The following is a 57,512-nucleotide window of genomic DNA, read 5'->3' on the forward strand; positions in this document are numbered from 1 at the left end:
TCATCCTAATTAAAGAGATAAGATATGAGGTGAAAAAATGAAAAAATCAATGATGATGATGACAGCGGTATTTTTTCTTTTATTTTCAAGTAATGTGCAGGCACAGCAGCCGCAGCCTTCCGATTATGAGAAGTTCGGCCGGATAGCGACAGCTGTCATAAAGGAAGATTACCCTGGACAGCCTTTAAAGGACTATAAGTATCAAGGACGTCAAAAGATTGATGAAAATAAGCTTGCGGACTCTTTTGAATTCACCGTACAGGATAATAATGCAGAGAAGGTCGTAATGGTTAAAGTGGTACATGATCTAGACAATGAGAAGACGTTGAGCATTTCTGTAGAAGAGAAGAAATAGTTCTTCATAAGACTGACTTAGAATCGTCCCCTGCGAATCGAGTCAGTTTTTTGCTGTTTATTGAAAATGACTTCCTGATGATTGGTTAACTTTATTAAATGAAGTGCCGTAGACAAGCTTGCATAATCGGTAACTTATTCTGATCTTTTGTATAGTTTATTACATGTTTTCATAGTCAGAATAGTTTGATAAAATGAAATCATTATGAAATGAGAGGAGCCTTCATCCAATGTGATATGTCTTTTTCCTAAAATATAATTGAATAAAGGGAGGAAAAGACATGGCTTCGAAATCATTTCGACATCTTTGGATCGGTCAGGCACTGGCGAATATGGGGGATATCTTGTACATTGTGGCATTGATTTCCCTGATTCATACGGTTACGGGTTCACCGGTATTGTTGACCGCAGTGCCGTTGGTGATTACCTTTTCGAGATTTATCAGCAGTGTGATGGCACCGCTGTTATTGAATCGTTCACAAATGAAGTTCTTGATTGCGTATTCTCAGCTTGCAAAAACATTGCTGCTCATTCTTTTCTTGGCGATGGTTTTATTTTCTTTGGGGAATGTGTGGCTTTATTTAGCCGTTGCAAGTATGATCTCATTTTTGGACGGATGGGCTCTGCCTGCCAGAAACGCCTATATACCCTTTATCGTGAAAAGGGAAGAACTGATGGGGGCGAATGGTTTTTTATCGACCGTGGATCAAACCATTCAATTCTCCAGCTGGGCACTTGGCGGATTATTGCTCGCATTATTGAATGAAAGCCTCTTATTCGTACTTGTCATACTGCTGTTTCTTGCCAGTACGCTGTATATGCTCAAGCTTCCGGCCATTCCGGGCACCACCCTGCAGCAAAAGAAATACTGGTGGAAAGAATTTGGGGAAGGCTGGACTGAAGTGAGAAAGAATGAACGGCTGAGAAATATATTCTTCATATATGGTCTGGAATCTGCAGCCGGGGCAGTTTGGATTGCGGCTGTTCTTTATCTTTATGTGGATCTGGTCCTGCACCGGAGTGAAGCTTGGTGGGGGTTCATAAACAGCAGTTTTTTCATCGGTTTGGTACTTGCCTCTTATCTTGTATTCAAACTGCATGGCTTTTTTTCAAGAAGAAGGGACGTTTGGCTGCCGGTATGCATGATCATGACATCACTCGCAACACTGGTTTTTGCCTGGAACGAAGCGGCCCTTTTCGCACTGGTTCTCTCCTTGATCTTCGGTGCCTTCGATCAGATAAAGACCATCGTCCTGCAAACATATCTTCAGGAAAACTCGCCTCATGAAGAGATTGGGAAAGTTTATGCTTCGCAGGGAGCTTTGACGACGCTTTTATTTGGGCTGTCATCTTTAGGGGTGGGGATGCTCTTGGAAATCACCAGTGTACAAATCATTTTTTCCGTATCCGCATTCCTGCTATTGCTGACTCTGATTCCGATACAAGCGTTAAGAAAAGGATAAATATAAGGATAAATATAAAGGAGCTGTACCATCGTTATTACGACGGTACAGCCTTTTTTATATGTGAATTTGGAATCCGAAAGAATCATCTTAGCCGAAACAGACTCCTTTTCTTCTCATGAATCAGCTCTTCTTCTCATACATTGTGATAAGAGTAAAAAGAGGGGGATGACCATGAACCAAGAGGAACAAAAGCAATTGCAGAAAGCGATTGGTGAAATTACCGAAATAGCTTCCGGATTCGGCCTCGACTTTTATCCGATGAGATATGAAATCTGTCCTGCTGACATTATTTATACATTTGGTGCCTATGGGATGCCGACTCGTTTCTCTCACTGGAGCTTCGGGAAACAATTTCATAAAATGAAGCTCCAATATGATTTGGGTCTCAGTAAAATTTATGAGCTTGTCATCAATTCAAATCCATGCTATGCATTTCTATTGGATTCCAATTCATTGATTCAAAATAAGTTGATTGTTGCGCACGTACTCGCGCATTGCGATTTCTTTAAAAACAATGTGAGGTTTCAAAATACAAAACGGGATATGGTGGAGAGCATGGCGGCGACAGCCGATCGTGTAAGAAGGTATGAAATTGAACATGGAAAGCGGGAAGTGGAAAACTTTCTCGATGCCGTTCTCGCCATAGATGAACATATCGATCCATCCTTGATGAGGCCGAAGCTTTCATGGACGATGGATGATGTGGAATGGGTGGAGGAAGAAGTGAATCCAGTCACTCCTTATGATGATTTATGGTCGCTTGATGAGAAACCCAAAAAGCGTAAAACCAAGAAAGTGAAAAAGAAGTTTCCGCCGCAGCCGGAGAAAGACCTCCTTCTGTTCATTGAGCAATACAGCCGTGAATTGTCAGATTGGCAAAGGGACATCCTGACAATGATGAGGGAAGAGATGCTGTATTTCTGGCCTCAGCTTGAAACCAAGATCATGAATGAAGGCTGGGCTTCTTACTGGCATCAGCGGATCATCCGTGAGATGGACCTGACAAGCGGTGAAGCAATTGAATTTGCCAAGCTGAATGCAGGAGTCGTGCAGCCATCGCGTACTGGAATCAACCCGTATTATCTGGGGTTGAAAATATTTGAAGATATTGAAGAACGGTATAATAACCCGACGGAAGAAATGAAGAATCGGGGCGTGAAACCAGGCTCGGGACGAGATAAAATGTTTGAGGTGCGGGAAATTGAATCAGATATCTCCTTTTTACGCAATTATTTAACGAAAGATCTTGTGATGAGGGAGGATATGTACCTCTTCCAGAAGCAGGGCAAGGACTATAAGATTGTGGATAAGGAATGGACGGCTGTACGTGATCAGCTTGTAAGCATGAGGGTCAATGGAGGATTCCCATATATTACGGTGACTGATGGTGACTATATGAAGAGCGGGGAATTATATCTGAAACATTGGTACGAAGACGTAGAGCTCGATATCAAGTATTTGGAGAAAGTGCTGCCGTATGTCCACCGTCTCTGGGGCAGGCCTGTCCATATCGAAACACATGTGGAGAACCGCGATATGCTGTTTACGTATGATGGAAGAAGTGTGCAGAGGAAGTATCTATAAGTCAAAGGATAACCGATTTCTCTTCCGGGGAATCGGTTTTTTCTTTGACTTGATCATTATTTGCACACAGTGGTTCTGCAAAACCTTTTCCTGTTCTAAATTAAGTGGACATGCTTATATATAGTAGTAAACAAGTTAAGGGTGAGGGGGAGCTCCATATGGCGGATGTTGAAGTATTCTTAGGCGACCTTACGGATGAAACATTTCATTACGAGGGAGGCGACTGGAACCATAACTATCCAAAAAGGATAAGTGAATTTTTCCCAAAAGGATATGATTTGTTTTTTTCGGTGTTAGATGATATTTATTATAATCGCATTGAAGGCAGGCAGACGGATTGGGGAAGTCATACATGCCCGATGTATCCTGATGAAATCCTTGCGCTGCTTGAGGACTATTACAAGCGGGATATGGAAGACGTTAAAGTGCAGGAGTTATTTCAGTTTGTAAAACAGCTCGATCCATATCAGCAATACGGTTTGGTGGCGTGTGAAATGACATAGTATATCAATGGAAGAACAAGCCGCGGGGCTTGTTCTTTTAACTGCGGCCACAGTGAGGTCAACCGGCCTTCATACTCCGGTCAGGGCTCGGAAACCGTATGTCCAGCATGCGGGTAAACGATAGAAATGCCTTCTGGAAAATCGGACTCTGGATGAAAGTGTAAATGAAAGTAAAGATGAAGACCGGGCCGCCAAGCAGAAGTCCCAGAAGCAACACACAGCACTCACAAATGATTCTTACGGAACTGATCGAGAGTCCTGTCCTGTCTGAAATCGTCAGCATGAAACCATCCCTCGGTCCCGTTCCCAGATGCGCTGCAGAGTATAGTCCCCCTCCAATCCCCATCAGAACAATGGCAGTAAGAAGCAGGAGTACATCTACGACTGCATTTGTTTGAGGAGGCAGCAGGTCAAAGTAAAGAAAAAAATCCACAAGGACACCTACCATCACTCCATTGATGATCGTACCGACCCGTACATATTTACCCTTCATGAGAAGTGTGCCGGTTATCATGGCGGCTCCTATGATGATATTCCATGTTCCGATCGTCAGCCCGATTTTTTCGAACAAGGCGATATTCAATACATCCCACGGATGGATACCCAAGTACTGCACCTTGATCGATAAGCTGATGCCATAACTGAAAATGAGTAATCCGATGATAAAAAAGCCCAATTGCCAATAAATTTTCATAGCTTCTCCTTTTCATGAAAAACAATCTACTATACAATATTTTACAATAAAAACATTTATGTAGAAACGGACAGTTTTCCTAGTTTTATTTATGGTGTCTGGTTGAACGCAAAAAATCGGATCAGAATTCTGATCCGATTGACTGATCTATATTTTTGGGCGGGTTCCATTAACACCATCGATTTATTGGGCGGTATATCCTCCATCCAAAACGACAGCCTGCCCAGTGACACCTTTCGCCTTATCGCTTGCGAGGAACATTGTATAATCAGCGATTTCCTCTACCGACAGTAATCTTTTTTGCGGTACGAGCGGATAAATGACATCTTCCAACACTTTTTCGAGAGGGACTCCTCTTGTTGTTGAGATGTCCTGAAGCTGATTCCGCACAAGAGGTGTGTCCACATATCCCGGGCACATTGCATTAACCGTGATACCGTGTTCTGCTCCTTCGAGTGCAGATACCTTTGTCAGTCCGATGACACCGTGTTTTGCGCTGTTGTAGGCAGCCTTACCAGCAAAACCGATCAGACCGTTGATGGAAGCCATATTGATGATACGCCCGAATTTTTGCTTTTTCATATGAGGAAAAGCAAACTTGGTCGCGATGAATGGGGCCGTCAGCATGATTTTGATGAGCAGCTCAAATTTCTCAATGGGAAATTCTTCGATTGGAGCGACATGCTGAATGCCGGCATTGTTAATGAGGACATCGATCCGTCCATAGTGTTCAACGGTTTTATCGATTCCTGCTTTCACTTCATCTTCACTCGTCACATCACACTTGACCCCGATGGCATCGAACCCTCTGTCTTTCAAATCCTCAACGGCTTCATCAAGCCCTTCCTGATTGATATCCGATAATACAACCTTAGCCCCGTTTTGTGCAAAATGTTCGCCGATTTCAAACCCGATGCCGCGCGCAGCACCGGTGATAAATACCACTTTTTCATTTACCATGATTGATCCTCCAATTTTTCAAATAGATTATAATTGTTATCCGTTTCAAATTAATAAATGCCCATATTCGCTAAAATGATGGAGACAATTTCAGCTACAGTCGGAATTAATAAACCGACAACTGCTACATCTAGATATGAGTCTTTGTGGGTTAGGCCAGTCACTGCAAACAGTGTCAGCAGTGCCCCGTTATGAGGCAGGATGGATGCACCGGATGAGATGGAAGCGATTCTGTGAAAGGCTTCTGCACTGATTCCGGTTGTCTGGGAGAGCTCATAATATTTATCACCCAATGCCTCGAGTGCAATGCCCATCCCTCCCGAAGCAGAACCTGTAATCGCAGCCAGCACCTGGACGGCGATGGCTTCTGAAATAACCGGGTTTCCCTTGATGCCAAGAATCAAATTCGTCAGCGTCTTGAAACCAGGAGCGGCAGTGACCACGGCACCGAATCCAACAGCGGCACTTGTATTGATGACCGCCATGACAGAACCTTTGGCACCACCGTTTATGGATGCGATGAATTTCTTGAAATGCTTGAAATTTATCAATAGTATGGCAAGGATCCCCACCAGCAGGGAAGTTAAGATATTCCAATCAAAAACATTCAAGGTAACGACAACAATCACTAACGGTAAAAAGGACAAATAGAAATTAGGCAGCTCATCTTTATTTATTTCCTTTACTTCGTTGCCTTCTTTAGGCTCTGTGAACGTATCTCCTTTTTTCGTGAACATGCTTTGACGCCATCTTAGATAAAAATATCCACCTGCCGCCATGATCAATCCCCCGACAATCCCGATGATGGGTGCGGCGGTCGGGGTCGTCTTAAAATAATCCATCGGTATCAAGTTCTGAATTTGAGGTGTACCGGGAATCGCTGTCATCGTAAAGGTGAAGGCCCCAAGCACAAAGACCGGGGGCAGCAGTTTCCTCGTAATGTCTGCCTCCCTGAACATGGCGATGGCCAAAGGATAGATTGCAAAGACCACCACGAACAGGCTGACGCCCCCGTAAGTCAAGACGGCTGCTGCAATGAGCACCCCCAGAATCGCACGGTCCTTTCCGATGATGCTCGTAATTTTATAAGCTACAGATTGCGCAGCCCCCACATCTTCCATCAGCTTTCCGAAAATGGCCCCGAAGAGAAACACCGGAAACCATTCTTTTGCAAAATCCACAAAGCCTGTCATATAGGTTTCTGTATATGCAGGCAGCAGATCCAGTCCACTCATGAGAGCAACCAATCCTGCCACCAACGGGGCGATCCAGATGATGGACCAGCCCAAATAAGCCAATAACATAAGCAGGAGTAATCCAACAATAATGCTAGTCATAATTCACCTCTGATTATTCATTTGTTGTTATTCTTCCTTTAGCCGCAGGCTTTATGTGATTTTTATAAAAAATAAGAGTCAATAAATAGTAAAAATTATAAGGAAGATTTACTTGAAATTCATTATTAATGGGTTTATCCTTTAAAAAGGATTGAACAATTACCCATTCTCTGCTCGTTCGTGATAAGGTGTAGATAACACTATTCCTTTACATAAATGCAAAATGAGAGAGGGTAAACAGACATAATAGATTAAAACTTCATGTCTGATGCCGGGGATATAACCGCAAAAAATAGAGAAACTGGATAGTCGGAAAGGAGAGTGAGTATGGCAGACGTATTTAATCAAGAGTTTGTTGTAGCGATCATCATAGCCTTTTCTGCTTATATTATTTTAAGAGGAATAGCTATTTTCTTCGGGAAAGCAGGAAAAGGCTATGTGGAGAATATAGAAACGCCAAGAAAGGTCTACCTGCAATTGATTGGGGTTTATTATGTAGTATCAGGCGGGTTGGGGCTTATGATTCCCAAACTTGAGTGGAAAACGGAAGACATTTATTTTGCCATTGCGTATTTTGCAATTATTTCGGTCGTTTTCTGGGCAGGACTTGATTTCTTCATTAAACGAGACAGGAAAAAACAGCTTCAGCAGAATTAAGAAGACTAAGCCCAGGTTACGAACCCGGGCTTTTTTTATTGAGCCCGGTAAAAGTGTTTTAGTCCAAATAAAACCAGAACGAATTCGTATCCTAGACCTAAACTCCATTAGGTTTGATTCTAATGTACTCTCTTATGTTTTCAGCTTTTCCAGCGGTTGATTGGAGTGCAAGACGGAGACTCCTGCGGAAAAAGCGAGTCAGGTGAGACTTATCCAGCTCCAGGGCTTAGAGGCACATGTCATAAGTCAACTCGTCCAAGAAGGCAAAGACCGCCTTCGTGGCCGATTCGCCTTATGCCACCCGCCTCTGATCAAAGCCCTTCCGCTTTTCTAACCCGCGGAAAGCGAAGTCTTGCAAGGAAATCAATAGCGGTATTAGGAACCTTCGCTGAAATAAAGGGAGTTTATTATTCTCAAAGTAAATTTTGGTAAAAAACGATCCGTTGGTTTAACACAATCCCTCAATGGGGTATATCCCCAAGTGGAGGGATGAAAAATGCTGCACCAGGAAAGTAAACCAAACAATGTGAAATCAACTGAATTGAAAAAAGACTTTTATATACAACAACTATTGAGAATAGGCGTTTATAAATATTTTGGCAAACAGCTTTACGAATTATCGATGAGCGAACTTCAGGAAGTATACATTGAGTATTATGTAAGCAATAACGATCTAATAAGTTAAAAAGACGAACCTTTTGGGAAGGATCGTCTTTTTTTATGCTTTTTTATGGAACGTCATGACCCATGGAGCTTTGCAGAATCTCAAACCACTGATCATGATTCAATTTCAGCTCTAAAGAGTCGATCGCTTTCTGTATGCGTTCTTTTTTTCCTGAACCGACAATCGGCATAATGCCTGCAGGATGATTCAACAACCAGGCATAAAGAAGGGAGTCGATACCTTCTGCTTCTGTCTCAACTTGGATTTTCTTCAGAGTTTCGCGCAAGCGGACGGCTTTCTCATCTTGACCGGTGAAGATATTTCCACCTGCAAGCGGGGACCAAGCCATCGGTGCCACCCTTTTTTCCTGACAGAGATTCAGTGTGCCATCTTCAAAATTTTCAAGCTGGTAAGCGGATAGCTCAATCTGGTTAGTCACCAATGGAAATGGCAGGTATGATTGCAGCATGTTCCATTGATGTTCTTTGAAATTGGATACTCCGAAATGGCGGACCTTTCCTTGTTCCTTCAGCTGGGTAAAGGCTTCGGCTACTTCTTCACCATCCATGAACGGGTCAGGGCGGTGTATGAGCAGTACATCGATATAATCAGTGCGCAGATTTTTCAATGATTGTTCCACAGAATACAATATATGCTGTTTACTTGTATTGTAATGGTGCGTTTGGTGATGTGGACGGTTTTTAGATGGAAGCACGATGCCGCATTTCGTTACAATTTCCATCTCTTCTCTGAGAGATGGTTTCAGAGAAAGCGCATCCCCGAACATCTCCTCACAAGTGTAAGAGCCATAAATATCAGCATGGTCAAATGTAGTAATGCCGTTTTCAAGATTGTATTGAATCAATGATAATGTCTCTTCCTTTGATTGATCCCATTCTGAAAGTCTCCATAATCCATGTACGATGCGGGAAAAAGATAGATTTTCATTCAGTGCGATTCTTTCCATATGTATACCCCATTTCCCGTCAGTATGCTGTTACTATCAATAAGTAATACTAAATTGTATCTTACTATGATATGGAATGAATTAAAAATGATAGACCTTTTACCGAATTGGAATCTTGAAAAAGTGAACATCATCAGTCTTCAATCCAACATAATGAAAGTTACCTCTGGAGGGAACACATTCTATTTAAAAAAGAGAAATGGAACCTCCTCGACTGAACGCTTGGAAGAATACCTCATCACACAGTATTTGGTCCGAAAAGGCTTTCCTGTAGAAACACCACTTTTGACCAATAAAGGAGAAGTGTTCATCAACTCAGATGAAAGCTTTTATTCCTTATATGCTTCCCTTGATGGGACTTCATTCTATAACAGCAGTTTCGTGACTTCTCAACATTCTTTTTCGCTCGGAGTTTATCTGGCAAGATTTCACCAAGCGTTAGAAAGGTATCCGTATAAAAAGGAAACAGCAGTTTGGAATGTTTATGGATATTTGAAAAGCTGGCTCTCTGTACCAAATCCCGAATTGAATGAATGGGGAAAAAGAGTATACGCTGGAATCGCCCAGCATGAACGGCTATATGAACAACTGCCTCCACAGCTAGTACACAGCGACTTGCATTTACGTAATTTTTTGTGGCAGGGACAGGATATCAGCGGACTTGTCGACTTTGAAAGAATCAGGATAGCTCCCCGTGTGGCAGATATCGCCTACCTAATCACTAGTATCCTGCGAGATACGGGAAGACAGTCTGATCCCACCCATTCTCTTAAGAAAATACACCAAATCCTTAAGGGATACACCAAAAATAAAAAGTTAAGGAAAAGGGAAATACTCTCCATTCCACCCCTGGTCATTCTTTTCTTTCTTCAATATACGTTATTTTACTCACAACGGGGTCATATGAAAGAGGTCGAATATCATGTGAATAAAGTTGATTTTATGATTAGCGATACAAGGTATTTGGAATCACTTACCGACTTCTGACGCAAGGCGGGAGTTCCGGCATGAAGCACGAAACATCTTTTACCATTATAATTCTTCGCTTTCTGAGAAAAAATGAAAGCAATGCATACGTGAAAGAGCTGTCTTGAAAAGGCCAAATAAAATGAGAAGGTGAAGATGATGGACGAGAATAATCAAGGTATTCCATATGATGCAGGAGACGTGGTTTATGTAATATATCGCAATCCCCATACTCAAAGTGTTGCAAATGTGCAAGAAGCCGCAGTCGTTAAAAACCCGGAAAACCCGGAAGAATTAGCTTTATTTTTATATGAAACTTATTATCCCCTGACAGATGATTTGGCTGTATACGCTTCTGAAGCAGAAGCAGAGCAGGTATACAGCCAATCATTTGGGGATCTATAGGGGGATGAAACATGGTTAAACCGTTCACTCCACAGCTAGTTTATTTTGAACCGGGTGCGTTGGAGTATCCACTCGGGAAAGAGCTTAAAGAAAAGTTTGAAAAAATGAATGTTGAAATACGGTACACGACTTCACATAATCAGGTAAGAAATCTCCCGGGTGAGAACCATTTCCAAAAATACAGAATAGCAAAATCCACCCTGGTGGTAGGGGTCAGAAAAACATTAAAATTCGATACGTCCAAACCATCCGCTGAATATGCCATCCCATTCGCTACCGGCTGCATGGGGCACTGCCATTATTGTTATTTACAGACGACAATGGGGAGCAAGCCCTATATCCGCACTTATGTAAATGTAGATGAAATCCTGGAAGCTGCAGATCAATATATAGCTGAAAGAGTACCGGAAATGACAAGGTTTGAAGCAGCATGTACCTCGGATATTGTTGGTGTAGATCACCTTACCCATACCCTTAAGCGTGCAATCGAACATTTTGGAGAGTCGGAACACGGTAAACTAAGGTTTGTGACAAAGTTTCACCACGTCGACCATTTACTCGATGCGAAACATAATGGCAAGACAAGATTCAGATTCAGCATCAATGCTGACTATGTCATCAAAAATTTCGAGCCTGGCACCTCACCTCTCGACAAACGACTGGAGGCTGCAGGTAAAGTCGCAAGGGCAGGGTATCCTCTTGGATTCATCGTAGCACCTATATATATACATGATGGGTGGGAAGAAGGGTACAGAAAAATGTTTGAGCATCTCAATCAACATCTTCCTCCGGAAGCGAAACAAGATTTAACATTTGAATTCATTCAGCACCGATTCACAAAACCGGCAAAACGGGTGATCGAAAAAAACTATCCCATGACAAAGCTTGAACTAAATGAAGAAGAACGCCGTTATAAGTGGGGGAAGTATGGAATTGGTAAGTATATTTATCAGAAGGATGAAGAGCAGGAATTGAAGGACCGACTATATTCATATATGGAAGAATTTTTCCCTAATGCAAAGCTGGAGTATTTTACTTGATGTTATTACAAAAAAAGGACTGATGACATTTGAAAATAAAATGATCATCAGTCCTATCAATTGAAATAGGGGAGGATTGTTTCGAGACTTTTTACTTTTAAAGCTATTTCATCACAAATTTCCTGATATCTTGCCCATTTGTCCATTTGATTCGTGCCTCGCTTTTTCGGATTTGGAAGATTCCAACAGATGACTTTTTTTTCTAAATCAGATGGAAGTGTGATGTCTTCATCAAATTCAGTATCATGAATCTTCACAATCACCGATGCTTGATCTAAGTCAGATATCTTAATTTGTGTACGCGGGAATGAACTAATATCAATACATAATTCTTTCATTGCAAGGGTAGAAAGCTCTTGATCAGTCTCTTCAACCCATCCGGCACTCTTAAAAGACCAGTTTGGAACAGAAAGTTTCTCGGCCCAGCCTTCAGCCATTAAACTGCGCTGCTGGCTGCTTGAAAGAAAGTAGACAGTTTTATTCATAGTTATGTTCCTTTCTGTTTTCATGCTGTAACTACTATTTACCCAAGATCTTGAAAAGTAATCAATAAGAGCAATGAAAGTTTCTGGAAATAATTCTATAGGTAAAAGTGATTAACAAATCCCTTTTTTTATGGAATGAAACTTTTTTTACATAGTAGAAAAGATTGAAATTAGAGAGAAACTAATTTAATTTTTAAATTAATCAGTATAATGGTAAAGGGAAAATCATTGAGAGACTGTAAGGGCATATTAAAATTTAGATAAAAAGTGCAGGTTTGAAATTTTGATAAGAGGGTAAACATCTGTAAATTATTTTGTGCAATTTTAGAAATCCTATTTTTATTTTTTATAAGGAGGTACATCAATGAAATTCAACTTAACAACAAAGATCATCCTTGCCCTTATTCTAGGGGCTTTGGTAGGACTGGCTCTAAATATATTTGCTAAAGATGTATTCGATATATTGGATCCTTATTTATTCACCCCGCTTGGTAAGATTTTCTTGAACTTGATCAGCATGCTGGTCGTGCCTATCGTGTTCCTATCCATCGTTCTGGGGTCTGCCGGTCTTGGTGACCCGAAAAAGCTTGGGAGAATCGGATTAAAAACAATTGTTTACTTTTTGCTGACCACATGTATTGCCATTGTCATCGGATTGACATTAGCAAACGTTATCGATCCTGGAATGGTGGAAGGAATCGACCGCAACCAGGCAGAGGAATTTAAATCTGAAGAGGCTCCTCCAGTCGGGGAGACAATTATGAATATCATCCCTAAGAATCCTTTGACCGCCATGACGGAAGGGAACATGCTTCAAATCATTGCATTTGCCATCTTCATCGGATTGGGTCTGACTGCCCTGGGCGAAAAGACAAAAGGAATCTTGAAATTAGTCGAACAGGGTAATGAATTAATGATGTACCTTGTGACACTGGTGATGAAGTTTGCTCCGTATGGAACATTCGGCCTTATCGCTTCGGCCATCGGAAGTCAGGGAATGAGTGCCCTTAAGGCAATGTGGCTGTACTTTGTCGTGGTATTAGCTGCACTGATCATTCACGCAATCATTACGTACGGCGGCACCATACTCTTGCTGGCAAAGAAAAATCCTTTCTGGTTCTTCAAGAATTTCAGCCCAGCCATGAGTGTCGGGTTCAGTACTTCCAGCAGTAATGCTACCCTGCCGCTCTCAATGGAAGTGGCACAGGAGAGGTTGAAAGTTTCGAAACCGGTAAGTTCATTCGTACAGCCATTAGGGGCTACGATCAATATGGATGGTACTGCCATTATGCAGGGTGTCGCCACAATCTTCATCGCACAGGTTTATGGCATCGACCTTACTCTTGAGCAGTTAGTTACCGTCGTATTGACAGCTGTCCTTGCCAGTATCGGTACAGCGGGTGTTCCGGGTGTCGGATTGATCCTGCTTGCAATGGTATTGAGTTCAGTTGGTCTTCCTGTCGAAGGGATCGGCTTGATTCTTGGAATTGACCGTTTGCTTGATATGGCCAGAACAGCCATCAATATTTCAGGAGACGCAGCGTGTGCTTTGTTTGTTTCCGAAAGCGAGAAGAAGCGTACAATCAAGGAACAAAGAGGAGACGTTTAATATAAAGGAGATAATCGCTTTGTTTGCGGTTATCTTCTTTTTTTACGCAGATTTAATTAGTTGAATTGTAGAAGTCGGTTGGTGTAATATTACACTAAGTTTTAAAAAGCAGGTGTTCCCATGACGAAAGAAGAAATAATCCGCATCATTTCGGATAAGCTGCGGTTAATCAGGACGGAAGCAGGCTACACACAAGATAAAATGGCGAATGTGATTGGGCTCTCTAAAAAGACCCTTGTTCAAATTGAGAAAAGAAGAGTGGATGCAAGTTGGACAGCAGTGATTGCCGTTTGTGCCTTGTTTAGGGACAACGAAACATTAGCATCCAATTTAGGTGGAGAGCCGCTTGAAGTAATTGAGACATTGGCGCGTGAAGAAATGGACTTTCGGAAAGAAAAAACGCTGGGCGGTAAAATGTGGTGGAAGGAAATAAAGAAGAATGGAGGATACGTCCTTCAGCAAAATCTTTTCAGTAAACATTACCGCATCTTGGATGAAAATTACTACCGTATATACAGCAGCTTCAATGAAGAGGCTTCACACGGTCGGTTTGATGAGATTTCCTCAACCAAATGACAAAGAGAGAAGGCACTTGGATAATCAAGTGCCTTCTCTCTTTGTATGTTATTTAACTAGCAGGACACTTGTTTCACAATCATGTGCAATTTTTTCACTGACACTTCCAAGAACCCATTTTTTTAGATTTGACTTCCCGGTATGACCAACAAGGACCAGATCTACATTGTTTTCTTTTGCATATTCACAAATCCTCTTCGCTTCCGAGCCTGAAAGGTGAACAAAATTGGTGTTAAGCTGGTAAGGAGTTAATTTTTCTTTTACATTTCTCAAGATGTCATGGGAAGAAGATGGTGCCGTGATCCCTTGGTTGCTCTCTACTGCTTGATTGGAGTTTAATTTTTCTTGGCGGGAACCGGATAAATTCCCAATGTACTGATTATCAAATCCAGGAGCTGTATCCGCAATCGCATGTGTAGGCGTATAATGATCGCGGGTTTCTGTTGTCCCTTTTTCTTCAGAAACATAAAGGACCGTTAGTTTTGTATCTGGTGATAATTTAGTTAACGTTAACGCTTCATCTAAAGCTTTTTTACTGCCGTCAGTTTCGTCATAAGCTACTAGTAAGTGCTTATACATATGATCACCTCATTTGTAGGATATACGTTATTTACCCCATTTCACGAAAGTTTAATCACTTAAGATGAATCGCCATAAACTTCCTATAGGATCAATGGCAGCCAAAGAAAGAGCAGGATAGGGGGAAGATCTATCCTGCTCTTTCATGTTACACATATAAACTTATGATAGCTGATTAATTTAAATGAATGATTATAGCATGCTGATGATCCAGCCAATTACTACAATTGCACCAATGACCATTAGGATTGTACGTAACATGTGATTCACCTCGACTTATAGTTATCAATAGTATGTTTTTGCTTCTTGTTCAACCGGTTAGTGTATTGTTACCCGGTTGCTTTCTACTCGAAACATTCTTCCTTATTTTTTACCCATTTTAGTCCGGCTTTCGTTATTTCAGTGCCTTTTCTTCCTCTGTTAACGACAACATAGCCAAGCTTTTGAAGTTCACTTAGTCTGGTCCTGATTTGCTGGATTGTCAGAGGAGTGGAAGTACCATGTAAGTCAGAAGAAAGCTTCTCTCTGCTTGCTCTTTTTCCTTCTTTATACCATCCGGTCAATACAGTAAGGATGTTTCGGTATTCTTCTGTTTTTGTTAAGGAAAATGCATTATTCTTCTTAGTGTGATCGTTTTTTGAAAAATTATGATCGTTTTTAGGTAATAAATCGATTGTTAATCGTTCTTCCTCAGAGATGGTTATCATGTACAGCAGTGTGTTTTTTAGTTCTCTGACATTGCCTGTCCATCTTGCCTGACTTAATACAGTCAACAATTCGTGATCAACTTGGGTTATTCTGCTTTGTTCGGAATGAAGAAAGTATTGAATCAACTCAGGGATATCTTCAGAACGTTCACGTAAACTCGGCAGCGTTAAGGATAATATTTTCAATCGATGGTAGAGATCTTCCCGGAACGTTCCTTCTGCGATTAGTTTAGCCAAGTTTTTATTGGTAGCTGCAATGATTCGCACATCTACTGGGATATTTTTGTTCCCGCCAATCCTTCTGACTTCCATTTCTTCAAGCGCTCTCAGCAATCGGGTTTGAAGCTTCATGCTGATATCACCGATTTCATCAAGAAATAATGTGCCTCCGTCAGCCTGTTCGAATAATCCTTTTTTCCCGCCCTTTAAAGCTCCGGTGAATGCTCCTTCAACGTAACCAAATAGTTCACTCTCTAAGAGGTCCTCTGAAAGAGCGCTGCAGTTTACAGCAAGATACGGGCTCGTGCATCGTGAAGATTCATTGTGCATGGCGCTTGAGAATAATTCTTTTCCTGTCCCTGTCTCTCCAATGATCAATATAGGAAGCTCGCTTCTGGCGAGTTTACGGGCAATTGCAATGGTTTCAGAAATCTCGGTACTGCTGCCTAAAATACTACCAAATGTATATTTAGCAATGTGGCCGCTTCTTTGTAATTCCAGTCTGCGCACTTTTTCCATCTCAATGGTTTCTTCCAAGTCTTTGAATGTAGCTACAATGACGCCTTCAGACTTCATGCGGAAGCGATATACCATCACGTTTTTTTGTCTTAGAGTGAAGTATTTCTGATCTTCATCTTCCATAGAGGTTAAGAAATGAGTAAGCTCAATATTTTTGAATACGCGTGTAAGCTTTTTTCCCTTGGCGCTGGATGCTGACATTCCAAGCATTTGCTCAAGCACCTCATTGAAAATAGTGATTTCCCCGCCTTGTGCTTGAAAAGCCAATATCCCGTCATTTACCCCATCTACAACCTTGTTCAAAAACTTATTGAGTGTATTGGCTTTTCGATTGATTGTTCCAAGCCTCTGACTCAACTCGATAATTTTTTTGGTGTACCGGTCGGTGATATCAAAGGTTACTTGTTCTGAAAGCTTAAAATGATGAATGATGCTGGTGATGGTATTAAGGTCGATCAACCGTACTCCAATATCAATTTTCAATGGTATTGAGTCAGGGATCAGTGCAGTTTCCCCAGGGGAAATGGCTGTATCGACATCATAGGCGATCTCTTCACCGGGGGAATAAGGAATGTAGTCCACATGATCGATCCCTAATCTTTTTAAGGTGGAAACAGCTTCACGTGCTGTCTTGAGAAAGTCATTTACATAAAGGATCTTCTTACCGTACGGAAGCTCAAAAATACGGTCAATATATTCATAATTAACGGTCCTTCTTGCTTTGATGATGGTACAGGAAGAGTGATCAATATAATCATGCACTTCATCTTCAATCAGGGATGATGAATAAACAATCAGTTTTTTAGTAAAAAAGGTAGAAATCCCATCATCACATGCAAAGCTTTTAATTGAGATTAAATCTCTGAAAACAGACTGTAATTGGTTTTTAAGGGCTTTTTCTGTTTCTTTTGTTCCTGCCAGCAGAATTAATTCATGTTTCACCTATATCTCACCTTATATAATGTAGTTTTAGGGTTTTTATGGTTGTTATCGTTATTAAACCCTTAATAACCAATATAGCATATAAAGTGTGTATTTTCAGATAATTATGGTTGGCACAATACTTGCAAGAGTAATAATGAAAAGAAAATAATTAAAATGGGGGATTGGTTATGGATAAAGAACAAAAAGCGTGGAAAGTGCCGCATACATTTATCATTGTCTTTTTTGTCGTTCTGGCGGCTGCGATTCTGACCTATGTAGTACCGAAAGGCCAATTTGAAACGGAAGAATTAACCTACATGAAAGACGGGGAGGAACAAACCAAAACAGTCTTAAATCCTGATTCATTCCGTTACCTGAAGGATGATGAAGGTAATTTGATCAGGGAAGGGACAAGTTTATTTGAGCCGGGAGGCGGAATTGGATTTTTAAATTATGTTTTTGAAGGACTCGTATCTGGTGATAAGTGGGGATCGGCTGTCGGTGTAGTGGCTTTTATTTTGATCATTGGCGGCGCGTTCGGAATAATTATGAAGACAAGAGCAATAGAAGAGGGAATTCTGAAAGTGATTGAACGGACAAAAGGGAAAGAGTCCCTGATCATTCCCATCATGTTCTTTCTTTTTTCATTGGGTGGCGCCGTTTTTGGAATGGGAGAAGAGGCCATCGCGTTCGCCATGATTCTGGTACCGATTATGATTGCGATTGGCTATGATGCCCATTACAGGAATCATGATCACGTACGTCGCTACTCAAATCGGTTTTGCAACATCCTGGATGAATCCTTTTGGGGTAGCGATTGCACAAGGGGTATCCGGCGTTCCGGTACTTTCCGGGGCAGGTTTCCGGATCGTGATGTGGGCTGTGTTCACATTAGTGGGTATTATATATACATGGAAGTATGCAAAGTATATCAAGAAAGACCCAAAGAGAAGTCTATCCTATTCTTCGGATGAATATTTCCGTAACGAAGGCAAAGTGAAGAATTTAAATACAACATTCACGTTAGGACATTCCCTTGTCATCCTCACTGTTGCTGCAGGGATCGCATGGATTATCTGGGGAGTAGTGGAACACGCATACTATATTCCTGAAATCGCAACACAATTCTTTACGATCGGTATCGCAGCAGGGATCATCGGTGTTCTATTTAAACTGAACAGCATGTCGTGGGATGACGTGGCCAATGGATTTATTGACGGTGCAAAAGATTTACTGCCAGCAGCATTAGTTGTAGGCATGGCGAAAGGGATTGTGATTATCCTTGGAGGGGATGCCCCGGATGCACCTTCTGTTTTGAATACCATTCTTTTCGGTGCAGGACAGGTTGTCGGTGATTTTCCTCAGGCAATATCCGCCTGGTGTATGTATTTATTCCAATCAGTCTTTAATTTCTTTGTTGTTTCAGGATCTGGGCAAGCTGCTTTGACGATGCCACTGATGGCCCCCCTCGCAGATATAGCGGGTGTTTCCCGACAGGTTGCTGTGCTTGCGTTCCAATTAGGAGATGGATTGACCAATATAATCGTTCCTACCTCTGCCGCCTTAATGGGGACTCTCGGAGCCGCCCGTGTGGATTGGGGTGTATGGGTTAAATTCATTATTAAATTCATGCTGATCCTATTCATCCTGTCATCGGTCTTTGTTGTTACAGCATCTTTAATTAATTTCTGATGAAATATTGCTGGCCCTTCATTTTGATGATTCTGAATAATGTTGGGCCATGCAAGATCTATTTGAAAAATCCAGAATGCAGCCATCGTTTAACTTCATTGGTTGTGAAAGGGGCAAACATCATGCTGACATTGATTCAAAACGGAGAAGTATACGCTCCAGACTACTTAGGGAAAAGAGATATTTTAATAGTAAATGATACAATTGGTTATATAGAAAAGAAAATAGACATTCCAAAAAATTTCGTTGACATAGAGGTTATTGATGCGGACGGCAAATTTGTGGTACCAGGATTTATCGATTCTCATGTACATATCATAGGGGGCGGGGGTGAAGGAAGTTTCAAGACCCGAACACCTGAAATACAATTAAGCCAATCGACTCTTTCCGGCATCACGACATTGGTGGGTGTAATCGGCACGGACGGCACCACGAGAACGATGCCAAGCCTGATTGCCAAGGCAAGGGCCCTGGAAGAGGAAGGGATCACTTGTTATGTCCAGACCGGCTCTTATCAGGTGCCTCTTAAGACTCTTACTGGAAAAATCGAAGATGACATCATATTGGTTGACCGCATCATTGGCGTGGGAGAAGTGGCCATCGCTGATCATAGGTCTTCTCAGCCAACAGTCAATGAACTTGCAAAGATCGCCTCCGCTGCACGTATAGGAGGGATGCTTTCCGGGAAGTCAGGCATCGTAAATATCCATGTAGGTGACAGCCGGGATCATTTAAAACTGATTGAAGAAGTGATTGAAACTACAGACATACCAAGAAAACAGTTCTACCCGACCCATATCAATCGTAACTCCCATTTATTTGAGGCAGGAATTGAATATGCTCTAAAAGGAGGATACGTCGACTTTACTACAAGCACGATCCCTCAGTTTTTGGAGGATGGGGAAGTAAAATGCAGCAGGGGATTAAAACGTATGCTGGACGCAGGGGTACCGATTGATCAAATTACCTTTACATCGGATGGACAGGCCAGTTTGCCACTATTTGATGAACAAGGTGAACTCGCCGGACTTCAAATCGGGAAGGTCTCTAGTTTATATAAGGAGGTAAGGGAGTCAATTGTGAAAGAAGAGATCCCTCTCGAAGCAGCTATTAGGGTGATTACCTCCAACCCTGCAAAGATATTGAAATTAACGCAAAAAGGACATATTCAGGCTGGGAAGGATGCAGATTTGGTCCTTCTGGACAAGAATTCCTATAATGTAGATACGGTATTGGCAAAAGGTAAAGTCATGGTAGCGAAAGGAGAAGCAATCGTAAAAGGCACGTTTGAATCATAGCTTATGGTTGTATCTATGAAAAGAATGGCATAATCGTATGTCATTCTTTTTTTTATGGTTTCATTAGTCATTCAAATGATAAAATGGATGATATTGGTTAAAGGAGAGATGGGGATGAGTGGAAGGGTTATTTTTGTGGAAGGAATACCGGGGGCTGGAAAAACATCTACAGTCCAAATGATATCAGGAGTTTTAAAAGATAAGGGTCTCCCTGTAAAAGCATACATAGAAGGGGACCCGGATCAGCCTGCGGATTATGAGGGAGTCGCTTTGCTGTCTAAAGAGGAGTTGTCTTCTATTAAAAAAAGTAATAGTGAGTCAGCGAAAGGTTTACAGTTTTATTGTGAGCGAACCGAGTATGGAGTGTTGGTTCATTATGCAAAAATGGCAGAAAGCAACCGATTCCCAGAGGATATCATTAATGAAATTTCCCGGTATGATATCTACAACAAGGAACCTGAAATGTATACCGCCCTCATTAAAAGTAAATGGGAACAGTTCAGTGGAATACTTGCCGGAACAGATGCTGTTTACATATTGGATTGCTGTCTTCTGCAAAATCCCACTACGTTTCTGAGTGCCAGGAATGATTTGCAGGAAGATTTTATTGAAGGGTTCGTGAGGGATCTCCTTGATGAGGTGAAGAAGTTTCGGCCTCTGGTTATTTACTTAGAGCCGAATGATATCAGAAAAGCATTGAAACATGTCATGTCTGAACGATCAGGGCAGTGGTTCAATTTTGTGAGGGATTACTACACGACACAAGCATACGGGAAGAATCACGACCTGAAAAATGACTTTAACGGGGTTATAAGTTACCTGACGCATCGTGTAAAGCTAGAAAAGTCTATTTTGACAAAAGCTAACGTGGATTGGATTCATATTGAACGTGATCAAACATCATGGGAGACAGTGAATCATACGATCGAGAATGAACTTTTCCGTCGTTTATAAGGGAGTATGAAGGGCCATCAGACTTCAGGCGGAGGAAAGAACCACCAATAGACGCTCATCGCTTAATGGGAGATGAGGTAGAATTAACATATATTAGAAATGGTGGAGATGATTCCTATGAAAAAAATGATCGAAATCTTCAAGAATCCAATTTTTTTGAAGTTGTTCCTGGCTAATTTGACGTCTCATATGGGAAGCGTAATCGGCCTTACTGCTTTTATGTTTTACCTTTTGGACCGCTTTTCAGACCAGCCGATGTATGCATCTATTACAGAAATGATGTATTCCCTGCCGACTCTTGTAGTATTTTTCCTGGTGGGGGTGCTTGCAGATAGAATGGACCGGCAGAAAATTGCCTATCACTGTGATACGATTAGTGCGGTATTAACAGTGATCTTATTAGGAGCAGTCTATATCGGCTGGCTTCCTTTAATATTTGCTGTCCTGTTTTTGCGCAGCGGAGTTCAGAAGTTCTTTTTTCCTGCTGAACAAGCCATTCTGCAAGGAGTACTTTCAAAGGATGATTATTCAACTGCAGCAGGGTTGAATCAGATGGTCATGAGCCTGTTCATGCTGCTTGGGAATGCCATTGCGATTTTTGTATATTGGAACGCAGGGATATATGGGGCTCTCCTGGTGGATTTCGTTACGTTTTTCGTAAGTGCCGTTTTGATCAAGAAATGTGTCATCCCAGAAGAAGTGCGTCAGCCGAATGGAAAGCACACTTGGAAAGACTTAAATGTTTCGTCTGTCATGAAGGACTTCAAGTCGGGGCTCTCCTATATTCTTAATCATAAACTGCTTCTTTCTTTAATCAGCGGATTTGTCGTTTTTGGGATTGTAAACGGCGGTTTCTCCGTTATTCCGATATTCATACTGAAATACAAATTAGCTCCAGATTCGTATGAAGAGTATTCGATTATCCTGGGGATTGCTTTCGGTTCGGGAGTCTTGATCGGAAGCGTTGTTTCCTCGATGCTAACCCAGAAATTTAAATTTAATCAATTGATCGTCGCAGGCCTCGTTATTTCAGGAACGTTCATCATTGCCGCTTCATTTGCGCCGTCCACATGGGTCTTCATGATGATTGTGTTCATCGCTGCATTGGGGCTTCCGCTTGTAAACATTGCAATCGGGGGCTGGCTGCCGAGTATCATCGATCCAAAGATGATGGGGAGAGTGCAGGGATGGATCAATCCATTGATGATGCTTTCCCAATCGATCACCCTCGGAATCATCGCTGCCACCTTCCCTGCAGTGGTATCTGTCGAAATGCTTTATTGGCTCGTCGGAAGCTGTTTACTAGTGGTCGGGGCATTTTATTCAGTGATTTTGCCTAAGTTAATGAAAGAAGAGGAAATCAAGCCTGCAGTTGTAAATGGTTAGGTTGTGGAAAGATAATCTCTATGAGGGATCATAGAGATTATTTTAATTCAATAAAAAGAATAAAATAAATTTGAACGTTTTTTCATATCATTCGTATTATCAATGTACGCACTGGCGCATAGAAGGGAAAAATGCGATGGAAGAGAGAGAACTAATCAAACGGGCAAAAAAAGGGGACCACGAAGCCTTTGCTTTCTTGTTTAAGCAACATTATCCTTTTTTAGTGAAATATTTAATAAAAGTGACAATGAATAAAGATCAGGCTGAAGAGCTGGCGCAGGATACGATGGCAAAAATAGTAGAAAAAATCCACCTTTTCAATGGGAAATCCAAGTTTTCTTCCTGGCTGATCACGATCGCAACCAATCGCTATATCGATATCCAAAGGAAAAAGGGAAAAGAGAAGAACTGGCAGAAAGAAGAAGCCAATTACCGCAGCCTTAAATGGAGTATGGAGTCAAGAAATGAAGAGTGGAATGATGCGCTGGCTGCGTTATCGACTTTGGAGGATGGGGTGAGAATACCGATTATCCTTAAGCATTATTACGGTTATTCCTATGAAGAAATATCAGAGATGATTGGACTGCCCGCCGGAACCGTTAAGTCAAGGACTCATCACGGCATTCTTCGGTTAAGAAAGGAGTTGAAACTGGATGAACAGCAAACATCAAGCAAATAAAGAACATGAACTGGAACAGATTCTTAAAGCAGGAATGGAGCCCTTAGAGAATGAAGTTGAGGATGCTGTTCCTAGCCAGGAATGGTTTGAGCAATTCGTTCTTCAGCAGCAAAAAGAGATGAAAGCGGAATTGAAACGTGACCTAATCCTGTTTATGATCATTGCAAGCTGTCTGCTGATTATCTTTTCCATCTCACTTGTGAAATTACCAGCACTGTTCCTAATACTGCAAGGTGTTGTGTTTATTGGGGCAGCCATTTTCAGCAGTCTGACGTTTTTCAAGCAGGTGAAGAAGATATGACGAAGGAAGAAATATATCTCCTATTGCTTATCCTCCCCGTCCTCGTTGCTCAGAGCATCTACTTATTTCTTGATGCCAGGAAGAATGGACATCATTATTGGTTTTGGGGACTATGGGGATTGATCCAAACGCCTATGCCGCTGATTTTTTATTTCATCTTCGCAAAGAAAATCTGGAAGAAGTTCAAGAAAAGGGAGAGAATGGAATGATCATTGTAACGACTGATTTTGTACCAGGGAAGGAAGTCAAGGAATTAAAAGGATTTGTGCGAGGCAGCACGGTCCAAGCCAAGCATATTGGTAAGGATATCATTGCCGGTTTAAAAACGATTCTGGGAGGAGAAATAAGCGAATATAGTGAATTGATGGATGAAGCAAGGAATCAGGCCATTGAAAGAATGATGGAAGAGGCGGCCGGGAAAGGTGCCAACGCAGTGATCGCCGTCCGGCTGGAAACGTCTGCAGTCATGCAGAATGCCTCTGAAATAATTGCCTATGGTACAGCCGTTATAGTGGAATAATCAATTTACTCGAAACATATAGTGAATTGGGTGCACCTGAACCGGAATAAAGACATAGTGTATAAAGAAAATTACCAATTAAAATAAAATTGACACAATTCAAAACCTATAGTATGGTTATTAATGGAATAAATATCAATGAAGAAATGGAGGGTTTGTGATGATCAACGTATATACAGTTCAAGGCAGAGGAAGAGCAGCTTCTACTAATTTCATATCATCACATAACCAGTAACTCCTTATTCACAATTCAAGCGGATAACAGGCACAGGTTATGATGGATAACCTGTGCTTTTTTATGTCCATTTATGGGCGTTAACAAGGCACCGGCAGGGCTTCTGATGCAAATCATCCCTGCCCTTAGAGCCTTATTAACGCCTTTTTTTTTGAATTAATATGTAAATGTAATTTGTTAATTTCGGCTGATTCCAGCGGTTGATTGGAGTGCAAGACGCAGACTCCTGCGGGAAAAGCGTGTTAGGTGAGACCCCGCAGGAGCGCAGCGACGAGGAGGCTCACCAACCGCCCGCGGAAAGCGAAGTCTTGCACGGAAATCAATAGCGGCATTAAACAGACTATTTCGGTGTTCGCAGGTACAGTACCTGTTCACATAATATAAAACCATTTAGGAGGAAAAAAGATGCTGAAAGTACAGAAGAAAAAGATGTTGACATTGGTGGAGACAGAAGGCGGATAGTGAACGAATGGAAGATTAAGGGGGTAGAACGATGTTTAGTATTTTCAAGAAATTATCATGGTTTTTCAAAGAAAATTGGAAGAGATATACGGTTGCGATCATCCTCTTGACGATTGTGGGGATTCTTGATGTGATCCCGCCTAAGCTCGTCGGGAATGCAATCGATGACATTCATCTCGGATCGATATCCTGGGATGTATTAAGTAAGTATATTTGGTTATTAGCAGGCATCACGCTCATTTCATACGCGATGACCTACGTATGGATGTATCAATTATTCGGAGGTGCGTTCCTGGTTGAACGAAAGCTCCGGTCTAACTTCATGGGTCATTTATTAAAAATGACACCGACGTTCTTTGAAAAAAATCGTACGGGAGACTTGATGGCAAGGGCAACGAATGATTTGAAGGCGATTTCTGTCACTGCCGGATTCGGTGTGCTGACGCTGATCGATTCAAGTGTCTTCATGCTCACGATCTTGTTTACGATGGGATTTTTGATCAGCTGGAAATTAACGATAGCTGCCATCCTGCCTCTGCCGATCATGGCGTTATTGATGAAGGTGTATGGGGCAAGAATCCATAAACGCTTCACAGAAGCACAGGATTCATTTGGTGATCTTAACGACAAAGTGCTTGAATCCATTGCAGGGGTCCGGGTAATCAGAGCGTATGTCCAGGAAAGAGCGGATGAGGGCCGGTTTTCTGACATGACGGAAGATGTATACAAAAAGAATATAGAAGTAGCAAAAATTGACTCACTGTTTGATCCAACCATAAAAGTACTCGTCGGTCTCAGCTATTTGATCGGACTTGGTTATGGTGCGTATCTCGTGTTCCATCAGTCCATCACCCTGGGGCAGCTCGTATCGTTCAATGTCTATCTAGGGATGTTGATCTGGCCGATGTTTGCGATTGGCGAACTGATCAACATCATGCAGCGGGGGAATGCTTCGCTTGATCGTGTACAGGAAACCCTGGATTATGTTCAGGATGTAAAAGATCCGGATCGTCCTCAATCTGTCGGTACGCCGGAGAATGTAGCATTCGATGATGTTCATTTCCAATACCCATCCTCCCAGGTGAAGAATCTGACCAACCTCAAAGTGAAAATTGGCCAGGGGGATACACTTGGAGTGGTCGGGAAGACAGGAAGCGGAAAGACGACATTCGTTAAACAGCTTCTCCGTGAATATCCTGCTGGCTCTGGTTCCCTGACGATTGCAGGAGTTCCGATAAAGAATCTCACTCTTGATCAGGTCAGAAGCTGGATCGGCTACGTTCCCCAGGATCATGTATTGTTCTCGAGGACTGTGAAAGAAAATATTTTGTTCGGGCGGCATGATGCAGATGAAGTGGCCCTGGAAAAGGCGATTGAGCTTGCTGATTTCAAGAAAGACTTAGAAATGCTGCCGAACGGTTTATCTACGCTGGTGGGAGAAAAAGGAGTTGCACTCTCAGGTGGCCAAAAACAGCGTATCTCCATTGCGCGGGCACTTATCAAAAATCCTGAAATTCTTATTCTGGATGACTCCCTTTCAGCTGTCGATGCTAAAACAGAAGCAAAAATCATTGAAAATATTCGAAATGAACGTGAAGGAAAAACAACGATCATCACGACTCATCGTCTATCGGCTGTACAGCACGCTGATTGGATTATCGTTCTGGAGGATGGGAAAGTGGTGGAAGAAGGGGTCCACGAGACACTTCTTGACAATGACGGCTGGTATAAAGAACAATTCGACCGTCAGCAAGTTGAAGATTCCTCACATGAGGAGGTGGGCGTATGAAAGTCGGAAGAAGACTAGTAGATTATGCACTTTTATATAAAAAAATCATTATAGCTGCACTGTTGATGCTGACTGTTTCAGTGGCGGCAGAGCTTGCCGGCCCTTTCATCGCCAAAAAAATGATCGATGATCATATTCTGGGGATAGAAGCAGCATGGTATGAAACAGAAAAAGGAAAAGATGCCGTTTCCTATAAAGGAGAATGGTATAAAAGAGAGCAGTATTTTAATGGAAATGAACAAAAAGGGGATGAAGTAAGAATCCTTCAAGTCGGAAGAGAATTTTACTTTATCCCTGCTGCCGTTTCGTTCGATGGTGAACGTAAAGTCCAAGATGGCACCATGATCATTACAAAAGGTAAAGACTCTGAAGGCTACCCGGCACAAAAATTAAGCGGGGATGAACTGTTAGATTTTTATAGTCCTGAAATTCCAAAGATTATTAAACTGATTGCCTTTTATTTTGGGCTTCTGGTAGTTGCGTCCTTTTTTCAGTACGGTCAGCGGTTTTATCTCCAGAAAGCTGCCAACAGGGTCATCCAGAAAATGCGTAACGATATTTTTCAGCATATACAGAAGCTTCCGATTCGATATTTTGATAATCTGCCGGCAGGAAAGGTCGTAGCCCGGATTACAAACGACACCGAAGCGATCCGGGATTTATATGTTACCGTTTTGTCTACGTTTTTTACAAGCACGATCTATATTCTTGGAATCTATATCGCGTTGTTCATACTCGATGTAAAGCTTGCGGCAATCTGTTTGATTCTGATTCCAATCCTTGTCATCTGGACGTATTTGTACAGGATCTATGCGTCTAAATACAATCATATCATTCGTTCGAAAGTAAGTGACATCAACGCGATGATCAATGAGTCGATCCAAGGGATGAATATCATCCAGGCCTTCAGCAGGGAAAAACAAACAAGCAGCGAATTCGAAGAACTGAACGGCACCCATTATAAATACCAAAATAAGCTTTTGAGCTTGAACTCCATGACCTCACATAATCTTGTAGGGGTATTGAGGAATATCACGTTTGTGGCATTCATCTGGTATTTCGGTGGAGGTGCGATCGGGGTCGGATCTGTCGTGACTCTGGGTGTTCTCTATGCTTTCGTTGACTATATCAACCGATTATTCCAGCCGGTTACCGGAATCGTCAATCAGCTTGCCAACCTGGAACAGGCACTTGTGGCAGGCGAACGCGTATTCAAACTTCTTGATGAGGACGGAACGAAGGTAGCCGATGATAAAATGGCCCGATACAAAGGGAACGTCAGCTTTGAGCACGTGTTTTTTGGCTACAAAGAAAATGAATATGTGCTGAAGGACATAACGTTTGAAGCGAATCAAGGAGAAACCGTTGCTCTTGTCGGGCACACGGGATCAGGGAAAAGTTCCATCATGAATCTATTATTCCGTTTCTATGATACAAACGAAGGAAAAATCAAGATTGACGGACAGGACATCAAAGATATTCCATATCAAACAATCCGAGAGCATATGGGGATCGTCCTGCAAGATCCGTATTTGTTTACCGGTACGATCGCATCCAATGTCAGCCTTGATGATCCAAGGATATCTAGGCAGACAGTGGAGGATGCCCTGAAGGCTGTCGGGGCAGAAAAAGTATTCAAAAATCTTGAAAAAGGCTATGACGAACCGGTTATTGAAAAGGGCAGCACCCTTTCATCCGGTCAGCGTCAGCTGATTTCCTTTGCCCGGGCGCTTGCCTTTAACCCGGCAATCTTAATTTTGGACGAAGCAACTTCGAGCATCGATACAGAAACTGAAGCCGTGATCCAAGAAGCGATGGAAGTATTGAAGAAGGGCAGAACGACTTTTATCATCGCTCATCGTCTATCAACTATTAAGAATGCAGATCAGATCCTTGTGCTTGATCGGGGAGAAATCGTTGAAAAAGGTAATCATGACGAACTCATGAGAGCAGGAGGGCGTTATTATCAAATGTATCAGCTTCAGCAGGGATCATCATCAGATCTTGCAGGCTGATCAGAGGGAGTGCAGCTTGCTCAAGCGGCAAGTTTTAAATAGAAAGAGAGCCAAAACATTTTCAAGGTTTTTGGCTCTCTTTTTTGTTTTGTGGTGAAAACCATTGCATTGGAGTGCCTGCGGCCTGGGGAATTCGTTTGGCTGGCCAGGGAGGTTTGTTCAGCGTGTATGGATGCAAGTTGTGCCAGGAGAAATAATGGCATATGGTGCCTGGCACAACGAGGTTAGTAAATTACCAACGTTTTTTGAGTGTTTATCAACAATAATTTGTAGTTATCAGCGAAAAATTCTAGGATACCAACAATTTTTTAGCACTTACCGACAATTCGACAATAATAGTTAAATTTCGCCGGAACCAAATCCAAACCCAACATCCCATTTGAACCCTAATAGCTGATCCCGACCCTCTTTCGGATAAACTGAGGATTCACCAATTCTTGATAAATAAAATCACCAGTATCATAAATGGAGATACTCTTGCCATCTTCAGGGAGGGTGTCCCCCTCAATACGGTATTCGCCAATTCGTTCCCCGTCAGGAAGATACGTCGGACAAACGACCGTCCATTGGAGTCCGGAAGCCTGAAGCATCATGAAGGCCCTGAGATGATCCTCTGCAGCGGTCGAGCTCCTCCTCTTCGATTCATTGGATTGGAATCGGTATAGGTGGGGTTTCGTCCTCGAATTCAATATCCCGGCAGTACCGCATGTGATGATGCGGGTGATGCCGTTTTGCCTCATCGCTTTTAAGATGATGGGCATGCTCCTCGACAACACATCTTCCTTATCTGTATTCAGACAGCTGACGACGGCATCGCAGCCTGAAATGGTGTTGAATACATCTTCTTCATTGAGCACATCGCCTGTCACTGCATGTTCTTCAAGGCTTTTCTTCTCAACATGCTTTCTGGTGAGACGGTGAATCGTATGATGATGTCTTGCCTTTTCATAAACAACAGCCCCGACCCTGCCTGTACTGCCGAAGAGAGCAATTTTCATGGATATCCCTCCTAAAAAAAATCCTTTGTTGTGATCCGAATTTCTACTCATTCAATAGGTTAGATTAAAAGTATACCAAAGGAGTGTGCATCTGCGAAAAATTAATCTTGAAATTAAGATTTTCTCATTGACTTTTTACAGTTATCGTTTTATGATGACATTCGTAGTTAATAATTCCGATAAGATTAGTGGGGGTTTTGATAATGAAAAAATGGAAATTTATAGCTGTTCTGATGCTGGTCCTTTCAATGGTGCTCTCAGCATGCGGACAATCAAAAGATAATGAAGGATCAAGCGGGGATTCAGAACAGTCCCTTTACGATAAAGTGAAAGAAGAAGGGAAGCTGTTAGTGGGTACAGAAGGAACATATCCTCCTTTTACTTTTCATGATGAGTCAGGCAAGCTTACTGGTTTTGACGTGGAAATCGCACGTGAAGTGGCTAAACGTCTTGGTGTAGAGGCTGAGTTCAAGGAAACACAATGGGATGCGATGTTCGAAGGGTTGAATTCCAACCGCTTCGATATGATCGCCAACCAGGTGGGGATCCGTGAGGACAGACAGAAGAAGTATGACTTTTCGAAGCCTTATATCGAATCAAGTGCTGTGGTTGTCGTCTCTAAAGATAACAACGATGTGAAATCATTCGAAGATATCAAAGGGCTTACTTCTGCTCAATCTCTGACGAGCAATTACAGGGATATCGCAGAAGAGAATGGAGCTGTCATCCAGGGAGTCGACGGGCTCGCCCAATCGATCCAGCTGCTTGAACAGGGCCGTGTGGATGTGACAGTCAATGATAAAATTTCAATTCTTGATTATATGAATAAACAAAAGAATGCCAATATCAAAATCGCTGCCGAAGCTGAAGATGCGGGACAAAGCGGCTTGATGTTCCGTAAGGGTAATGACAAATTGGTGGAAGAAGTCAATAAAGCGTTAGAGGACATGATGGAAGACGGTACGTACGAAGAGATCTCCAACAAGTGGTTTGGCGAGAATGTATCTCCTAAGTAGTATTTTTCAGAATCCTGAAGAAATGTTCGATATTTTACAAAGCTCCCTGCTTCCGATGATCAAGGGAGCTTTGTATTATTCTATCCCTCTAACGCTCATATCGTTTACTTTAGGATTGATCATTGCTGTTTTCACTGCTTTGGCCAGACTTTCAAGATTTTCAGTTTTAAGGGGCATTGCAAGGGTCTATGTGTCCGCGATCAGGGGAACGCCGCTGCTGGTGCAGCTGTTCATCATTTTCTTTGGACTCGGTTCCCTCGGCATCGAATTCCTTAAGCTGGAACCATTTCCTGCAGCCGTCATTGCGTTTTCATTGAACATGGGGGCATACTCTTCTGAAATTGTGAGGGCTGCCATCCAGTCCATTCCGAAGGGGCAGTGGGAAGCAGGATATTCCATCGGCATGAGCTATTCACAGACGCTGAAAAGAATCATCCTGCCGCAGGCGACAAGAGTGTCCATCCCTCCTTTGTCCAATTCATTTATCAGCTTGGTAAAAGATACGTCGCTTGCTTCACTGATTTTCGTGACGGAAATGTTCAGGAAAGCTCAGGAAATTGCGGCAACCAACTATGAATTCCTCCTCATGTACATGGAAGCTGCACTATTATACTGGATTATCTGTTTTATCTTATCCATCATACAAGGACGGATCGAAGCCAGGCTAGACCGTTATATCGCTAAATAAAAGGAGGGTAATGATGATTTCGATAAAAGGACTGAAGAAACGATTTGATGACCTGGAAGTGTTGAAAGGCATGGATGTGGAAGTCAAGAAAGGGGAAGTGATCGTGCTGATCGGTCCATCCGGATCCGGGAAAACGACATTTCTCAGATGCTTGAACGCACTCGAGACACCTAATGAAGGCAGTGTATCAATCGGCGGAATGACGGTTGATTTTTCTGAAAAAGTATCAACTGCCGAGCTTTTGAAATTCAGAAGAAGGACCGGCATGGTCTTTCAGACTTATAACCTCTTCCCGCATATGACGGCTCTTGAAAATGTCATGGAAGGACCGGTCGTCGTACAGGGCAAGAAAAAAGCCGAAGTCCGGGAAAATGCTATCCGCCTTCTTGAAAAAGTGGGACTCGGCGACAAAATCGATTATTATCCGTTCCAGCTATCCGGAGGACAGCAGCAGAGGGTCGGCATAGCAAGGGCCCTCGCAATCGAACCGCAGGTGATGCTGTTTGATGAACCGACATCCGCACTCGATCCCGAGCTGGTTGGAGAAGTACTCAAAGTCATGAAGGATCTTGCAGAAGAAGGGATGACGATGGTCGTCGTCACCCACGAAATGAGATTCGCAAAAGAAGCCGCAGATAAGGTGATCTTCATGGACGGCGGTTACATCTTGGAAGAAGGAACTCCTCGGGAAGTATTCGAGAACCCTAAGCACGACCGCACACGTCAATTTTTAAACTTGATAAGATGAAAGGAAAAGATGAATGGGCACTCACCATTCATCTTTTTTTGTGTAAAACAGGTGAAAAAGCAGGGATTTCTCCACTATGGAAAGAAAAGGTAATATAGCAGAAATGGGGGATTCAATGAAGATATTCAGAAGATTACTACTTATCTTTTCAGGATTGGTTTTTATCAGTTCACTGCCAAATCTGTTCTTTAATGCAGATTTTCAATATGTCTATTTGAATGGAGAAAGCGGCTCATTTGGTTTATATCCATACGCATATCTCAGTGCAATTTATGATGTTTTTCTTTATTTGGCAAGGCCGGATCAATGGTCAATTGTTGTCATGGGAAAGGAATATGCCCTTATTGATGTTCTTTTTGAAAGGGTTGCGTATTCGATGAAAGTTTTCTTTATTTCACTCTTGCTGGCTGTCATCATCGCTTTTCTTGTGAGCATGATGATTTCACTCGCATCCGGAACCATTAAACGCTTTCTGCTATCTGTTGTAAATGTGATAGAGTCGCTGCCGGATATCTTTATCATCATCGGCGTGCAGCTGCTCGTTGTTATGTACTTCAGGGAGACGGGTGTGTTGATCGGGGATATCGCCATGACTGGTGAAGAAATCTATTTACTTCCTGTCACTTGTTTGACTGTGGTTCCTGCCGTTTTTTTAGTCAAGACGATCGTATTGCTTTTGAAAGAAGAGGAAAAGAAGGCTTATGTTGAACTTGCCCGGGGTAAAGGGCTGAGTTCTGTTCATATTTTGGTGGTCCACAGTTTCAGGAATGTGCTGTACAGTTTATTTTATCAAATGAAACTGGTCTTTTCCTTTATGCTTTCGAACCTCTTCATACTTGAACAATTATTTAATATGCGCGGTGTGATGGGACTTTTGATGTGGTCGACGGGATACACCTTCGTCATTATCAGTACACTGATTTTTCTGCCGTTCTTCCTTCTCTTTACTTTGATCGAGCAGCGCATGAAAAAAAGCATCGGCATGAAGGAGGACGGGACGTATGCTTAAGCAGCTGTTGAAAAAGCCGAAGTTCTTGACTGGGTTCATCTTTCTCACTGTACTTTTACTGGTTAGTTTCCTTTATGAACCATTTTTCGAAAAAGGAGTTGAAAGCATCAGCTTCCTGCACCTGGATGGGGGGATGGCGGGTCCCCCTTTCACTCCCGCAGAGCTGCCCCCATTGGGATCAGACAGGCTGGGAATCCCTCTCTGGACTTATATCATCCAAGGGGCAAAATTCACTATTCTGCTCGGCCTGCTCATCAGTTTTTTACAGCTGGTTCTTTCCCTGTTTTTTTCTATTGCTTTTACGGGATTGTCTAAAAGATTCTTGACTGTATTTGAAGAAGCAGTGGAATCCATGATTTATGTTCCAATGGCCGTCATCGCTTTTATGCTTCTCTTTCCGCTCCGTTTTGTGGTGGATGCGGAAGTTGAACCAATAAAATTTCTCAGCATTCAAATCTTCCTGCTGACTCTGATAGGGATGCCGCAGATCGTTGTAGTGCTTTCCAAAGAGATCCAAAAGACGATGCAGGAAGAATATATATTGAGCGCCAGGACCCTGGGGGCGCGGGGATGGTACCTATACCGCCGTCATGTTCTTAAGAATCTGCTGCCCCGCCTCTTTCTGTTATTCTTCCAGCGCAATGTGAGCGTGCTGATTTTGTTTGCTCATCTTGGGATTTTAGGGGTAATGCTGGGGGGACAGGTGGAAAAGGAAATAATGGTAGGAGAATCCCGAATCTTTTCCCTTTCCAATGAGTGGGCCGGGAACATAGGTAATTCACGGATCGAGATGATGACGGGCCCATGGATCATTTTTTCCCCGCTTGCTGCTCTTTCCCTTACTGTCCTTGCTTTTAATATGATGGCTTCGTCCCTTCAAGCATTGATAATGGGAGAAACGGCAGTAATAAGACGAAAGGATGTAAGAGATGAAAAGGCAAATCCTCATTCTTCGGGTGGAACAACCGAGGAGGGGAAGTTCACCCTTGAAAAGCACCGAACCTACCCCGGCTGACATTTTGATACAAAACCTGTCCGAAAGTGGTTAGTACAGGTCAAATAGTGGAAATATGGTAATGTGACTATTATTTGAGGGAGGAAGAGAAATGGATTACCGAATTGAACGGGATACAATAGGTGAAATGAAAGTGCCCAAGGAAAAATACTGGGGTGCACAGACACAGAGAAGCAAAGAGAATTTCAAAATCGGTACAGAAAGAATGCCGCTGGAAGTTACATATGCTTTCGCGCAGCTGAAAAAGGCGGCGGCAATGGCGAATCATTCGTTAGGAAAACTTTCTGAAGGGAAAATGAAAGCAATCAGCGGAGCATGCGACGAGATTCTGGAGGCTAAATGGGATGAACATTTTCCATTGGTGGTCTGGCAGACGGGAAGCGGCACGCAATCAAATATGAATGTAAATGAGGTTGTTGCCTATCGTGCCAATGAACTTTTAAAAACGGCAGGCAGTGATGAAAAGATTCACTCGAATGATGACGTCAATATGTCGCAAAGCTCGAACGACACTTTCCCTACTGCAATGCATATTGCTGCATATAAGGAGATATCATCTAAACTTCTGCCGGTAATCGATGAGTTCATTGAAACCCTGCGGGAAAAAGAAGGGAAGTTTCAGGATATCATTAAAATCGGGCGTACACACCTGCAGGATGCCACGCCTCTGACACTTGGTCAGGAGGTGAGCGGCTGGAGAGCAATGATGGAAAAATCCCGTCATATAATTGAAGAAAGCATGGGACAGCTTGTCCACCTGGCAATAGGCGGTACTGCAGTGGGGACAGGGATCAATGCCCATCCGTCATTTGGAGGGAAAGTCGCCGAGCAGCTTGAAGAACAGACCGGCATCCCATTTGTTTCATCCGACAATAAATTCCATGCGCTCACTTCCCATGATGAAATTGTTTATGTGCACGGTGCGTTAAAGGCGCTGGCTGCAGACCTGATGAAAGTGGCAAATGATGTCCGCTGGCTGTCAAGCGGTCCACGCAGCGGGATCGGTGAAATCACGATCCCTGCAAACGAACCTGGAAGTTCGATCATGCCGGGGAAGGTCAATCCTACACAAAGTGAGGCTGTCACCATGGTCGCCACCCAGGTTTTCGGGAACGATGCCAGTATCGGATTTGCAGCAAGCCAGGGCAATTTCGAGCTGAATGTCTTCAAGCCTGTGATCATCTATAATATGCTCCAATCTGTACGACTGCTGACAGACGGTATCCGTTCCTTCAACGATAAATGTGTGAAAGGCCTGGAAGCCAATGAGGATGTTATAGAGGATTTCGTCCAGCGTTCATTGATGCTTGTAACAGCATTGAATCCTCACATCGGCTATGAAAAAGCAGCGGAAATTGCAAAAAATGCACACAAAAGCGGCTCGACCCTAAAAGAAGCAGCCATTAAATCCGGTTATCTTACAGAAGAGCAATACGATGAATGGATCAAACCGGCTAACATGGTTAACAACTAATGAACTAGGGAGATAGTTGTAGTTAGAGCATAGTCTTTGTATGTAAGAGGAACAATTTAACTGTTTCCAGCGGTTGATTGGAGTGCAAGACGGAGACTCCTGCGGAAAGAGTAGCTTATGTGAGACCCCGCAGGAGCGCAGCGACGAGGAGGCTCACGGGCTGCCCGCGGAAAGCGTAGTCTTGCACGGAAATCAATAGCGTTATATAAAGCGGTCCTCAAAAATAAAAAACCCCTGGCATCTGCCAGGGGTTTATCCATACATATTAAATTTTACAGCTGATTAGTATTGTCCGCCGCCGATTTGTTGTTCAGCCATTTGAACTAGGCGCTTAGTGATTTCTCCACCAACAGAACCGTTAGCGCGAGCTGTAGCGTCTGGCCCTAATTGTACGCCAAACTCAGAAGCGATTTCGTACTTCATTTGGTCGATAGCTTGTTGAGCTCCTGGAGCTACCAATTGGTTAGATGAATTGTTGCGAGATTGTTGTTGTTGCATAATCTTTCATCTCCTTAAATATAGGTTGTTTTTTGGTTGGGCCAACCGGAGTTGCACCGGCACGCATTCCATTAGCGACCATCTGTAATGGTATGACCCAAGGTTATGAGTTGCTTTATGTGCTGTTACTAAGTATTATGGTTCGTCCATGAAATTATATGCGGGAGAAAAACAAGGGAATTTATTCCTGTTTCTTTCCCTGTATTTTCTCTACATAAAACAGTGTCAATCATAAAAGGATATGTTTAAACACTTAAGTTGAAAGAATGGTGACACGCATGAAAGCATGTGCATTATGCAACGGGATTGTTGAATATAAGGGTCTGTGCCCGAAATGCGGCGATTCCACTTTGGATCAAGGAAGATATTACGATTATTATGATGAATATAGTGCCTATATGGATATAAAACATGTGCAGCTGGCGGACGGGATACCGAACAGCAGCTGTACGGATACTTGCCTGCATTTATTCACGTGTATCAGGTGCGGGGAAGAAGAAGGTAAAAGCATCAATTTAACGGAATTTTAAGAAAGGCTATTTTCTACACTATTAGAAAAGTTCTAAAAACACATGAAAAAGACCACGCTCACAAAGAGTGTGGTCTTTTTCTATTCACGAAGGATTAGCGGATTCTGAATTCAGATTCAGAATCGAAGAAATGTGCTTTGTTCATGTCAAAAGCAAGTTCGATCGTTTGACCGGCATTAATGTCTGTACGGGAATCGACGCGCGCCACGAAGTCCTGGCCTTCGATTTGTGAATACAGCATCGTTTCAGCACCTGTCAGCTCAGACACTTCAATTTTTGCAGTAATCTTTGCACCCTGGGCTGTATCGATGAAAATAGGCTCATCATGAATATCTTCCGGTCTAACTCCTAAGATAATGTCTTTTCCGACGTAGCCTTGGTCACGAAGTACTTTCATCTTTCCTTCAGGCACTGCCACTTTGGATTTACCGATCACAAATGATCCTTCTTCAATTTTACCGTGGAAGAAGTTCATCGCTGGGGATCCAATGAAGCCGCCGACGAATACATTCTCAGGCTTATCATATACTTCTTTAGGTGAACCGACCTGTTGAATGACACCATCTTTCATGACAACAATACGGGTAGCCATTGTCATCGCTTCCGTCTGATCATGCGTTACATAAATGGTAGTGGTCTGAAGGCGCTGATGAAGCTTGGCGATTTCAGCACGCATCTGTACGCGAAGTTTTGCATCAAGGTTGGATAAAGGCTCATCCATCAGGAAGACCTTTGCATCACGTACGATTGCACGTCCCAATGCAACACGCTGGCGCTGTCCGCCTGATAATGCTTTCGGTTTACGGTCTAATAATGCTTCGAGTCCAAGGATCTTAGCAGCTTGCTGCACACGGCGGTCGATTTCTTTCTTATCGAATTTACGAAGTTTAAGCCCGAATGCCATATTGTCATATACGCTCATATGTGGATAAAGTGCATAGTTCTGGAACACCATGGCGATATCACGGTCTTTCGGAGCTACATCGTTTACACGTTTTCCATCGATGGAGAAATCACCTTTTGAGATTTCCTCCAGCCCTGCAATCATTCGAAGAGTCGTTGACTTACCACAGCCCGATGGACCAACGAAGACGATAAACTCCTTATCATTGATATGAAGGTTAAAATCATTTACTGCTGTCACTTTATTATCATAGATCTTATAAATATTTTCTAATTTTAATTCAGCCATTCCGTTTCTCCTCCTGTTTTGTAAACGTTTCATTCTATGAATTCATTGTAAAGAAAGCGGATTCAAAACGGTATGGTCAACCTGCACAAAATTCGTTCTCACTTTTTAGGCAGGTTGTCAGATTCATATTCCAGTACGGCTAAATAAGCAAGCAGTGCACCTTGAAAGGTTTTTATATCAATCGTTGTCTTTTCAATGAACTTATCGATACGATACTGGACACTGTTTCGGTGCATGAATAATTTCTTGGCAGTTTGACTGATATTCGATTGATTTTCCAAAAATGCTTTGACGGTATGAATCAGCTCAGTGTCTTCTGAGAACACTTGTGTTGTCTTGCTGAAAATATGTTCCTTCCATTCAATCGGGAGATGTTTCAGCATAAACGAAGGCAGGAGTGTAACAACTGATTGAATATAGTTGGTACGAAGGCTGGCTTCTGAGAATGAAACCATTTCAATCTCGTACTTGAATGAATGGATAAAATCACGATTCACGGGCTGGAACTGGCCAATGAAAAATGACATGCTTACAAAAAAGTCAGATTCAATGACATGGGAAATGGAGAGAAGCTGTTCTTCATCTAGATTAAAGTCATTTTTTTCTTCCAGGATCAACCCTTTTTTCTCATCCAGCATAACTAATACTGTATGAAGCGGGAGTAAATGCTTAAATGCCTCTTTCATTAAATGCACGTCCGTCTGTTCATTGATGGTGAACTGAATGACGCGGTATTCATTTTCATTATGTGAAGGAGCAGGTCCATTTTTAAATAAAAAACCTAACCATTCAGCTGCCCTTGGAGATTCATTCATTAGCTTCTCCTCACTGGACAACTCCTTAAACAGGCACCTTAACAATTTTAATTCTTCTTGGGTGAGGTCACTTGCATTTATACCGATGAACTCATCTTGATTTGCATTCGTAAACCAAATTTTCATTGACGTGATTTCTGACGGATGGTGTTTTTGAACAGTTGCATCAGGGTATTTTAAAAGTAAAGAAGTTAACATTTCATCCCTCTTATAAGTTTTATTTATGTATTAAAACCATTGTACTGAAAATATTTAGGGATTCAAAGGGTCCTGCATTGCAAATTCTTCCTAATTCTAATACTATGGGATAAGGAATAAATCATTATGGGGTGTCCAATATGGAATACAATAAAGAAGTAACAAACCGTTTGAAGCGTTTAGAAGGACAAGTCCGCGGCGTCATTAAAATGATGGAAGAAGAAAAACACTGCAAGGATGTCGTTACCCAGTTGTCAGCAGTGCGCACAGCAGTAGACCGTACAATCGGTTTAATCGTTGCAAAAAATCTGGAAGCGTGTATCCGTGAATCAGAACTTGAAGGCGGAAATGCAGAAGATGCCATCAAGGAAGCCGTTAATATGCTGGTCAAAAGCCGATAATAATTGATGAAAGCTGCCGTTGGGCAGCTTTTTTTATGGGCTTTTTGCTGCAATTAATGGATTTTTAGCCCAAATACTATAGAGAGGGACCTGTCAAACAGACCCCTCAAGTGAAAGATGATTAAGAATGAGCTGGAGGTTCCTCGTGATCCGTTATGAGAGTCGCTTCACCGATATTCGTGGAATCCTCTCTCATATGAACAGATCCGCCAGACATGCCTTCATTTATGAATCTGTCCACATCAAGGAACAAATTGCCTCTTCCTTCATAATTGGTATCAGGAAGAAATTGATAGTCATTTTTATCTTTTGCCATTCTTATCAGCCTCCTGTGTTTAGTTTTAGAAAAGAGGCGTGGGTTCATTCATCTTTCAAAAATTTGTAAAGAAAGGTTTGAATTGAGAACAGGAGGGTTATTGAGTAAATAAGGAGTGTCAAACCGGCAAAAGTGCAAAGAGAGTCTTCATGGCCGATTCGTCTTATGCCACCCGCCTCTAAACAAAGCCCTTCCGCTTTTCTATTGTCCAGCTCCGGCGGCTAGAGGCTCGAGACATAAGCCGTGCCATCCAAAAAGGCAAAAAAACGCCTTTATGGCTGCCCCATCTTATGCTTGTCGCCTCTGATCGAGCCGCCTTCGCTTTTCTATTCATATACATGAAATAACATAAGTTCATGCAGTTGTTTTTTTAGGTTTTCTTCTTTATCTGCAGGCGGGAGATGGCTTGTCCATTCAATGCTTCCGTTTTTATGATAATTTCCTTCGTATTTCAATCCGCTGTAATAGAACGAAAATGTCCATCCCGGCAGCTGCTTGTTTTCATACATACTTTTGTATTGAAAGTGCTGTATCAAATTAATCACCTCAACTATCATTGTAAACGTTTCATCATAAGCTGTGTAGGAATTCCTTTTATCCAATCATAAATTTCTTTATTGATTAATAGAATTTAGGGAAGTGACCTTAGGAGGGACAGAGCATGAATTCGTTTATTCGTGATTTGGAGAAGGCGATCAGTGATGAATGGACAGCCTATTATTTTTATAAAGATTTAAGGAACAGGACGAATAACCCGTTGTATGTGGAATTCATCGAGCATGCTAAAAAGGATGAGAAGGAGCATTATGAAATGTTTCAGTATCTCCATTATTTATATACAGGTGAGTATTATGAACATAAGAAAGAAAAGATCGAATATACCACGTTCAAGGAAGGAGTTCTCCGTGCGTTGAAGGATGAGCTTGAGGCGGCAGAGTTTTACAGGGATATGTTATTGGAAATGCCGAATCAGCAGGCCTATAATCCGTTGTTCATTGCAATGACGGATGAGATGGAGCATGCTACCCGTTTTTCTACGATTTATAATTCATTACGTTAATAAGAAGGTTGACCAGGGTACCCTATTCAATCGGTCAACCTTCTTTGTGTACTGAAAGCCTGAGAAACGTGCGGACAAGCTGCCGCCGCCTCTTCGTTTCAATATCTTCTTCGTCGAATGTCATCGGTTTTGAGTTGACTTCAAACAAGACAAATCCTCCTTCTTCCCGCGGTGCAAGGTCGACGGAAAATTCACCTACGTACCCGAAGGCCCGCTCGAGTTCCCTGCCGCAAGTCTTCACAATCGTGAGGATTTCTTTTTTTGTCTGAGGAGTTGCAACCTCCTGAATGGAAATGATTTTTCCGCCGGCAGGGACATGGGTGGTCACCTCCTGCCGCTGTGAAATACGTACGCCGATTCCCATCAGTTTAAATTCCTCCCCGGTGTGGAGCACGAGGATCCTGTAATCGAACCTATGATCATGAAGCGTTTTGCAAGGAATCGCTTTCTGCATGATAAGGTTCTGTTCAGAGTGGAACCATTCATGATATGAATAAAGAAAGCGGGAGAGGGAGGTGTACTTTTCGATTTTTTTAATGCTCTTGCATATTATGGAGCCGTTTTCCTCCAATTCAACCAGCCTGATGCCTCTGCCCTGGGAAGCAAAAGAAGGTTTGACATAGATTCTTTTATGCTGTTCCAAAAATACTGTGAAGCTTTCTTCATTTTCCACGAGTGACGTAGGGGGTAAATAATCCCGCACCTGTCCGCACTGAGAAAGAATCTGGTGAACTTCCCATTTGTTAAAGAAGTGGGGATTAAAGTATGGAATATTATATGTCTTGATGAACTCTTTTAATTTTATATAATCCCCTTGTTGTTCCGCTTCCCTTGACGGGATTCTGTTATATATGACGTTGGGAAGGGGGAAGACACACTTCACCCACTTATTTACTTCTTCGTTGAAGATGATCCCGTTGATGGAATGTCCTGCAGCATCCTCCGGGGAGAATACGAAGCATATACCTCCCTGCTCCTCGAATTCCTGCTGAATCGACCGGAACAATTCGAAGTTTCCCTTATATTTATTTTGGTCTTTGCCTGCAACGATGCCAACAAGCGGGATAGACAAAATCTTCTTATCGGACTGGACTTTAAAGGTGTAAGCATCCTCCGTTCCTTTTGAAGAAAGAAGGAAGGAATCCTTGGCGAAGGGAACGGCAGTGAGTGATTCCTCCCCATGAAAAAAGATCTTTCTGGACAAGTCGTAATAAATGTTCATTTCATTATTTCCTCCGGGTGGTGGAGGGCTTGCTGAGATAAGAAGACCCCGAATGATAAAGCGAGTTTCCTTGTCAGGATGTCAAAGTTCCTTAAGTGCGGATGAGTAAAGATGGCTCTCCCGGGCTTTGAATTCGCTTCAAACATCCATATACGTCCGTCTTCATCTATGCCTAAATCAAACCCGATTTCGCCGATATAGCCTTCCATATTGCATTCGATTGCATGGGAAAGCCTCAAGGCCGCTTCTTTTAGGGATTTTTCAACCTCTGTTTTCTTGGGGACATCAGGAAACAATTCTTCAAGACTTTTTACTACACCGCCATTATTGGCGTGAGAAGTGACACTGCCGATGCCGGCTACCTTTCCTGCCATTGCGCTTACATGCCAGCTGCCTTCTTCGTCTTTATTCGTATGAACGCGGAAGTCGATTGGGCGGCTTTCTTCAGTCAGAAGTGAAATTCCTTGCTGGACAAGAAATGAATCCAGGCTCCGGTTCCTAAAGACTGAATTCATCAGACGTTCGAGTGAGGAGAATCTGACAAGCCTATTTTTCCCTTCACTATCACGGAACCGGCAATAGTAGTCCTGAGCCTGGCGGTCGAAAGTGAGTTTATGGATCCCATGACCCAAGCTGCCGTTTTTGGGTTTTATAAAGACATGCTTATAAAGGGAAAGCATCCGCTCGATCTCTTCAAACGATTGAAAAGAGTGAGTCTCGGGTAGATATTGTGCGACGGACTCATCTGATTCCAGCCGTTCAAAGAGATCAAGCTTATTGAAGAAACCTGGATTATACCAAGGAATCCCATATTCCCTTTGAAGTCTTTCTTTGATTTCTTTATATGTCTTTCTTTTCTCACTGCGCCGATTTGGGAGCCGGTCATAGATTACATTTGGAAAAGGTACGGTTTCTATGACCCATCCATCTCCAAAATGAAAAAAACCTTCGACTACACCGTTTTCCCAGTCGATGTGCTTCTCGCCAAAAACGAACGGAATTACGCCTAATGATGACTGTACTGATAGTAGTTTCCTGAAGAAGTAGGATCGTTCTCCGACAGGACTGAGTTTAAAGTTCGTAAATCCTGAAGTGAAAATCCCGATCAATACTCCAAGGTAGAGACAATCGTCTTTAGTAAAGAGAGATAATGCGGACACTTTGTCGGGGAGGTTGAGGCTTTTGGCTAGAGCAGAGCTGATGCCGATTACGTTCCTGCCATTCGGGTGCCTTTTGCAATCGACTGCCTGTCTTTTGGTTCCGAGAACAGCAGTTTTGGGAAAGCCGACTTTTTCCGGCTTCCAGCGGGAAGGCAGATAAAGAATGTATTCTTTTTCTCGGAATTGCTCTATCTTATACGTTTTTAACATTTAAAAATCACCTCGCCTTAAGGATGGAAGAGACCGTGAGTATAGGTATTCACAATAATCCAAGGGGGACTGATGCAGGGAATCCAGTTTTTTACTTCCAAGAGTGTCCACAATTTTATGGCCGGGTTTCGAGTTGATATCTAAAATCCAAAGCGAGTTGTCTCTCGCAAGCAGGACATCGACCCCGAGTTCAAACAAACATGAAAAATGGTCTTCCAGCAGATGAGGGAGTTCATTCATGATTTGATTCAGCTCGGCATTGACGAAACGCCAATCTGTTTTTGGATATCTGCTTTCCCATTCATCCCGGGAAAAATAAGAGCCTCCTCTGCTTATATTTGTCAATATGCCTCCTTCAGGCCCTTCACGGATTGCCCGCTGAAATTCCCTCCAATCCCCGTCTTTATCCTTATTCAACAGAATCCTGAAGTCAAAAGGCGTATCATGAACGGTTCTGTTTTGGATTCTTTTTTGTGCGATGAAGGTGTATTTTTCAAGCAGTCTCTCTGCCCACTTCAGAAAGGTGGTCTTAGAAGAAAAAGATTGTTCTGCGATCTGTTGTTTTTTTGTGGTACATACCTTCACTTCGTTGTTTGAAAACATCACATGATAGACGGCGAACCCATGTGCACCATCCACTGGTTTTATAATGATATCTTTATGCTTAATCAGTAAATTAAATAAGTGAAAGTGGTTATTTAGTAAGAACGTTTCCGGAATGTAGGAAGAAAGGGGAGAGTCTTTTAATTTTTCGTACAGGTGCCATTTATTTGGCAGTCCATAGCCGAGGAATCGGATATCCGGCTTATTTTTCAGCCATTGTACGACAGCCCTCGCCTGCTTGGATTGCAAGCTTTTATCATAATAGGTCCGGTCGTAAATGAATGTGGGGATATCAAATGCTGTGTGTTCCCAGGTGCCATTTTCCCGAATGAATTTAAACCCTTCTACCGTCTCGGTAGAGGGAGAGATGTCTTGAGGTGAAAATAAGTACAAATCAATATGATAGGAAGCAGAATGTCTTCCTATTTCTTTAAAATATGGATGTGACGGGTCAGGCTTCAGTGTCATGATCCCAAGTGGATAATTCATATTAATCCTCCTTCTCATTCCAAAGGTTGTAGCTGTATTCATATAAAGCTTTTACAGAAGGTCTGACGCGATCATTGGCAATAAACGTCTTTTTAGAGGGTTTGGAGTTGATTTCGATGATCCAGGGTTTGCCTGCTGAATCCACCCCGATATCAATACCGAACTCGGCATAATGTCCTTTAAGATGTTCTGACAAAAAAGAAGAAGCTGACAGGGATAATGATTTCATATTGCTGAATATAGACTGACTGTCGTGATGAGAAAAAAGAGATGAGAGTATTGACTGGGGAGGTTCCATCCTGCCGCCCTGATCGACATTTGCAACAAATTGATTTTCGGAAGCAATCCGGGCTACTGCTGAAATCACCGTCCAGATTCCTTTATGGTTTTTATGACATAAAAAACGGAAGTCAAGCGGCTGTTCCTTTACCGTTATGAAAGGAATCGTCTGCTGCACGATATAATTCGAAGAGCGGCACCAGGATTGAATTTGTCTATAAAGAGATGAATAAGTAGGAAAAGTGAGAGTACGTTTAGAAGAAAAGGAATTTTGAAAAACAAGATAATCCCTTTCCCTTTGTTGGATGCGAATGATATAGCGCCCTCTGCTTCCATTGACTGCTTTTATAAAGATATCCTTATGAACGGCCAGCATCTCATCCAATCGATCGAGTCCTTGGACTGTTTGGGGTAAGTGGGGTTGAATCTGTGAATGATTTTGTAATTGAGAATGTACTGCATCTTTAGAAAGAAAAGAAGAGTTAAATAGATGTACGGAATGATCCTCCACTCTTTTCAGGGCAGACTCATAGTGTTGGTGGCTTTCAATTTTACGTGAATGACTTCTGTTATAAATCACATGGGGAAGAGGGAGAGCCCTTTTCTGCCATTCATGATAATCAAACACGAATCCTTCAGTATCATTCTTTAAAAATGAGGAGACTGGCAGGAGATAAAAAAGCCCGCCTTTTTGTTGAAACCAACGATGACACTCTGTAAAATATTCCTTTAAAGAGTGTGTATTTAATGTATCTTCATTACCTTGATCAATCATTAAAGCGGTAATCGGCCCCAAGGAGATGGAATGTTGATCCTTGTCGATTTTCAATAGGACGTTTTCCAACTGAGGTATAGAAGTGAAGAATGGGTCCCTGGTTTTCAATATGACCTGAGCATTTCCTTCGGCAGATGGAGAGCAGTTTACCCACAGGAACGAAGCGCCGGCTTTCAGCATCAGTTGTCCCGAAGAATCAAATTTACGAAAGATGGAGTTGGGTAAGATCAGTTCATTTTCACTACTAAGATTCTCAAAACTGATGAAGGGGCATTTAAATATCATAAGACATTCCTCGTTTGCATATGGAGATGAGATAACTTTATAATTGGTTATTGGGCTAATGTTGATATAGCATTGTATGTAAAGATAGGCAAAATGTTCAAAGCAGAAAAGGAAGGTGCCATTATGCTGGATGCTTTCATCCTCATTGTGTTTATGGTGGTGATTGGAGCCCTGATTGGAGGAGTAACCAATTCACTCGCTATTAAAATGCTGTTCAGGCCTTATAAGGCTTACTATATTGGGAGATTCAAAGTACCATTCACGCCGGGGCTGATCCCGAAACGTAGAGAGGAATTGGCTGAACAGCTCGGCAACATGGTGGTCGATCATTTAATCACTCCCGAAAGCCTTCAAAAGAAAGTCTTGAATGAAGAGTTTCAGAGGGATGTCATTGAGTGGATCAAGGAAGAGACTGCCCCTGTGTTCCAATCGGAAAAAACGGTAAACGAGTGGCTTGAGATGCTGCATATCCCTGTTTCGTCCGAGGTATTGAATCAGTGGCTTAAGGATTGGATTGAAGAGAAAGTCTCCCGTACAAAATTGGAGTACAGCTCAAAACGGATCGAAGAAGCACTTCCTGAAAAGTGGGAGGAAAAAATTGAAGAGGCAATTCCTAAACTGGTAGACTTGATCGCCGGTCGGGCAGAAGCGTATTTTACAAGTCCCGAAGGAAAAGCAAAAGTGAAAGTCATGATTGATGACTTTCTTAAAGAAAGAGGGATGCTTGGGAATATGCTCGGGATGTTCCTTGGAAACACGTCTGTAGCCGATAAGGTTCAGCCTGAAATCGTCAAATTCATCAAGCATGAAGGCACACAGGAAATTCTCCATAACCTTCTGAGAAAAGAATGGGCAAAAATTAAGCTCATGAAAATTGAAGATATTATCGAAAAGCTCCCGGAGGAAGAAATAGTGTTCCAGCTGCAAACATCATTAACCAAGATCGTGAACATTGAAGGCCATCTTTCCAAACCACTATCTCACTGGCTGTCTCCTCATCAACAAATGTTCACCGGGACATTGCTCCCTAAATGGGTTGGAAGAGGGACGGACCTTTTATCAATTAAGATTCCGAACCTGATGGGAAAGCTTCATCTGCAGAAAATCGTCCAGGAACAGGTAGAATCATTTTCTGTTGCAAGACTGGAAGAGTTGGTACTTGGCATTTCAAAGCGCGAATTCAAGATGATCACTTACCTCGGGGCACTTCTCGGAGGGGTCATTGGGTTGATCCAAAGTATATTCGTCATGCTGTTTTCTTAATTTGAACATCAGTGATGAATGATGGCCGAATGGGTGAAAAGGGAACTTCCTAGAATTCTGCCTCATAGTTTGTTATAGTGGTGGAGGAAACAAAGAGTGAAAATCTTAGGAGGTACGTATTTTGGCTATTAATTTATATGATCAAGCAAACGAATTGGAAAGTGCGCTTAGACAAAGCGACGAATTCTTGGAACTGAAAAAAATGTACGACGAAGTAAACAACGATGAATCAGCAAACAAGATGTTTGAAAACTTTAGAAACATACAAATGACTCTTCAGCAAAAACAAATGAGCGGTGAAGAAATTTCACAAGAAGAAGTAGAACAGGCTCAAAAAACCGCACAGCTTGTGCAGCAGCATGACAAAATCGCTAAGCTTATGGAAGCAGAGCAACGCATGAGCATGGTCATCAATGACTTGAACAAAGTCATCATGAAGCCTCTTGAAGAACTATACGGTTCCATGCAGAAATAATCAGCTTCACTACAGGTACCCGGATATGATCCGGGTGCTTTTTTTATGGATTATGGGATTGAACGGGCGTGGCGGATCCCCTATTGCTGGGACGAATCGGGGTTCTTGACGAGGTACTGACTTTTCTTGTACCGGGCGCCGGCTCCTGTAAAACCATCCCCCTATGTCATATTTGTCTCACTTCCTTCATAAGAGTATAGAAAGGAAGTAGACAACATTTAGGGGGGACACCAATGATTTATAGAATGATGGCTCTTAATATTGATGGCTCAGTAGTGAATGAAAATGGAAAAATCGCAAAGGAAACAAAGGAAGCGATTGAGTACGTTCAAAATAAAGGAGTGCAGGTTACACTTGTCACTAGCAGAAATTTTGCTTCTGCCAGAAAAGTCGCAAAAGCCCTTAAAATAGAGGGACCAATCATCACCCATGGCGGTTCGTATATAGCCGCAGAGCGTGACCGGCCGATATATGTCAATAAAATCCCTGAAAACATCACATATGAAATCACACAATTCCTGGAAGGGTTTTCTAGCCAGGTTCAGTTATCTCATGAAAAACAGAGTATTGTAGGAAAAGCAAGTAACCAATCTAAAATGACATCCACGCTCTCATGGGAAAGAGATTCCCGTTTCTTATACAGCAAGCAGTATGTGAATGTGGTAAGCGAACACTTGCTTGAAAACCCTCTGGCTGTTCCGAAAATCTCTGTGCTGCTGGAACATAGAGAAGATGTATGGGATATCATTGCAGCATTAAAAGGAATGTATGAGGAAGTGGATGCCATTCCTACCTCGGATCATACCATCGATATTGTTCCAAAAGGAGTCTCAAAGCTGAGAGGTCTGATGTATCTTTCAGAAAGACTCGGAATCAAAAAAGATCAGATTGTCATGGTCGGTGCGGGTATTGATGATGTCGATGCCATAAGATGCTGCGGTCTGGGAGTCGCCATGGGTGAAGCACCTCCGGAGGTTAAAGCACAAGCAGACTGGATAACAAGAAGCCAAGATCTTAAAGGTCTTCCTTATTTCATCATGGAGCTGTTCAGAAAGCAGCATCCGATTCCCTTTCTCAAGAAAATGAACGTAATCAGATCATGACGTGAAGCCCGCACCCTCTCCTGGCAGAGGGTGCGGGTTTTTGGTTGTCCAGATGATTTTGACAATTTTAACACAATCCTGCCGCTCATTGACCATTTTCCTGCCTTTCTGTACACTAATAAAAGGTAGTTTTATTGAAAGGTGATTACAAACGTGAATGTTTTAATAACAGGAGTGGAAGACGATCGTTTTGAACGGCCCCTCCGATTGATAGCAAACTTATTTTTTGAAGAGACGACGATTCATTTTGGAGAATGTGAAGAGTTTGATTTAAAGGTTCATATAGACATAAAAACAGATGAACGAATCGAAGCGAAAGCGGTTTTAACTGATCCTGAAAGCGAGAAGGAGTTCCACTCAGAGTATTCCAGGGACTGGCAGCCCTTTGAAACGGATAAAGAGAGGTTCCGGCAAGTGAAGACGGCACTTTCACATGTGTATCTCAATGTTCTTCAGGAATTAACGGGCATCAGACAAAAGTGGGGGATCCTTACAGGGATTCGCCCCACTAAGCTTATCCACAAACAGAATCAGCTGGGGAAGCCGAAAGAAGAAGTTCATGAAAAACTGAAGGAAGAATACCTGATTATGGAAGAGAAGATTCAGCTCATGCAGAACATCGTTGACCGCCAGCTATCCGTCGTACCAGATCTTTATGAAGTGCATAACGAAGTCAGCATTTATATTGGTATTCCGTTCTGTCCGACAAAATGCGCATATTGCACATTCCCTGCGTATGCAATCCTTGGTAAGCAAGGACGCGTAGATTCATTCCTTGCAGGTCTCCACTATGAAATACAGGAAATGGGCCGCTGGCTGAAGGAGAAAGGGATCAAAATTACGACAATTTACTACGGCGGTGGAACACCTACTTCGATTACTGCGGAAGAAATGGATGCTCTTTATGATGAGATGTACCGGTCCTTCCCGGATGTGGATAAAGTACGGGAAGTAACAGTGGAAGCCGGGCGTCCGGATACGATATCTGTAGAAAAGCTCGAGGTATTGAATAAGTGGAATATCGACCGGATATCAATTAATCCGCAATCCTATACGCAAGAAACCCTGAAAGCGATCGGGCGTCATCACACTGTAGAAGAAACCATTGATAAATTTCATTTGGCACGTCAAATGGGGATGAATAATATCAACATGGATCTGATCATCGGTCTTCCTAATGAAGAGCTTCCCGAACTTCAGCACTCATTGGATGAAACTGAGAAACTCATGCCTGAATCGCTGACAGTCCATACTTTATCTTTTAAGCGTGCGTCCGAAATGACCAAGAATAAAGAAAAGTATAGGGTGGCCGACAGGCTTGAAATCGAGCGTATGATGAATTTGGCAGAGGAATGGACGAGCGAACACGGCTATGAGCCATACTATCTCTATCGTCAGAAAAACATTCTGGGCAACCTGGAAAATGTCGGATATGCATTGCCAGGGCAGGACAGCATCTACAACATCATGATCATGGAAGAAGTCCAGACAATCATCGGAATCGGATGCGGGGCCGCAAGTAAATTCATCGATCCGAAGACAGGCAAGATCACCCATTTTGCAAATCCAAAAGAGCCAAACGCATATAATCTCAGTTTTAAAGAATATACGGAGAAGAAAATCAAAATTCTTGATGAATTATTCTCATAATAAAAAGCAGTTCGTGGGCATGCGTCTTATGAACTGCTTTTTTTAATCTCCAGGATTCCGCGCCAAATTTTCCAACAGACCGCCAAAATCATGAGAATGAAAAAAGTGGAGCGGTCGACTGTTTGATATGGGGCAGGATTCGGTATTGCTATGAAGAGATAGCTGACACCCAAAGCAAGAAACATCCAAAAAGCATCAATCTTGAATTTTCGCAATATCGGAAGCTTTGCACCCGTACTTGGCATATAAATGCCTGTGCCGATCCATGCAATCAGCATAAGAATGAAAACAATAGGAGAGGAAGAAAAATGAGCCCCCCATAAAACGGACGTCACGATTCCTACCACTACACCCCACATAAAATGATACTTTACTGATAGAAGCATATTAAATTCCTTTCTTTTTGACACTATTGAAGCTTGTTGTTTAAAAGCTGGTTCCAGCTGTTGATCGGAGTGCAAGACGAAGACTCCTAACAGAAAAGCGGAGGGGCTTTGCCTAGAAGCGTGTGGCATAAGACGAATCGGCCACGAAGGCGTTCTTTGCCTTCTTGGTCGGTTGGGCTTATGACATTTGCTTCTAAGCCCTGCAGCTGGACAGTTCCCCTCTGGAAATTGAGAGGAGGCTCACGGGTCACCCGCGGAAAGCGAAGTCTTGCACGGAAATCAAAGCGGTGTTTATAGTGACGTCTTTTTCACCAGTTCTTTCAGTGTAACGTTAAGTAGTGTAAATTTTCAATAAACTTAAAGGAGATATTATAGAAAAAGAGAATAGTAACTATAGATAGAAAATGAAAGCGCTTCACTATTTGAGGGGAGAGATGGAATATGATGCAAACACCTCTGCTTTTGACACAAATGATTGAGAGAGCTGAAAGGTATTTTCCGAAGAAGGAAATTGTTTCACGCACGGAATTGGGGATTCAGCGCTTCACGTACAAACAGTGGGGCGAACGAACGAGAAGGCTTGCAAGTGCCTTGTCTGCGTTAGGGGTCAAAGAAGGTGACAAGGTGGGGACACTTGCATGGAATCACCACCGACATCTTGAAGCTTATTTCGCGATTCCATGCAGCGGAGCCGTACTCCATACCATCAATATCCGGTTATCACCACAGCATATAAGCTATATCATCAATCACGCCGAAGATAAAGTGCTCCTCATCGATCCGGATATTCTGCCGCTGGTCGATAAGATAAAGGATAGCATTCCAGGTGTCGAGGCATTCATCGTCATGACAGACGGTGACCTGCCGGAAACATCATTAGAGAATGTGTTTCATTACGAAGAATTATTGGAAAAAGGAGATCCTTCTTTTTCATTCAGAACAGATTTGGATGAGAATGCTCCTGCCGGGATGTGTTACACGTCTGCCACAACAGGCAATCCGAAAGGGGTCATTTACTCTCATCGTGGAATCGTCCTTCATGCCATGGCGCTGGGTCTTGCGGATACAACGGGAGTCTGTGAAAGGGATGTGGCTCTTCCAGTCGTACCGATGTTCCATGTGAATGCATGGGGACTGCCGTTTGCCTCTGTATGGTTTGGGACCAAACAAGTACTTCCCGGTCCGTATTTTACCCCGGGGATTCTCGCAGGCTTGATGCAGGATGAGAAGGTGACGATTACGGCAGGTGTCCCTACCATTTGGCTGGGGCTCTTGAATGAGATGGAACAGAATTCGTATGACCTTTCCAGTCTGCGTTCAGTGTTGTGCGGAGGTTCTGCTGCCCCTAGGGGAATGATCAAGGCCTTTGAAGAAAAATTCGGTATTCCGTTCATGCATGCATACGGGATGACAGAAACAAGCCCTCTTGCTGTCATTGCCGCTTCAAAGAGTTATCACGATGACCTGTCCAATGAGGAAAAGCTTGATTTGAAAGCGAAGCAGGGTATTCTTGTTCCTGGATTGGAAATGAAGATCATAGGTAAAGACGGTGAAGTTGCCTGGGACGGGAAGGAAATGGGAGAGCTTGCACTGCGCGGCCCATGGATTGCTTCGGAGTATTATCAGGACGAGAGGAGCCAGGAAGCTTTCCGTGACGGCTGGCTTTATACTGGGGATGTCGTGACGATCGATGAAGAAGGCTATATCAAGATTGTCGACCGGACCAAGGATCTGATTAAATCCGGAGGAGAATGGATTTCTTCTGTAGATCTTGAAAATGCGCTCATGGCTTATGAAGAAGTGTTTGAAGCTGCAGTGGTTGCAGTACCTCATGAACAATGGCAGGAGCGTCCGGTTGCCTGTGTCGTATTAAAAAAATCCGCTCAGGGAAAAGTGACAAAACAGGAAATACTCGACTTCCTTAAGCCTCAGTTCGCCAAGTGGTGGATTCCGGACGACGTCCTTTTCATGAAAGAAATCCCGAAAACATCCGTAGGGAAATTCCTAAAGAGGACACTGCGTGATCAAGTTCAGGATAAGATCAAACAGATTTGATTCCAGAGAGGTCAACCTATTTCGAGGCTGGCCTCTTTTTAATTGGTTACAGAGGCTATTTAAGATATGCGGTGGTTCTAGCTGTTGATTGGAGTGCAAGACGAAGACTCCTAACAGAAAAGCGGAGGGGCTTTGCCTAGAAGCGTGTGGCATAAGACGAATCGGCCACGAAGGCGTTCCTTGCCTTCTTGGTCGGTTGGGCTTATGACATTTGCTTCTAAGCCCTGCAGCTGGACAGTTCCCCTCTGGAAATTGAGAGGAGGCTCACGGGTCACCCGCGGAAAGCGAAGTCTTGCACGGAAATCAACAGCGGTATTAGCAGAGATTCTTAAGTTTATTCTTACTTAAATAGTTAAACTATTCAAAAAATGATTCACTATTCATTTTTTATCATGTATTCTAGAAATAAGGGGAGGGATTACATTGACAGTGTCAAACCATTATGAAACGGTCAAGTTACATAAAGAGGGAAGGGTGGCTAGGCTCCAGTTGAATCGTCCAAAGTCCCTGAACGCTTTGGATGCAGCGCTCATGAAGGATCTCTTGGGCGCCCTGAGGGAAGTCAAAGCAGACCCGGAGATTTCCATCTTGATCTTGACTGGGGAAGGAAAGGGGTTTTCCTCAGGCGGGGATATCAAATCAATGCTCATGTTGAGCGGAGAAGAACAATTTTCAGGAATAATGGATACCATCAGTGAGCTTGTCATCACGTTGTATACGATGCCGAAAGTGGTAGTCACCGGTATTCATGGAGCGGCTGCCGGCCTTGGATTCAGCTTGGCACTTACATCAGATTATATTTTGTGTGAGGAAGACAGCAAGCTTGCCATGAACTTTATCGGAATCGGATTGATTCCGGATGGAGGCAGCCATTTTCTTTTACAAGAAAGACTGGGTACCCATAAATCTAAGAGAATGATCTGGAATGGAAAAGTATTTGAAGGTCAGGAAGCCATGATGAAGGGGCTTGTCGATGAAGCTATTCCTTCAGGGAAATTGGAAGAGGGAATCCAGCGGTATATTAAACAATGTTTAGCAGCACCTGTCAAAGCGATGCTTAAGACAAAGGAGATTTACGTTTCCCTGAATAAGGAAAGATTGCAGCATGCATTGGAGCTTGAAAAAGAAGGTCAGTGGCTTATGAGACAAACGAGTGATCATCAAGAGGGAATCCGTGCGTTCGTAGAGAAAAGAAAGCCGGAGTTTAAAGGAAATTAAATCAATGCTAATTGTACAGCGGCCCGAACTTCAGCAATTTGAATTGCTGAAGTCCGGGCCTTTTGAATGGTTTCGATTAGGCGTGGAATAATACAAGCTTTCCGAGCGGGGATGTACAGCGGTGTGTATGATCAAGATATCCCTTTTCCTCAAGCAGCGATTCCCCGGTCTTCTTTGCTTCATTGTCAGAGGATGCTTCGAATGTTTCGTCAAGAATCTTCTTTCCGTCTTTTTCAAATACCGTTAACTTATACGTTTTCATCATCGATACCCCTTTGTCTAAAAATCTTTGATTCTTTATTATTTTTCCATAATTTTTAAAAAATTTAAAGTCTAAATACATAATAAATTAGAGATAGGAAAATGAAACCTTTTTCTGTCAAGATTCGTAGAGTAACAAGAGAAGGAAAAGGATGAGAGGAGAAACTGCAAATGAGTTTAGCTATTCAGCAGGTCACCAAGAAATTCGGCAGCTTCACAGCAGTCGACAGATTATCTCTAACCATAGATGGTGGGGAGATGTTCGGATTCCTCGGTGCAAATGGAGCGGGGAAGACCACAACATTCCGGATGGTGTTGGGATTATTGGATCCGACTGTAGGAGAAATTACATGGAACGGCAGCAGAATCGATTATGCGTCAAGCGGTGATATCGGCTATCTGCCAGAAGAACGCGGACTATATCCCAAGATGAAGGTCAAGGATCAGATTATTTACCTTGCACGACTCCGCGGGATGGAAAAAAAAGATATACTGAAGGAATTAACCATATGGCTGGAACGTTTTAATATTCCGCAATACTTAGACAAAAAAGTAGAAGAACTTTCTAAGGGGAATCAGCAAAAGATTCAATTCATCTCTTCGGTGATTCATAAACCGAAGCTGCTGATACTGGACGAGCCTTTCAGCGGGCTTGACCCTGTGAATGTCGAACTATTGAAAAATGCAGTCAGGGATATAAAAAAGGAAGGGACGACCATTGTGTTTTCAAGCCACCGGATGGAGCATGTGGAAGAACTGTGTGAGAGTTTATGCATCATGCACCAAGGGCATCCGGTCGTACATGGGGGACTAAAAGACATAAAGCGCTCATTTGGAAAAAAGAATGTCGTTATTCATGCTGATTTTGATTTGACCCATCTCCAAGAATTCAAAGGGGTCACCAAGTTCAGGGAAACAACGGAAGGTGTCCTACTCCAAGTAGAGTCGGAAAAAGTTGCAGAGGAAATTTTTCATCATACAGCTCAAAAAGGATTCCTTCGGAAATTTGAATTGGAAGATCCATCATTGAATGACATTTTCATAGAAAAGGTGGGGACTTCCTATGAATAAGTTTCTTATTATGCTTGGCCATTCATATTTCTCGAAACTTAAAGCCAAATCTTTTATCATATCTACTATAATCATAGCCGGTGCATTGGTGTTGTTGACCAATTTTGACATGATCACCTCCAATTTTAAGGGCGATGAGGAAGAGAAGGTCGTTGTACAGGATGAAACAGGATATCTCTATTCGATGCTTAAAGCACAGGTGACCGTTTTGAATGATGATATATCATTAACTGCAGCCTCCAATGATTCCCCGGAGGAAATCGAGAAGAAAATAGAAGAGGAAGAAATTAAAGGACTTCTTATATTGACCGAGGGGAAAGACGGTCTGCCGAGTGCTCTTTATAAATCAGCCTCTTTATCTGATTCAACTTTGACATCTGATTTGCAGCTGGCCATGCAGAACATAAAATCGTCCCTGGCTGCAAATAAGCTTAAACTTTCAAGTGAAGAATTGGCAGCACTGAGCGGACCAGTTACATTTGAAAAAGCAGCCCTGTCAGAGGGGGCTAAATCAGAAGAAGAATTGAGTCAGGCAAGAGGAATCGTCTATGTTCTATTGTTCTTCATTTATTTCTCTGTTATCGCTTATGCCAATATGACGGCCATGGAAGTAGCGACCGAGAAAAGCTCAAGAGTGATGGAGATACTGATTTCAAGTGTATCCCCGGTAAAGCAAATGTTTGCAAAGATCATTGGGATCGGTCTTGTCGGGCTGACTCAATTAGCTGTCATCCTCGCTGTCGGGTATTTTACTTTGCTCACCCGTAAAGATGAACTTGCAGGAGGATTTTTTGAATCATTTGGATTTGAATCACTGTCGGTGAGTGTCATCCTGTATGCTGTCGTATATTTCTTACTGGGATATTTCCTTTATGCCACGCTTGCAGCTCTCTTGGGTTCTCTTGTCAGCAGGATTGAAGATGTTCAGCAGATGATCATGCCGATGACGTTCCTCATTATGATAGGGTTCTTTATCTCGATGTTCGGACTCGGCAATCCGGAATCAAGCTTTATCACAATCAGTTCTTACATTCCTTTTTTCACTCCCATGGTCATGTTCCTGAGAGTCGGGATGCTGAATCTGCCAGTATATGAACCGATTATCGGGATCGTGATACTGCTTGGCACCATCATACTTTTAGGGGTGTTTGGAGCCCGGGTTTACCGTGGAGGTGTCTTGCTTTACGGGAAATCAAATTCCTATAAGGATATCAAGAAAGCCATGGATCTTACGAATAATAAATAACATCCGGCTGTCTCCGTTAAAAGGAGGCGGCTTTTTGTATGGTTTTTCTTATACTTTTGAGGATTACAGCTGAAATAGTAGTCTGATTTAGGATATAATGAAGATACAGAACGTACATTCGTAATGGAGAGGGGATTACATGGAGAAGATACGATTTATTCATTGTGCAGACTTGCACTTGGACAGCCCGTTCGCCGGGTTAAAGCATCTTCCAGCAGAATTATTCGAACGCATTCAGAACAGCACATTTGCGTCATTTGAAAAAATGGTTAAAGTAGCGATACAGAGACAGATTGACTTTATGATGATAAGCGGTGATCTGTTTGATGAAGAAGACAGAAGTATCAGGGCCCAGGCAAAACTGATGAATCAGTTCAGCCTGCTGGGTGAAAGCGGAATTCCTGTCTTTGTCATCCACGGCAATCATGATCACCTCGGGGGATTTCGGCTGGAGCTTGATATGCCGGAAAATGTCCATATCTTTGATGAAAAAACAGAAGTGAAGGAGCTGGTGACAAAAAGCGGTGCATCGGTAAAACTGGCTGGCTTCAGTTATGGTTCCCGCCATATTCGTGAACGGAGGATTTCAGACTATCCTAAGCAGGTTGAAGCTGATTATAAGATTGGCTTGCTGCATGGAAGTGAAGGAAGCGTACAATCAGCTCATGAAAGTTATGCCCCTTTTTCAATGCGTGAACTGAAAGAGAAGAATTATCATTATTGGGCGCTGGGTCATATTCATCAGCGTCAGATCTTGAATCATGAGCCTCCGATTGTCTACCCGGGTAATATTCAGGGACGACACCGTAAAGAAACAGGAGAAAAAGGCTGCTATCTTGTAGAATTATCTGAACACGATGCCATCCTTGAGTTCATCCCAACCCAGGATATTATATGGGGGGAAATGGAAATATCACTTGAAGGGGTCGAGCGGTTTGGGGAAATATTTCAGTTGATCCGAAAATCAGCAGAAGAATATAAAGTGATGGGTGATTGTCTGCTCCAGGTGGAAGTGAAAGATTTTAATCTCTTATCCCCTGAGGTGATCCAAGCGATAGAAAACGGTGATCTCCTTCAAGCTCTGCAAGCTGATTTGCCGACAGGTGAGACGATGAAATGGATTCATTCCATTAAGTTGAGCAGGTCTGAAAATATTGATATAGATACAAAAGATCCTTTTATCAATGATGTCATCCATACCTTGAGAAACATGAGAGTCGAGGAAGGGGGGGAGGCTTTGGCCGAATTATACGAACA

Annotated in this window: 58 protein-coding genes and 2 pseudogenes (1 of these 60 only partly in view); 41 read left to right on the forward strand and 19 right to left on the reverse strand. The window is 42.5% G+C overall.

The annotated features are described in order from the left end of the window. Positions 1–37 precede the first annotated feature (37 nt). The 4 genes from HWX64_RS05905 (at position 38) to HWX64_RS05920 (ending at position 3,907) form a co-directional block, all read left to right on the forward strand. Complete coding sequence (locus tag HWX64_RS05905) at positions 38–355, forward strand: DUF3889 domain-containing protein (protein ID WP_175988116.1); 318 nt, start codon at positions 38–40, stop codon at positions 353–355. 280 nt (positions 356–635) lie between these two features. Then, positions 636–1,817 (forward strand): MFS transporter, encoded by a 1,182-nt coding sequence (locus tag HWX64_RS05910; protein ID WP_175988118.1) that lies wholly within the window; start codon positions 636–638, stop codon positions 1,815–1,817. A 174-nt stretch (positions 1,818–1,991) separates the two neighbouring features. Then, the gene (locus tag HWX64_RS05915; protein ID WP_175988120.1) at positions 1,992–3,404 is read left to right on the forward strand and encodes a SpoVR family protein; all 1,413 of its coding nucleotides are present in this window, start codon (positions 1,992–1,994) and stop codon (positions 3,402–3,404) included. A 158-nt stretch (positions 3,405–3,562) separates the two neighbouring features. Beyond that, positions 3,563–3,907 (forward strand): hypothetical protein, encoded by a 345-nt coding sequence (locus HWX64_RS05920; RefSeq protein WP_175988122.1) that lies wholly within the window; start codon positions 3,563–3,565, stop codon positions 3,905–3,907. Between the two features lie 58 nt (positions 3,908–3,965). Here the strand turns inward: HWX64_RS05920 and HWX64_RS05925 are convergent, their stop codons facing one another. The 3 genes from HWX64_RS05925 to HWX64_RS05935 form a co-directional block, all read right to left on the reverse strand. Further along, positions 3,966–4,601 (reverse strand): YitT family protein, encoded by a 636-nt coding sequence (locus HWX64_RS05925; RefSeq protein WP_175988124.1) that lies wholly within the window; start codon positions 4,599–4,601, stop codon positions 3,966–3,968. A 183-nt stretch (positions 4,602–4,784) separates the two neighbouring features. Beyond that, positions 4,785–5,561, reverse strand: coding sequence for a 3-hydroxybutyrate dehydrogenase (locus HWX64_RS05930; protein ID WP_175988126.1), 777 nt, complete (start codon positions 5,559–5,561; stop codon positions 4,785–4,787). 50 nt (positions 5,562–5,611) lie between these two features. Next, positions 5,612–6,898: a GntP family permease gene (locus HWX64_RS05935; protein ID WP_175988128.1), complete on the reverse strand. Its 1,287-nt coding sequence runs from the start codon at positions 6,896–6,898 to the stop codon at positions 5,612–5,614. A gap of 327 nt (positions 6,899–7,225) precedes the next feature. Between HWX64_RS05935 and HWX64_RS05940 the strand changes: the two genes are divergently transcribed. After that, entirely contained in the window at positions 7,226–7,555 is a 330-nt protein-coding gene (locus HWX64_RS05940) for a hypothetical protein (protein WP_175988130.1), read from the forward strand. A gap of 496 nt (positions 7,556–8,051) precedes the next feature. Next, on the forward strand, positions 8,052–8,240 hold the full coding sequence (locus HWX64_RS05945; protein WP_175988133.1) for a Fur-regulated basic protein FbpA: 189 nt from the start codon (positions 8,052–8,054) through the stop codon (positions 8,238–8,240). A gap of 43 nt (positions 8,241–8,283) precedes the next feature. On the opposite strand, the gene HWX64_RS05950 is transcribed toward HWX64_RS05945, so the two are convergent. Beyond that, positions 8,284–9,186, reverse strand: coding sequence for an aldo/keto reductase family oxidoreductase (locus HWX64_RS05950; protein ID WP_175988135.1), 903 nt, complete (start codon positions 9,184–9,186; stop codon positions 8,284–8,286). Between the two features lie 87 nt (positions 9,187–9,273). On the opposite strand from HWX64_RS05950, the gene HWX64_RS05955 reads away from it, so the two are divergent. The 3 genes from HWX64_RS05955 to splB all read left to right on the forward strand — a co-directional run bounded on the left by HWX64_RS05955 (position 9,274) and on the right by splB (position 11,597). After that, positions 9,274–10,173, forward strand: a complete 900-nt coding sequence (locus HWX64_RS05955; RefSeq protein WP_175988137.1) for a phosphotransferase enzyme family protein — start codon at positions 9,274–9,276, stop codon at positions 10,171–10,173. A gap of 138 nt (positions 10,174–10,311) precedes the next feature. Next, the gene (locus tag HWX64_RS05960) at positions 10,312–10,557 is read left to right on the forward strand and encodes a transcriptional regulator SplA domain-containing protein (protein WP_175989660.1); all 246 of its coding nucleotides are present in this window, start codon (positions 10,312–10,314) and stop codon (positions 10,555–10,557) included. Between the two features lie 11 nt (positions 10,558–10,568). Next, positions 10,569–11,597 (forward strand): spore photoproduct lyase, encoded by a 1,029-nt coding sequence (gene splB, locus HWX64_RS05965; protein ID WP_175988139.1) that lies wholly within the window; start codon positions 10,569–10,571, stop codon positions 11,595–11,597. 56 nt (positions 11,598–11,653) lie between these two features. On the opposite strand, the gene HWX64_RS05970 is transcribed toward splB, so the two are convergent. After that, positions 11,654–12,106, reverse strand: coding sequence for a phosphatase (locus HWX64_RS05970; protein WP_175988141.1), 453 nt, complete (start codon positions 12,104–12,106; stop codon positions 11,654–11,656). A 340-nt stretch (positions 12,107–12,446) separates the two neighbouring features. On the opposite strand from HWX64_RS05970, the gene HWX64_RS05975 reads away from it, so the two are divergent. Both HWX64_RS05975 and HWX64_RS05980 read left to right on the forward strand, forming a co-directional pair. Beyond that, the gene (locus tag HWX64_RS05975) at positions 12,447–13,691 is read left to right on the forward strand and encodes a dicarboxylate/amino acid:cation symporter (protein ID WP_175988143.1); all 1,245 of its coding nucleotides are present in this window, start codon (positions 12,447–12,449) and stop codon (positions 13,689–13,691) included. A gap of 120 nt (positions 13,692–13,811) precedes the next feature. Then, positions 13,812–14,267: a helix-turn-helix transcriptional regulator gene (locus HWX64_RS05980; RefSeq protein WP_175988145.1), complete on the forward strand. Its 456-nt coding sequence runs from the start codon at positions 13,812–13,814 to the stop codon at positions 14,265–14,267. A 48-nt stretch (positions 14,268–14,315) separates the two neighbouring features. Here the strand turns inward: HWX64_RS05980 and HWX64_RS05985 are convergent, their stop codons facing one another. Together HWX64_RS05985 and HWX64_RS05990 are read right to left on the reverse strand one after the other, a co-directional pair. Further along, a complete protein-coding gene (locus HWX64_RS05985; protein ID WP_175988147.1) occupies positions 14,316–14,846 on the reverse strand; it encodes a universal stress protein in 531 nt (176 codons plus the stop codon). Positions 14,847–15,190: 344 nt separating this feature from the next. Further along, positions 15,191–17,233 carry a sigma-54-dependent Fis family transcriptional regulator gene (locus HWX64_RS05990; protein WP_175988149.1) on the reverse strand — a complete coding sequence of 681 codons (2,043 nt, stop codon included), beginning with the start codon at positions 17,231–17,233 and terminating at the stop codon, positions 15,191–15,193. Between the two features lie 170 nt (positions 17,234–17,403). On the opposite strand from HWX64_RS05990, the pseudogene HWX64_RS21870 reads away from it, so the two are divergent. From HWX64_RS21870 to HWX64_RS06040, 11 genes and pseudogenes are all read left to right on the forward strand, one after another. Continuing rightward, positions 17,404–17,892 (forward strand): annotated as a pseudogene (locus tag HWX64_RS21870) (hypothetical protein); the annotation flags it as partial. Positions 17,893–17,965: 73 nt separating this feature from the next. Continuing rightward, positions 17,966–18,907 carry a putative basic amino acid antiporter YfcC gene (gene yfcC / locus HWX64_RS21875; protein WP_254871116.1) on the forward strand — a complete coding sequence of 314 codons (942 nt, stop codon included), beginning with the start codon at positions 17,966–17,968 and terminating at the stop codon, positions 18,905–18,907. 122 nt (positions 18,908–19,029) lie between these two features. Then, a complete protein-coding gene (iadA, locus tag HWX64_RS06000) occupies positions 19,030–20,205 on the forward strand; it encodes a beta-aspartyl-peptidase (RefSeq protein ID WP_175988151.1) in 1,176 nt (391 codons plus the stop codon). Between the two features lie 114 nt (positions 20,206–20,319). Continuing rightward, the gene (locus HWX64_RS06005; RefSeq protein ID WP_175988153.1) at positions 20,320–21,159 is read left to right on the forward strand and encodes a hypothetical protein; all 840 of its coding nucleotides are present in this window, start codon (positions 20,320–20,322) and stop codon (positions 21,157–21,159) included. A gap of 117 nt (positions 21,160–21,276) precedes the next feature. Beyond that, entirely contained in the window at positions 21,277–22,545 is a 1,269-nt protein-coding gene (locus tag HWX64_RS06010; protein WP_175988156.1) for an MFS transporter, read from the forward strand. Positions 22,546–22,681: 136 nt separating this feature from the next. Continuing rightward, complete coding sequence (gene sigY, locus HWX64_RS06015) at positions 22,682–23,224, forward strand: RNA polymerase sigma factor SigY (RefSeq protein ID WP_175988158.1); 543 nt, start codon at positions 22,682–22,684, stop codon at positions 23,222–23,224. Then, on the forward strand, positions 23,199–23,525 hold the full coding sequence (locus tag HWX64_RS06020) for a YxlC family protein (RefSeq protein ID WP_175988160.1): 327 nt from the start codon (positions 23,199–23,201) through the stop codon (positions 23,523–23,525). The genes sigY and HWX64_RS06020 overlap by 26 nt, the downstream gene beginning before the upstream one ends. Then, on the forward strand, positions 23,522–23,734 hold the full coding sequence (locus HWX64_RS06025; protein WP_175988162.1) for a sigmaY antisigma factor component: 213 nt from the start codon (positions 23,522–23,524) through the stop codon (positions 23,732–23,734). Before HWX64_RS06020 ends, HWX64_RS06025 begins: the two co-directional genes overlap by 4 nt. After that, positions 23,731–24,045, forward strand: a complete 315-nt coding sequence (locus tag HWX64_RS06030) for a YbjQ family protein (RefSeq protein WP_175988164.1) — start codon at positions 23,731–23,733, stop codon at positions 24,043–24,045. The genes HWX64_RS06025 and HWX64_RS06030 overlap by 4 nt, the downstream gene beginning before the upstream one ends. Positions 24,046–24,773: 728 nt before the next feature. Continuing rightward, complete coding sequence (locus HWX64_RS06035) at positions 24,774–26,531, forward strand: ABC transporter ATP-binding protein (RefSeq protein ID WP_175988166.1); 1,758 nt, start codon at positions 24,774–24,776, stop codon at positions 26,529–26,531. Then, positions 26,528–28,546, forward strand: a complete 2,019-nt coding sequence (locus tag HWX64_RS06040) for an ABC transporter ATP-binding protein (RefSeq protein ID WP_175988168.1) — start codon at positions 26,528–26,530, stop codon at positions 28,544–28,546. The genes HWX64_RS06035 and HWX64_RS06040 overlap by 4 nt, the downstream gene beginning before the upstream one ends. A 386-nt stretch (positions 28,547–28,932) precedes the next feature. On the opposite strand, the gene HWX64_RS06045 is transcribed toward HWX64_RS06040, so the two are convergent. Further along, positions 28,933–29,544 carry an NAD(P)-dependent oxidoreductase gene (locus HWX64_RS06045; protein ID WP_175988170.1) on the reverse strand — a complete coding sequence of 204 codons (612 nt, stop codon included), beginning with the start codon at positions 29,542–29,544 and terminating at the stop codon, positions 28,933–28,935. Positions 29,545–29,747: 203 nt separating this feature from the next. Here HWX64_RS06045 and HWX64_RS06050 point away from each other — a divergent pair, with 203 nt between their 5' ends. From HWX64_RS06050 to HWX64_RS21880, 7 genes and pseudogenes are all read left to right on the forward strand, one after another. Next, on the forward strand, positions 29,748–30,560 hold the full coding sequence (locus tag HWX64_RS06050) for an amino acid ABC transporter substrate-binding protein (RefSeq protein WP_175988172.1): 813 nt from the start codon (positions 29,748–29,750) through the stop codon (positions 30,558–30,560). After that, on the forward strand, positions 30,544–31,248 hold the full coding sequence (locus HWX64_RS06055) for an amino acid ABC transporter permease (protein WP_175988174.1): 705 nt from the start codon (positions 30,544–30,546) through the stop codon (positions 31,246–31,248). Before HWX64_RS06050 ends, HWX64_RS06055 begins: the two co-directional genes overlap by 17 nt. A 13-nt stretch (positions 31,249–31,261) precedes the next feature. Next, positions 31,262–31,996: an amino acid ABC transporter ATP-binding protein gene (locus tag HWX64_RS06060; protein WP_175989661.1), complete on the forward strand. Its 735-nt coding sequence runs from the start codon at positions 31,262–31,264 to the stop codon at positions 31,994–31,996. Between the two features lie 76 nt (positions 31,997–32,072). Continuing rightward, positions 32,073–33,005: an ABC transporter permease subunit gene (locus HWX64_RS06065; RefSeq protein WP_175988176.1), complete on the forward strand. Its 933-nt coding sequence runs from the start codon at positions 32,073–32,075 to the stop codon at positions 33,003–33,005. After that, complete coding sequence (locus HWX64_RS06070) at positions 32,998–34,020, forward strand: ABC transporter permease subunit (protein ID WP_058298164.1); 1,023 nt, start codon at positions 32,998–33,000, stop codon at positions 34,018–34,020. The genes HWX64_RS06065 and HWX64_RS06070 overlap by 8 nt, the downstream gene beginning before the upstream one ends. A gap of 91 nt (positions 34,021–34,111) precedes the next feature. Next, a complete protein-coding gene (fumC, locus tag HWX64_RS06075; protein WP_175988178.1) occupies positions 34,112–35,494 on the forward strand; it encodes a class II fumarate hydratase in 1,383 nt (460 codons plus the stop codon). A gap of 73 nt (positions 35,495–35,567) precedes the next feature. Then, positions 35,568–35,776 (forward strand): annotated as a pseudogene (locus HWX64_RS21880) (hypothetical protein). Here HWX64_RS21880 and HWX64_RS06080 read toward each other — a convergent pair. After that, positions 35,777–35,992, reverse strand: a complete 216-nt coding sequence (locus HWX64_RS06080; protein ID WP_071616789.1) for an alpha/beta-type small acid-soluble spore protein — start codon at positions 35,990–35,992, stop codon at positions 35,777–35,779. 278 nt (positions 35,993–36,270) lie between these two features. Between HWX64_RS06080 and HWX64_RS06085 the strand changes: the two genes are divergently transcribed. Further along, the gene (locus HWX64_RS06085; RefSeq protein WP_032089297.1) at positions 36,271–36,522 is read left to right on the forward strand and encodes a hypothetical protein; all 252 of its coding nucleotides are present in this window, start codon (positions 36,271–36,273) and stop codon (positions 36,520–36,522) included. 94 nt (positions 36,523–36,616) lie between these two features. Here the strand turns inward: HWX64_RS06085 and HWX64_RS06090 are convergent, their stop codons facing one another. Then, entirely contained in the window at positions 36,617–37,714 is a 1,098-nt protein-coding gene (locus HWX64_RS06090; RefSeq protein WP_175988180.1) for an ABC transporter ATP-binding protein, read from the reverse strand. 98 nt (positions 37,715–37,812) lie between these two features. After that, positions 37,813–38,727 (reverse strand): CdaR family transcriptional regulator, encoded by a 915-nt coding sequence (locus HWX64_RS06095; RefSeq protein WP_175988182.1) that lies wholly within the window; start codon positions 38,725–38,727, stop codon positions 37,813–37,815. 140 nt (positions 38,728–38,867) lie between these two features. On the opposite strand from HWX64_RS06095, the gene HWX64_RS06100 reads away from it, so the two are divergent. Further along, positions 38,868–39,128 (forward strand): metal-sensitive transcriptional regulator, encoded by a 261-nt coding sequence (locus tag HWX64_RS06100; RefSeq protein WP_175988184.1) that lies wholly within the window; start codon positions 38,868–38,870, stop codon positions 39,126–39,128. A gap of 121 nt (positions 39,129–39,249) precedes the next feature. On the opposite strand, the gene HWX64_RS06105 is transcribed toward HWX64_RS06100, so the two are convergent. Together HWX64_RS06105 and HWX64_RS06110 are read right to left on the reverse strand one after the other, a co-directional pair. Continuing rightward, positions 39,250–39,444: a hypothetical protein gene (locus tag HWX64_RS06105; RefSeq protein WP_175988188.1), complete on the reverse strand. Its 195-nt coding sequence runs from the start codon at positions 39,442–39,444 to the stop codon at positions 39,250–39,252. Positions 39,445–39,770: 326 nt separating this feature from the next. Beyond that, positions 39,771–39,980 carry a YheE family protein gene (locus HWX64_RS06110; protein ID WP_175988190.1) on the reverse strand — a complete coding sequence of 70 codons (210 nt, stop codon included), beginning with the start codon at positions 39,978–39,980 and terminating at the stop codon, positions 39,771–39,773. Positions 39,981–40,105: 125 nt separating this feature from the next. On the opposite strand from HWX64_RS06110, the gene HWX64_RS06115 reads away from it, so the two are divergent. After that, entirely contained in the window at positions 40,106–40,504 is a 399-nt protein-coding gene (locus tag HWX64_RS06115; RefSeq protein WP_175988192.1) for a ferritin-like domain-containing protein, read from the forward strand. A gap of 34 nt (positions 40,505–40,538) precedes the next feature. On the opposite strand, the gene HWX64_RS06120 is transcribed toward HWX64_RS06115, so the two are convergent. From HWX64_RS06120 to HWX64_RS06135, 4 genes are read right to left on the reverse strand one after another with little or no spacing between them, the layout of a single operon-like run. Continuing rightward, complete coding sequence (locus HWX64_RS06120) at positions 40,539–41,726, reverse strand: YheC/YheD family protein (RefSeq protein ID WP_175988194.1); 1,188 nt, start codon at positions 41,724–41,726, stop codon at positions 40,539–40,541. Continuing rightward, on the reverse strand, positions 41,723–43,096 hold the full coding sequence (locus HWX64_RS06125; RefSeq protein ID WP_175988196.1) for a YheC/YheD family protein: 1,374 nt from the start codon (positions 43,094–43,096) through the stop codon (positions 41,723–41,725). Before HWX64_RS06125 ends, HWX64_RS06120 begins: the two co-directional genes overlap by 4 nt. Continuing rightward, positions 43,097–44,188 carry a YheC/YheD family protein gene (locus HWX64_RS06130; RefSeq protein WP_175988198.1) on the reverse strand — a complete coding sequence of 364 codons (1,092 nt, stop codon included), beginning with the start codon at positions 44,186–44,188 and terminating at the stop codon, positions 43,097–43,099. A gap of 1 nt (position 44,189) precedes the next feature. Further along, positions 44,190–45,527 (reverse strand): YheC/YheD family protein, encoded by a 1,338-nt coding sequence (locus HWX64_RS06135; protein WP_175988200.1) that lies wholly within the window; start codon positions 45,525–45,527, stop codon positions 44,190–44,192. Between the two features lie 93 nt (positions 45,528–45,620). Between HWX64_RS06135 and HWX64_RS06140 the strand changes: the two genes are divergently transcribed. From HWX64_RS06140 to HWX64_RS06155, 4 genes are all read left to right on the forward strand, one after another. After that, positions 45,621–46,790 (forward strand): DUF445 domain-containing protein, encoded by a 1,170-nt coding sequence (locus HWX64_RS06140; protein ID WP_175988202.1) that lies wholly within the window; start codon positions 45,621–45,623, stop codon positions 46,788–46,790. A gap of 121 nt (positions 46,791–46,911) precedes the next feature. Further along, positions 46,912–47,265: a YlbF family regulator gene (locus HWX64_RS06145; RefSeq protein ID WP_175988204.1), complete on the forward strand. Its 354-nt coding sequence runs from the start codon at positions 46,912–46,914 to the stop codon at positions 47,263–47,265. Positions 47,266–47,498: 233 nt separating this feature from the next. Further along, the gene (locus HWX64_RS06150; protein WP_175988206.1) at positions 47,499–48,368 is read left to right on the forward strand and encodes an HAD-IIB family hydrolase; all 870 of its coding nucleotides are present in this window, start codon (positions 47,499–47,501) and stop codon (positions 48,366–48,368) included. Positions 48,369–48,521: 153 nt separating this feature from the next. After that, positions 48,522–50,018, forward strand: coding sequence for a coproporphyrinogen III oxidase (locus HWX64_RS06155; RefSeq protein WP_175988208.1), 1,497 nt, complete (start codon positions 48,522–48,524; stop codon positions 50,016–50,018). A 26-nt stretch (positions 50,019–50,044) separates the two neighbouring features. Here the strand turns inward: HWX64_RS06155 and HWX64_RS06160 are convergent, their stop codons facing one another. Beyond that, a complete protein-coding gene (locus HWX64_RS06160; RefSeq protein WP_175988210.1) occupies positions 50,045–50,479 on the reverse strand; it encodes a hypothetical protein in 435 nt (144 codons plus the stop codon). A 366-nt stretch (positions 50,480–50,845) separates the two neighbouring features. On the opposite strand from HWX64_RS06160, the gene HWX64_RS06165 reads away from it, so the two are divergent. Both HWX64_RS06165 and HWX64_RS06170 read left to right on the forward strand, forming a co-directional pair. After that, on the forward strand, positions 50,846–52,459 hold the full coding sequence (locus HWX64_RS06165) for a long-chain fatty acid--CoA ligase (protein WP_175988212.1): 1,614 nt from the start codon (positions 50,846–50,848) through the stop codon (positions 52,457–52,459). A gap of 423 nt (positions 52,460–52,882) precedes the next feature. After that, on the forward strand, positions 52,883–53,677 hold the full coding sequence (locus HWX64_RS06170) for an enoyl-CoA hydratase (protein WP_175988214.1): 795 nt from the start codon (positions 52,883–52,885) through the stop codon (positions 53,675–53,677). A 76-nt stretch (positions 53,678–53,753) separates the two neighbouring features. Here the strand turns inward: HWX64_RS06170 and HWX64_RS06175 are convergent, their stop codons facing one another. Beyond that, the gene (locus HWX64_RS06175) at positions 53,754–53,939 is read right to left on the reverse strand and encodes a YhzD family protein (protein WP_175989662.1); all 186 of its coding nucleotides are present in this window, start codon (positions 53,937–53,939) and stop codon (positions 53,754–53,756) included. Between the two features lie 170 nt (positions 53,940–54,109). On the opposite strand from HWX64_RS06175, the gene HWX64_RS06180 reads away from it, so the two are divergent. The 3 genes from HWX64_RS06180 to HWX64_RS06190 all read left to right on the forward strand — a co-directional run. Further along, positions 54,110–55,009 (forward strand): ABC transporter ATP-binding protein, encoded by a 900-nt coding sequence (locus HWX64_RS06180; RefSeq protein ID WP_175988216.1) that lies wholly within the window; start codon positions 54,110–54,112, stop codon positions 55,007–55,009. Next, the gene (locus HWX64_RS06185; protein ID WP_175988218.1) at positions 55,002–56,255 is read left to right on the forward strand and encodes an ABC transporter permease; all 1,254 of its coding nucleotides are present in this window, start codon (positions 55,002–55,004) and stop codon (positions 56,253–56,255) included. Before HWX64_RS06180 ends, HWX64_RS06185 begins: the two co-directional genes overlap by 8 nt. Positions 56,256–56,394: 139 nt before the next feature. Next, positions 56,395–57,512 carry the 5' portion of a DNA repair exonuclease gene (locus HWX64_RS06190; RefSeq protein WP_175988220.1) on the forward strand. Its footprint extends 103 nt past the window's final position, so the window shows 1,118 of its 1,221 coding nt (coding positions 1–1,118); the start codon lies at positions 56,395–56,397; the stop codon falls past the right edge of the window.

Origin of the sequence: Bacillus sp. Marseille-Q1617, from assembly GCF_903645295.1 — a bacterium.
Lineage (GTDB): Bacteria > Bacillota > Bacilli > Bacillales > Bacillaceae_B > Rossellomorea.

Coding starts and splice junctions, on each gene's coding strand:
- HWX64_RS06060 (WP_175989661.1), top strand. CDS start 31,262: ATGATTTCGATAAAAGGACTGAAGAAACGATTTGATGACCTGGAAGTG.
- HWX64_RS06010 (WP_175988156.1), top strand. CDS start 21,277: ATGAAAAAAATGATCGAAATCTTCAAGAATCCAATTTTTTTGAAGTTG.
- HWX64_RS06005 (WP_175988153.1), top strand. CDS start 20,320: ATGAGTGGAAGGGTTATTTTTGTGGAAGGAATACCGGGGGCTGGAAAA.
- HWX64_RS06150 (WP_175988206.1), top strand. CDS start 47,499: ATGATTTATAGAATGATGGCTCTTAATATTGATGGCTCAGTAGTGAAT.
- HWX64_RS06040 (WP_175988168.1), top strand. CDS start 26,528: ATGAAAGTCGGAAGAAGACTAGTAGATTATGCACTTTTATATAAAAAA.
- HWX64_RS05945 (WP_175988133.1), top strand. CDS start 8,052: ATGCTGCACCAGGAAAGTAAACCAAACAATGTGAAATCAACTGAATTG.
- HWX64_RS05950 (WP_175988135.1), bottom strand. CDS start 9,186: ATGGAAAGAATCGCACTGAATGAAAATCTATCTTTTTCCCGCATCGTA.
- HWX64_RS06130 (WP_175988198.1), bottom strand. CDS start 44,188: ATGAATTATCCACTTGGGATCATGACACTGAAGCCTGACCCGTCACAT.
- HWX64_RS06125 (WP_175988196.1), bottom strand. CDS start 43,096: ATGTTAAAAACGTATAAGATAGAGCAATTCCGAGAAAAAGAATACATT.
- HWX64_RS05975 (WP_175988143.1), top strand. CDS start 12,447: ATGAAATTCAACTTAACAACAAAGATCATCCTTGCCCTTATTCTAGGG.
- HWX64_RS05940 (WP_175988130.1), top strand. CDS start 7,226: ATGGCAGACGTATTTAATCAAGAGTTTGTTGTAGCGATCATCATAGCC.
- HWX64_RS06115 (WP_175988192.1), top strand. CDS start 40,106: ATGAATTCGTTTATTCGTGATTTGGAGAAGGCGATCAGTGATGAATGG.
- HWX64_RS06045 (WP_175988170.1), bottom strand. CDS start 29,544: ATGAAAATTGCTCTCTTCGGCAGTACAGGCAGGGTCGGGGCTGTTGTT.
- HWX64_RS06065 (WP_175988176.1), top strand. CDS start 32,073: ATGGAAAGAAAAGGTAATATAGCAGAAATGGGGGATTCAATGAAGATA.
- HWX64_RS06085 (WP_032089297.1), top strand. CDS start 36,271: ATGAAAGCATGTGCATTATGCAACGGGATTGTTGAATATAAGGGTCTG.
- HWX64_RS05910 (WP_175988118.1), top strand. CDS start 636: ATGGCTTCGAAATCATTTCGACATCTTTGGATCGGTCAGGCACTGGCG.
- HWX64_RS05935 (WP_175988128.1), bottom strand. CDS start 6,898: ATGACTAGCATTATTGTTGGATTACTCCTGCTTATGTTATTGGCTTAT.
- HWX64_RS05980 (WP_175988145.1), top strand. CDS start 13,812: ATGACGAAAGAAGAAATAATCCGCATCATTTCGGATAAGCTGCGGTTA.
- HWX64_RS05920 (WP_175988122.1), top strand. CDS start 3,563: ATGGCGGATGTTGAAGTATTCTTAGGCGACCTTACGGATGAAACATTT.
- HWX64_RS06055 (WP_175988174.1), top strand. CDS start 30,544: ATGTATCTCCTAAGTAGTATTTTTCAGAATCCTGAAGAAATGTTCGAT.
- HWX64_RS05955 (WP_175988137.1), top strand. CDS start 9,274: ATGATAGACCTTTTACCGAATTGGAATCTTGAAAAAGTGAACATCATC.
- HWX64_RS06070 (WP_058298164.1), top strand. CDS start 32,998: ATGCTTAAGCAGCTGTTGAAAAAGCCGAAGTTCTTGACTGGGTTCATC.
- HWX64_RS06090 (WP_175988180.1), bottom strand. CDS start 37,714: ATGGCTGAATTAAAATTAGAAAATATTTATAAGATCTATGATAATAAA.
- HWX64_RS06030 (WP_175988164.1), top strand. CDS start 23,731: ATGATCATTGTAACGACTGATTTTGTACCAGGGAAGGAAGTCAAGGAA.
- HWX64_RS06135 (WP_175988200.1), bottom strand. CDS start 45,527: ATGATATTTAAATGCCCCTTCATCAGTTTTGAGAATCTTAGTAGTGAA.
- HWX64_RS06050 (WP_175988172.1), top strand. CDS start 29,748: ATGAAAAAATGGAAATTTATAGCTGTTCTGATGCTGGTCCTTTCAATG.
- HWX64_RS05985 (WP_175988147.1), bottom strand. CDS start 14,846: ATGTATAAGCACTTACTAGTAGCTTATGACGAAACTGACGGCAGTAAA.
- HWX64_RS06120 (WP_175988194.1), bottom strand. CDS start 41,726: ATGAACATTTATTACGACTTGTCCAGAAAGATCTTTTTTCATGGGGAG.
- HWX64_RS06175 (WP_175989662.1), bottom strand. CDS start 53,939: ATGAAAACGTATAAGTTAACGGTATTTGAAAAAGACGGAAAGAAGATT.
- HWX64_RS05930 (WP_175988126.1), bottom strand. CDS start 5,561: ATGGTAAATGAAAAAGTGGTATTTATCACCGGTGCTGCGCGCGGCATC.
- iadA (WP_175988151.1), top strand. CDS start 19,030: ATGCTGACATTGATTCAAAACGGAGAAGTATACGCTCCAGACTACTTA.
- HWX64_RS06095 (WP_175988182.1), bottom strand. CDS start 38,727: ATGTTAACTTCTTTACTTTTAAAATACCCTGATGCAACTGTTCAAAAA.
- HWX64_RS06180 (WP_175988216.1), top strand. CDS start 54,110: ATGAGTTTAGCTATTCAGCAGGTCACCAAGAAATTCGGCAGCTTCACA.
- HWX64_RS05960 (WP_175989660.1), top strand. CDS start 10,312: ATGGACGAGAATAATCAAGGTATTCCATATGATGCAGGAGACGTGGTT.
- HWX64_RS05905 (WP_175988116.1), top strand. CDS start 38: ATGAAAAAATCAATGATGATGATGACAGCGGTATTTTTTCTTTTATTT.
- HWX64_RS06100 (WP_175988184.1), top strand. CDS start 38,868: ATGGAATACAATAAAGAAGTAACAAACCGTTTGAAGCGTTTAGAAGGA.
- HWX64_RS06020 (WP_175988160.1), top strand. CDS start 23,199: ATGAACAGCAAACATCAAGCAAATAAAGAACATGAACTGGAACAGATT.
- HWX64_RS06185 (WP_175988218.1), top strand. CDS start 55,002: ATGAATAAGTTTCTTATTATGCTTGGCCATTCATATTTCTCGAAACTT.
- HWX64_RS05915 (WP_175988120.1), top strand. CDS start 1,992: ATGAACCAAGAGGAACAAAAGCAATTGCAGAAAGCGATTGGTGAAATT.
- sigY (WP_175988158.1), top strand. CDS start 22,682: ATGGAAGAGAGAGAACTAATCAAACGGGCAAAAAAAGGGGACCACGAA.
- splB (WP_175988139.1), top strand. CDS start 10,569: ATGGTTAAACCGTTCACTCCACAGCTAGTTTATTTTGAACCGGGTGCG.
- HWX64_RS06035 (WP_175988166.1), top strand. CDS start 24,774: ATGTTTAGTATTTTCAAGAAATTATCATGGTTTTTCAAAGAAAATTGG.
- HWX64_RS06025 (WP_175988162.1), top strand. CDS start 23,522: ATGACGAAGGAAGAAATATATCTCCTATTGCTTATCCTCCCCGTCCTC.
- HWX64_RS06140 (WP_175988202.1), top strand. CDS start 45,621: ATGTTCAAAGCAGAAAAGGAAGGTGCCATTATGCTGGATGCTTTCATC.
- HWX64_RS06080 (WP_071616789.1), bottom strand. CDS start 35,992: ATGCAACAACAACAATCTCGCAACAATTCATCTAACCAATTGGTAGCT.
- HWX64_RS06105 (WP_175988188.1), bottom strand. CDS start 39,444: ATGGCAAAAGATAAAAATGACTATCAATTTCTTCCTGATACCAATTAT.
- yfcC (WP_254871116.1), top strand. CDS start 17,966: ATGATCACGTACGTCGCTACTCAAATCGGTTTTGCAACATCCTGGATG.
- HWX64_RS06165 (WP_175988212.1), top strand. CDS start 50,846: ATGATGCAAACACCTCTGCTTTTGACACAAATGATTGAGAGAGCTGAA.
- HWX64_RS05970 (WP_175988141.1), bottom strand. CDS start 12,106: ATGAAAACAGAAAGGAACATAACTATGAATAAAACTGTCTACTTTCTT.
- HWX64_RS05925 (WP_175988124.1), bottom strand. CDS start 4,601: ATGAAAATTTATTGGCAATTGGGCTTTTTTATCATCGGATTACTCATT.
- fumC (WP_175988178.1), top strand. CDS start 34,112: ATGGATTACCGAATTGAACGGGATACAATAGGTGAAATGAAAGTGCCC.